We start from the raw sequence: 57,671 nt of genomic DNA, 5'->3' as shown, positions 1-57,671 counted from the left end.
CGACGCTCGGAACCGACTCCTCCAGTCTGTACCGGCACTTCCGGGACAAGACCGAACTGCTACGTGCAGTCGCCGACCGGATCCTCCTGTCCGCGATGGAGTCCTACTACCCCGAGGGGGACTGGAAGCAGCGCGTCACCGCGGTGGCGCTGCGGTTGCGCGAAGCGTTCGGTCAGCAACCCCAGATAGCGGCGATCTGGGGACGGTATGCCTCGAGCGGCGTCGGCTCCCGACTCGTGATGGAAGAGGTGCTGCAGGCCCTGCGAGCCTCGGGCCTGCCCGATGATGAGGTCCCGGTGCGCTATCACCGGCTCGCGATCCTGCTGGCTTCGTTGATCGCCTCCGAAGCCGGCATCAGCACGGTTACGTCACGGGAGTACGAGCAGGGTATGGAGCTGTTCCGGGTCGCCGTACTCGGCGCGGACCCTGACCACTTCCCCACGCTGGCCCACTTCGCCCGCGAGGTCCGGCCACTCGGCGTCGACCGCGGCGCCGCGTTCGAAGAGATCATCGCAGCTCACCTCGACTCCATCGCGGCCGCGATCCCCTGACCCGGCAACCCGAGCAGCATATCGTCCATATATCGAAAATCGGATACGTGCTGGCAACATCGTGCCGTCTTGACTGTCGGCATGGCCTTTATCGAACAGGGTTTGATCGAGAGCGGAACGTTCACCCAGCGGCACATGCGCGTGATCGCCGGGTCGCCCCCATCGGTCAGCGCACCGGCGCGGATCACGGTTTTTGGGTGCGGCAAGGACGAGGCCGTCCTGTTCCACGAGCTGGGGGCTCGACTCGGAGTGTCCGCGCGGATCGTCGAGTCGGCGGTTGACGAAACCACCGCCGGGTTAGCGCGCGGCGATCGGTGCATCAGCGTGAGCCATAAGACGCGGATCACCGACTCCACGCTGCTGGCGCTCAGCGAAATCGGCGTGGCGTACATCTCCACCAGAAGTATTGGCTACAACCACATCGACTTGGCGTATGCCGAGCGTGTCGGCATCTCGGTAGGCAATGTCGCTTACTCGCCCGACAGCGTGGCGGACTACACGTTGATGCTGATGCTGATGGCCGTGCGGCACGCGAAATCCACCATCCGTCGCACCGATGCCCATGACTATCAACTGAACGCGATCCGTGGCAAGGAACTGCGGGACCTGACCGTAGGTGTAGTCGGGATGGGTCGTATCGGCACGGCCGTGGTCGACCGGCTGAGCGGCTTTGGCTGCCGCGTACTCACCAACGACGGGCCGTCATCCAGCGGCGACGATCACGTACCCCTGGATGACCTGATCGTGCAGAGCGACATTGTCACCCTGCACACCCCACTCACTACGGAAACGCATCACCTCCTCGGTCGTCACCGCATCGAGCGGATGAGGCCAGGCGCCTATCTCGTGAACACTGGTCGCGGGCCGCTGGTCGATACCCAGGCTTTGCTGTCGGTACTGGAAAGCGGCCGGTTGGGCGGTGCGGCGCTGGACGTTCTCGAAGGCGAGGAAGGAATCTTCTACGCCGACTACCGGAAGAGGCGTCTTGAGAACGAGGCCTTGCTGCGGCTGCAGCGCCTACCGAACGTGCTGATCAGCCCGCACACCGCCTACTACACCGACCACGCGTTGACCGACACGGTCGAGAACAGTCTGCTCAACTGCCTGAACTTTGAAAGGGAGACAACGGTATGAGCAAATTGAAGGTTGGAATCATCTTCGGTGGCGCTTGCGAAGAGCATTCCGTCTCCGTGAAATCGGCGCGCGAGGTCGCTCAGCACCTCGACACCGACAAGTACGAGCCGTACTGGATCGGCATCACTACGGACGGCGATTGGCGGCTCTGTGTTGGTCCCGACGCGGATTGGGAGAACGGCGCCGCACGTCCAGCCGTGCTGTCTCCCGACCGAGGTGCGCGCGGTCTACTCGTCCGGGGATCACAGGGCCACGAGGTGGTGCGCCTCGACCTTGTCCTGCCGGTATTGCACGGCGGCCTCGGCGAGGACGGCGCGATCCAGGGATTGTTGGAACTGTCTGGTATCCCGTACGTCGGCTGCGATATTTACGCTTCGGCCATATGCATGGATAAGGCTCTCACCTACACGGTCGCCAAGGCCGCGGGAATCGCCACGCCGAGTTTCTGGGTTGTCGCCGACGACGAGAAGGTCAATCCCGGATGCTATCCCTATCCCGTTTTCGTGAAGCCTGCTCGTTCCGGCTCATCGTTCGGCGTCAGTAAGGTGACCGAACCGGACCAGTTGCTGCCCGCGCTGAACGAGGCACGAAAGTATGGCTGGAAGGTTCTGATCGAGGAGGCCGTAGCCGGCAGCGAGATCGGCTGTGCGGTCCTCGGGACGTCATTCGATCTGATCACCGGCGAAGTGGACCGGGTCGACCTCTCGCACGGATTCTTCCGAATCCACCAGGAGACTTCCCCCGAGACAGGGTCGGAGAACTCGACGTTCATCGTTCCCGCCGATATCGCCGAGGAATCTCGGCAGCTCGTCCAGGAGGCCGCCAGGACGATATACCGCGCCCTCGGTTGTACCGGACTTGCTCGTGTTGATCTGTTTCTCGCCGGGGATCATCGCGTGATCCTCAACGAGGTCAACACGATGCCCGGGTTGACCTCGTACAGCCGGTACCCACGGATGATGGCCGCCGCCGGGTTGCCCCTGTCCGAAGTGCTCGATCGGCTCATCTTGATGACCCTGCACGGGACGAAACGATGAACGACGACTTCGGCTACATCGACCGCTGGGTGCCCGGTGTGCGCTGGGACGCAAAGTACGCCACGTGGGACAACTTCACTGGAAAGCCGGTCGACGGCTATTACGCGAATCGCATCGTCGGCACCCTAGCCTTGTGCACGGCACTGGAACGGGCACGTCAGCGGGCAGCCTCCCGTGGCTTTGGACTGCTTCTCTGGGATGGGTACCGACCACAACGCGCCGTTGACTGCTTCCTACGCTGGTCGAAACAGCCAGAAGACGGTAAGACGAAGTCGCGGCACTACCCGAATATCGAGCGAGCCGAGATGGTCAAGCACGGGTACGTGGCCCCGAAATCGGGCCACAGCAGAGGCAGCACCGTTGACCTGACGCTCTATCACCTGAATACCGGCGAGTTGGCTGCGATGGGCGGCGGGCACGACCTCATGGACCCGATCTCCCACCATCACGCCCAAGGAATCACGCCGACCGAGACGAAGAACCGTGCGCAGCTCAAATCCATTATGGAGGACTGCGGATTCGGCCACTACGACTGCGAGTGGTGGCATTACACACTCAGAAACGAGCCTTATCCCGATGTCTACTTTGACTTTCCCATCACGTCCGCAGACTCCGCGGTACACCTCGCAGTGGGGGAACCTGCAGCGCCACGATGAGGTCGTGATGCGACGCGGCCACCAGTCCGGGATCGAGGTCTTCCTGCCCCGCGCTGACTCCTCCCGACTGCACGACTGGGCACGGAGGGGTATTCCTCGAGCGCGGCGTATCGGTTCTGGTCTCGCAAGGTTTGCGGCTTGGCGTGCCTACAGTCGCTCCTGCATAGCTGGACTGACGTCCGGCTGACGATGGGCGAACTTCTCGCGTTCGCACTGGACTGGGGGTGCTATACCGTGGAACGCTCCGGCAAGGTTCACGGACTCATCTATAAGCCGTTCATGTCCTGGATTTCCGCGCAGTTCGGATTCCACTGTGAACTGGTTGAGCACACGCCCCTTCGGTTGTCTGCCCAAGAGGTGCGATCCTGGCAGGTCATGATTGCCTCGGTGTCTCCGGAGATTCGTGAGCCCGGCGTCCAGCAGCCGCAACGTGGTGGCCACCTCGTGTTGGTCTATGGAGTCGACAACGGTGTGGTTCGGTTCCACAACCTGTCGGGTTACTCGCACAATTCCGATTCCGCATCGTTACCACTGCGGGTGTTCGAGCGATTCCACGCGAACCGCGGAATGCTGATCAGAGCGACATCGTGATGCCGACCGAACCAGCACCCCGCATCGTCGTCGCAGGTGGACATACAGCCGGTCATATCGAGCCCGCGATGAACCTGGCTGACGCGCTACACCGGCTGGCGCCGGCGACCGAGATCACCGCACTCGGCACGATCCGTGGGTTGGACACCACGCTCATCGCCGAGCGTGGCTACCCGCTCGAACTCATCCCACCTGTGCCGCTGCCGCGCAAGCTGAACGGTGACCTGGTACGGACCCCCGCCAGGCTCCGCGAGTCGGTCCGGGCGGCTGGTGAAGCACTTGACCGGGTGCGCGCCGAGGTCCTGGTGGGCTTCGGCGGCTACGTCGCCATGCCCGCCTATCTGGCCGCCTGGCGGCGCGGGCTCGGAATCATCGTCCACGAGGCGAACGTCCGGCCTGGGGTGGCCAACCGGGTGGCTGCCCGGATGACGACGAGGGTATTCACCGGCGCACCGAGTGTCCGGTTGAGGAATGCCACCGCGATCGGCACCCCGCTGCGGCCAACGATCACTGGGCTTGATCGGCCGGCGCTTCGGGACAAGGCTCGGCGGTGTTTTGGACTGCACGGCGATGGGCCGGTGGTGTTGGTCACTGGCGGTTCTCAGGGAGCGGAGTCGATCAACGCCGCGGTGACCGGTGCCGCCGGAGCGTTCCGCGCGGCCGGCGTGCAGGTCCTGCATATCACTGGGCCGCGGCACACCGTCGACGTTCCGCTCTGCGGTCCCACAGATCCGTCCTATGTCACCGTTGCGTTCGTCAAGGAGATGCGGTGTGCGTACGCCGCCGCGGACTTCGCGATCTGCCGGTCAGGGGCGATGACATGTGCCGAACTGGCCGCCGTCGGTCTGCCTGCCGCGTATGTTCCGTTGCCGTTGCGAGGCGCTGAGCAACGATTGAACGTCGAGCCGGCCGTGGCTGCTGGTGGGGCGCTGCTCGTCGACGACGAGAATTTCAATCCTCATTGGATCACGACCGCGCTCCTTCCGGTGCTAACTGATCCGGAGCGGATCTCCGAGATGTCGGCTCGCGCGTCTACAGCCGGCGCACCGGACGCCGACATCATCTTGGCCCACCATGTGCTCGCCGCCGTCCGGGAGCAACGAAGTATCGCCACACGAAGCTTGGAGTGAAAACGATGCGGATCCGCCAAGCGCGCAGCGCTGACGCCGATGCGGTCAACGGCTTGCTCTGCCAGTTGGGCTACCCCCAGGACGATCACGCGGCGACGGCCGCTCGGCTGCAGGCTTGGGTGCACGACCCTGCGAGTGCTGCTTACCTCGCCGAAACCGAAGACAAGGCGCTGGGTGTGATCGCCGTGCACATCTGTCCCTTCTTCGAACGCAAAGGCGCGTGGGGACGAATCGTCGCGCTGGTCGTCGCCGACCGCGCACGTGGATCCGGTGTCGGCGCACAGCTCGTCGAGGCGGCGGAGGCGTTCGCCGTCAGCCACGGATGCGTTCGGTACCGCGTTGGAACGGCTCGGTGAGGGTGGCGACCACCTGTGGACTGAGTTTATTGCCGGTGTTCTCGACCGTGAGTACGGCGCAATCGGGGCCGACCGCGGTGCTGACCTGAACGGCGCCGTTGTCCGGCAGGTTGTGCACGATCGCATTGTGCAGGAGGTTCGTGGTCAACTGCAGCAGGAGCGCGTGGGATCCGATCGTCGGGGTGATGTCCCCGGCGGTTTCTACGCCAACACCATGCTTTTCGGCAAGTGGTAGGAGTGTTTCGGTGGCTTCTTCGGCCACGAGCGACAGATCAACCTGCTCGCGGACGAAGGAGCGCTGATCGGTGCGGTTGAGCAAGAGTAGCGCCTCGGTGAGGTCGATCCCCCGTGCGTTGACAGTGCGGAGACGTTCGTCGAGCTCGGTGCTTTCCCGGTTGGGATCGTTGCGCGCCACGTCGAGCAAGGTCTGCGTGATCGCAAGTGGGGTACGTAGCTCATGCGAAGCATTGGCCGCGAAGCGCTGCTGCTCGGCGATATGCGCTTCGAGCCGCGCGAGCATGCCGTCAAAGGTATCCGCGAGTTCGCGGAACTCGTCCTGCCGTCCCTCCAACTCGATCCGGTGCGAGAGCGATCCCCGCGCGGCCATGCGCGTGGCGTCGGTGATGCGGGCCATGGGAGCCAACATCCGCCCAGCGAGAATCCATCCGCCGGCAAGGCCGAACACCAGGAGGAAGGCGATCAGGCCAACCGCGGCCGGCGCAAAGTCACGCAGTAGCTCGGTTCCGGAAGGCGCGATCACCACCTCGCCGGTGTCTTGCGCCCGCTCCCGGTAGCCGTTCAAGAACACCGCGAATGCGCCAACCAGTACGATGCCGGCAAGCATGAGGAATCCGGCATAGCTGAAGGTGAGCTTGAGCCGCACGCTCAGCCCTGGCTCTCTAGCCACTGTCGCCTCGCTCGCTCCCCACCGTCGGTTCCGTGTCGATGCGGTAGCCAACACCAGGGACCGTGGCGATCAGCCAGGGTTCACCGAGTCGCTTGCGCAGCGCGGACACCGTAATCCGCACCGCGTTGGTGAACGGGTCGGCGTTTTCATCCCAAGCCCGTTCCAGTAGCTCTTCGGAGCTGATGACACCACCACTGGCGGCCATCAGAACCTCGAGCACCGCGAACTGCTTCCGGGTGAGTCCGACATACCGCCCGTCCCGGTAGACCTCGCGCCGGAACGGGTCCAGCCGTAGGCCGGCGAGTTCCCACACGGGTGGCCTGTTGTGTGCTCGCCTGCGGTCGAGGGCGCGGAGCCGGAGCACGAGCTCCTGCAGTTCGAATGGTTTGGTGAGGTAGTCATCGGCGCCGAGTTCGAACCCGGAGGCCTTGTCATCGAGTTGGTCCGCGGCGGTGAGCAGCAGGATCGGCATGCCGCTGCCGGAAGCGACGATGCTTTCGGCAACCTCGTCGCCGGATGGCCCAGGGATGTCGCGGTCGAGGACGGCGATGTCGTAGGTATTGACGCTCAGTAGCTCGAGTGCGGTGTCGCCATCCCCGGCGATATCGGCCGCGATCGCCGCCAGGCGCAGCCCGTCACGGATGGCCTCGGCCATATAGGGCTCGTCCTCAACTACCAACACACGCATTCTCTGATGCTACGAGCCGCGACATATCGCCGCCGTATCGAACAATGACTCTCAGCGCGGCGGCGTGCCGTAGCGTTGTGCTGCACCGGTGTACTGATGCTCAGCGCTGGCGATTGCGATACGCGCGGCAGCCGCATACGCCGCGGCCTGCGGCACCGTTGAGGTAGCCAAGCGTGCGATCAGCCGGCAGGCGGCCTCCGCTTCCGTATCGCGCAGGTGGGCGGCTTCGACAAGCGCTTCGGACACATGACGGCGGCGCTCGCGTGCGAGGATCAGCGGCAGCGTCTGCGGTACTCCGGCGAACTGTTGCTGTTCATAGCCGAACGAGATCAGGTCGTTTGTCCACCCGCTCAGTCGCGCCAGATGTCGGTTGAGGTCACGGATTTCCGACTGGTCCAAGAGCGCCGCCGGCAGATCAAGGCCGTTACCCGGTTCCATCAGAGTGACGACCATGTATCCAAATGCGGTGTGCGGCCGCATGGTCGTGTACTCGTCCAGGCTGATGGGTCCCGTGCTGGCAGTTGCCTCCCACAGCCACGCCAGGAACAGTTCGTGGAGCGTCGCTCGGACCCGCCCTGACTGTTCCGGAGTCAAGACATCCCGCATCCGGACCGCCAGCTCGCCCAGTGCCTTAACGAACCCGGTGGAAGCGGACCTCGATCCCGTGGCCAGCACACTCACGAATGAGGCGATCTCGGCCGCCAGGTCAGCTGGGGTGGTCTCGGGTGCTTCGACAATGAGGTCATCGACCGCGAGGAGCCAGACGAAGATGTCCGCGGCCAGCTCCACGACTTCCCTACCACCATCCGGATACAGATGAGCGGCACCGGCGCCGACCTGCGAGGCTCTCAGCCGGGCACCTGCCGGATGACCATCAACAAGCTGATGCTGGGTGAGCCAATCTTGCGTGTGCGCGCCGTGCCAGAAAGCTTGCCCATCGCCGCTGTCCGGCTTGCGAATAGCTTCTTACCGTACGTCAAATACACCAATGACCGCAGCCGCTGCCCGAGGGACTTGCCAGGTTGAAAGGTCGTCCGGACGCGACGTCCTCAGTTACCTAGTGTGGCTACCCGCAAACGCGGCCGCAGTGCCACATCCGAGTCGTGGTGGTGTCCACGATGTTCACCTCATGGCGTTGCCGACTGGAGGTGGGTGCGTAGGAAATCGACTTGATCGGCAACGACCTGCTCGACGAACGGCGGGTGATAGATGGTGAAGTGATCGGCGTCGTAGTGCACGACGACGGCCTTCGGCGCCGCGCCTGCCACCTTTGTCACGATCGCGGGGTCAATAAGGTTCTCCCGATCGCTGGCACAGATCAACAATGGACACCGTACCCGCCCGGCCTGAGCCGCCGCGTTGTAGAACAACATGCCCAGCCCGGAGGCCGCCGTGATTCGGTTGTCGAACCGGTATCCGGGCGGGGTGACCGATTGCCACCCTTCCAATGCCTCTGGCTGGTTGACGAAAGCGAGCTCGCCTGGCCGGCCGACCAGCGGCACATACCGCCGGGGCAGCCGCAGCGCACTGCGCACCAGGTCGGAGGCGATCGGCACGGTGAACCGAACGAGATGCCGAACTCCCGCCTTGGCAACGACCGCGCGCCCGCTGAATACCGGGCATTGCACGACAGCCGCCGCGAGCTCGGGATGGCGCGCGGCTGCGGCGAGCACATGGCTGGCGCCGAACGACGTGCCCCAGAGCGCGATCCGGGTGGCATCGAGCTCTGCTCGCGAGTGGACGAACGCCAGCGCCGCGTCAACATCCCTCGCGTATCTGCGCTGGCTGACCAGCTGGCGGGGCTGGCCACCTGATTCGCCGAGATGGCGGAAGTCGAAGGCCAGCCTCGCAGAACCATTTCTCGTACTGGCTGAGCATCATCTCGTGGGTAGCACCCCCCGCCGTGCACCAGCACGACGACCGGATGCGGCGCTGGCCCATCCGGCAGGGTCAACCATGCCGCGCATTGGTCGCGACCAGACGGAAAGGTGGTGCGGATAGTCATGACAACCTCTGTATAGGTACGTTGTACGTGAACGGTCACAGTTAAACACGTACTTTGTACTTAATCAAGGAGAGCTATGCCCGCTCCCAGGAAGTTCACTCGGGAACAGCTGCAGGTCGCCGCACTCGCTCTGGTCGACGAGCACGGCTTGACCGGCCTGACCATGCGCAGCCTCGCGACCGCGCTGGGCACGGGCCCAATGACCATCTACAACTATGTCGACGGACGCGAGGGGCTGGAGCAGCTCGTCGCCGAAGCCGTGATGGCCGAAACACACTGGGACTCGCCGGCATCCGACCAGTGGGACGCCGAGGTTCTGGCGATTGCGGAGGGAATGTGGCGCGCCGTACGCAACCACCCGCATGCCATCCCGCTGATCCTCACCCGCCGCAACCTGGATCTGACGACGCTGCTCCCAGCCGAAGCCCTGTTACAGGCGCTCGCACGCAGCGGCAGGAGCGGAGCCGAACTGCTCGCGGCGTTTCGAACCGTGTCCGGCTTCGTCAGCGGATTCGCACAAGCCGAACTCGCCGGTCCACTGTCCGTTGCGCGCGATGAGGACATTACGACGATCACCGATCGAGTCGCGGCACTACCGGCTGAGCGGTTTCCGAAGTTGATCGAGATCGCGCATGCAGCGGTGGCAAGCGACCCCGAAGCAGAGTTCCACGCGGGTATCCACATTATCCTGAGCGGATTGAGGACCCAAGCAGTCACGTGACGCCTGTGTCCGGAAACGCCACGTCGATCGTGGCGGCCTGTTCGCCGCGGCGAAGGCGGTACTGATCTTTGGTAGCACTTGCATGTCGCCATCCGTGCTCCAGCGTGCGGCGCGAAGGTCATCAGCCAGTAGGCAGGGGATGTTCCCGGTCCATTGTGGAGCTCGTAGCAGATCGAGTAGGTCCGGTCGAGTTCGGCGCATACCAACCCGTACGGCACTCGACCGCGCCAGTAGTGCGTTCATCCTCGACGGCGCTCAGTGGTAACGCACCGGCGCCAGCCAAGCCGGTACCCGTATCTGGCCCCACATAACGAAAGCGAGCTCACAAACACCGCCCACACCGCACACTCAGTTGCGATACTCCCAACCGCAAGATTCCTAAGGAGTGCGGTGGACGCCGGTCACGCAAGCGCGCTTGTTGTCGCTAATTCGTGAGCCACTGATCGAACAAGCCAAGCTGGAACACTGCGTCTCGAGCAAGAAGGAAGGCAATGATCGCGAGGATCCACCCAGTGGCCCCAACGGCGTGTTTCTCGAACCAGTTGTTGGCCTTGGTGAGCATCGGCGTGACCCGATCGGCCAGCGTGATCCGCACGAGCAACAACAGCAGCGCGGGAAGGATCATCACCAAGCAGTAGCCGGCGAGAATCGCCGTATCTGCCGCCACCGGAAGCCCGGCCCCAGCGACAAGTGCTATCGCGCCGAGATACGGGAACATGGTCGCGATCTCGAGCAATCCCGCGGTAAATGCGAGCGCGACGAGCTTCCCGCTGGATTCCGTAGCCGCTTGGACTCGCTCCGTCCAGTTAGCCGTCGGCGATTTTCCTTTGGCAGCGCGCCGTTTTGGGTCGAATCGAAAGCTGAACAGAAACAGCCCGATGGCGAGCGCCAGCTGTACCCAGTACGCCGGCGTACTTCTGAGCACCTCGCCGAAACGGTCAAACAACGCGCCCGCACCGAGCAGGATGAGCACGCCAAGCACTAGGTAGAAACCGAGTATCGCGAACAGATAGCCGAGAATCGGCGCACCGCGCAGTCTGCCTGGAACGAGCATCAACACGATCGGCACGAACAGTGTGCCAATACTGGTGCTGTCCAGTAACGCGAGCACCACCAGCGATCCAATGATCTCTATGCTCATCCCGCTCCCCCGAACACGCGGCCTACAGCCCGCCGCAAGCACGCTCTACCCAGTTCAGGGGTGACTTCCGCCGGGCTCGTAACCATGTCGACGCACAGTCCATCCACCACAGATGTGAGCAACATTGCATCCACAGTAGATAGCCCGCAGCTCTCAAGAAGTAGACGCATTCGTCGCATGCTAACGACATGTGGTTCGATCGCGTCCGGAATGGGCAGTGCACCAGCGAGAAACGCGATCCAGGTCACCGACTCGGCATATCGCTCCTCGTCGAGCGGCAGCATCGCTTCAAGCATCAGGTAGGCGGTTTCAGCTACGTCACCGGTCCGCTCAACAGCCTCCAATCGCCCGTATGTGCTGTCGACCAGATAGCTAAAAGCAAACTCGAGCAGTTGCGCCTTCGTCGCGAAGTACCGCTGGATCAACCCGACTGACACGCCCGCCTCATGGGCAACCGTGGACATGCTCGCCTCGGCTAGTCCGCCTCGCTGGATCACGCGAAGCAGCGCACTGGCTACTTGTCGACGGCGTGCGTCGTGATCAGCGGTCCGCGCCACATCATAAAAATACGCACATATTATTATGCCCGTCAAGCCGACACCGCAGCGTGTGGCAGCACGGCATGGCTGCACGCTTCCTGGTCAAAGAGGACACTCTGCCCAATAGAGACAACCGGGCCATAACCGGCTCATTTCGCGCCGATGAAGCCGTACTGGTTCACGCCCGGTGTCCAATGCGGACATGTAACGCGACAGCGTCATCTCCCGAATTGCATTCAAAGCCGTTGTTTGAAGGGATAATCATGCGAAGATTTGTCACCACATTGATTGCCGCATTGTCGCTTTTCGCCATCTCGCTCGGCACCGCGACGACAGCGGAAGCCGCGGTCGCCCGGATGCAGATCTACAGCGTGGTGTGGGACCCAGCCGGCCGTGACACGCGCGCCAACTGGCATCTCAACCAGGAATTCGTCCGGATCAAGAACACGTCTCGAGTGGCCATCAACATCAGCGGCTATCTCCTGCACGACCGGGCAGGCTGGTCGTACCGCTTCCCGCGAACCATCGTGCCGGCCGGCCAAACCGTCTACGTGCACACCGGGAAAGGTACGAACCGCCCGGCGCACCGCTACTGGGGCCGTGGCAACTATGTCTGGAACAACACCGGAGACCAAGCCACGCTGCGCGATTACAACGGCCGACACCTGGACAGCTGCTCCTGGGGTGACAGATACAGCTGGAAACGATGCTAGTCAGCCAGTAGACGCCGTGGTCGCCTACTGGCTGGGGCTGCATGTCTCGCTAGCGTCCGCTGCACGGTTCGTCCAACCGGATCCGCTACGCCGCAGGAACAGCCAGTAGAGCACCGTAAGCAGGCAGATCCACGCGATCCCAACATAAAGCGCCGTTCGAGTCTCAGTCGCGAAGGCCATCACGACGAGAACGAAGAGCATGAAGGCAATCGTGCAGATCTGACCGTACGGCCAGAATGGCACCGGAAACTTCAGTTTCGCGACCTGATCCACCGTCATTTTCTGCCGCGACCGATAATGCGATAGCAGGATCATCAGCCAGACCCAGATGGTGGCGAAGGTGACGATCGACGCAACAACGAGGAAGACGTCCTCGGGGATCGTGTAGTTGAGCACAACACCAATCAGTAGCGCCCCGATCATCACGACGACGGTCATCCACGGAACCCCTGAGCGGGAAACTCTGGCCATGATCGCCGGTGCCTGACCTTGGCGCGCCATACCAAACAGCATTCGCCCAGCGCCGAAAATATCGCTGTTGATCGCGGAGAGCGCGGCCGTGATCACCACGACGTTGAGTACGTGGGCGGCGGCGCCGAGCCCCAGCCCTTCGAAGATCTGCACGAATGGGCTGCCAGACGAACCGATGGTCTGCCACGGAGCGATCGACATGATCACGCCGATGGCCAGTACATAGAACAGTAGAATCCGGACAGGTACGGTGTTGACCGCCCGAGGAATCGTCTTCTCCGGCTTATCGGCCTCTGCCGCGGTCACCCCGATGATCTCGGCGCCACCGAAAGCGAACATCACGATAGCGAACGACAACACGAATCCTTCCAGTCCCATGGGGAACAACCCGCCATGCGACCACAGGTTGCTTACGCCTGCCGAATGATCACCGTTGAAGCCGAATATCAGGATGGCAATCCCGCCGAGTATCATCGCAATGATCGCGACGACCTTGCCGAGCGAGAACCAGAACTCAAGTTCACCGAATACCTTGACAGTGAACAGGTTTGCCGCACCGAGAATGAACAGGGTGGCCAGCACCCAGATCCACCTCGGTACGTCGGGGAACCAGAAACCCATATACACCGCCAGCGCGGTGACATCCGCGATACAGACAACCACCATCTCGAAGGCATAAGTCCACCCGGTGAGAAAGCCAGGAAGACGACCGAGGTGTCTGCTCGCATATGTACCGAACGAGCCCGGAACCGAATCGACTACAGACATCTCGCCGAGCGCTCGCAGAACCAGGAATACCGCGCCGCCGCCGATCAGATAGGCCAGCAGAACCGACGGTCCAGCCTGCTGGATGGCATCAGACGAGCCATAGAAGAGTCCGGTGCCGATAGCGGAGCCAAGTGCAATAAAGCGGATATGCCGCGCGGTGAGCCCTCGACTCAGGCCGGTCGAGCCTTGTTGCACCTGTTCCTCCATTGAGAACCGCGTTGTTCCCTTAGCTGGCTACCGGGTTGACAACCCACCCTCGATCGGGACTAGGAGGGCGCGCGAAGCGGTATATGTATAGTGCTGTCTGTACATATCGTCAAGCGTTAGTGAGCAACAAGGCTTCGCCGGCCCGCGGTGGCAGGATCACGAGCACCCCGCACCGTAAAAATGCACATTCGCGGTTAGGTGCAGTCGAATGTTCCTTCGAGGCGATAGCGCGATCCAGGGTGCAGCAATCGAGCGGCGCTAACCAGGCGATCCGCCGACCAGGTCCGCCGGTGAATGAGCAGGCAAGGCTCGGTCTCCTCGATGCCGAGTTGCGCGCAGTCCGCCGCGGTTGCCCGCACAGCTTCCACAACGTGCTCGCCTTTGCCGAGTGGGGCAATCTGGGAAAGGTAGTTATTGGGTGTGTACGCGGTAAAGTCCTGCTCAAGATAGTCCCGGGCAAGTTCGGGGTTAACGTGCCGGTCCTCGAGTTGGATCGCGACGTCGTTCTCGAAGTGCACTATCCGCGAGTGGAATACCGGGTACCCCTCCTGGATTCCGAATAGTCGATGCAGCCGCGGATCGGCCGGTTCTTCCCGAAGGAGTATCACCTCCGTGCGATGCCGATGTCCACGTCGAGTTACTTCGTCCGCGATGTTGTGCACCTCATAAAGCGCGGAGCTGCTCTTGCGCTCCGCGACGAACGTACCGACGCCAGCTACCCGCACGAGGAGCCCTTCCGTGCTCAACTCGCGCAGTGCCCTGTTGATCGTCATGCGAGACAACCCCAACGAGCGCACCAGCTGGTTTTCTGGCGGCAACAGGTCGCCTTCAGGCCACCGGCCGGTGCCGATCTGCTCGGTGATCACGTCTTTGAGCCTGCGGTATGCGGGAACCGACTCCCGACGACCTTCGCGGAAAAGCCTGGCCACCTCCATCGCGTCGATGGCCATGCGCATCACTCTCTCATTCCGCGATCCCCCGTATGAGGTAGACAACTAGTCTACTGGCAGCTGCCAGAAGCCATCGTCGTGCCACTCTGGCTCAAGATCGCTTCATCAACCAGAGCACGTCAGCACGGCACCATTCACCGAGATATGGCTGATCCACCCGGTTCTCAGGAGCGTTCCTCGAACTCCGGGTAGCTCATGGGCACATGCGCGTTCATGGTCCGGTTCGCCCAGTCATACCGTGGCCAACCAGCCCACACGCGTTCGGAGACCTCCTGCAGCTCACGCAGATCTGCCGCTTCATCGAGCCGGCATACCGCCCCGTTCTCCAGCGAGAAGCGGCCGTCGACCATGACACGTTCGATATCCTCGTGCTCGGCGTAGTAAACGATCGTGCGGATCGGATCACGTGTTGGTGTCGTGAACAACGTACGGCTCTTCCAGAACACCATATCCGCCTTCGCGCCTACCTCGATGCGACCGAGGTCGGAGCGTTCGAGCACGTCCGCCGCTCGAACGGTTGCCGCGTCGAAAACGTCCCGAGCCTTGGCGACGTCCGCACGGTGCTCGAACACCTTCGTGATGATCGATGCCCACCGCAGCGACCACAACATCGACTGGGTCGTCGTGTCGGTGCCGAAACACACCTCGACACCGTTGGCGCGGTAGCGATCGTAGGACTCCATGATGATGCCGTTGCGGGCGAACACCCATGGGTTATAGACGACCGTCGTCCCCGACCGGGCTAGCAGGCCAAGATCGTCTCCGTGAAAGTTCGTCCAGCTCGTACCGGTCAGAAACAGACCATGACCAATGAGCGTTCGCTCGCCAAGGAACCCGACATCATCAAGCCACTCAATCGGTGTCCGTCCGTGCCTGCGCGTCATCTCATGGAACTCCGAATAGGACTGCGCGGCGTGGATCTGCATCAGCAGCCCGTACTCGTCCGCGGCCGTTCGGGTCTTGCGCAACAGGTTCGCTGAGCAGGTGTCTACTTGGGACGGGTTCAGGAACCCGGTCACCAGGGCATCGCCCGACCGGTTGCGGTGTCGTTTCGCGAACACGAGCGCCCGATCGAACGCGGCCTGCCCATCGTCATCGAACCATCGGTAGTCGACGGTCTTGCCGTTGTCCGTAAACCACTCTCCCGAGCGATAGGACTCGGCGATGAATGCCCGCAAGCCAACGGTTTCGCAGAGCTCTGCGATGGCATCGCTTTCGACGCCCATTTGCATGACGGTGGTCGTCCCGGTCCGGAGGTGTTCCGCGATCGAGACTCGGGCGCAGATGTGCGCGTCCTCGGTGGTGAGCGCTTTCGCGCGCGGCGGGAGGATCTCGATGAGGTTGGTACTCCAGAACTGCCTTTTCTCGATGTCCTCCGCGATCCCCTTGTCGACTGGGGACTCCTGCATATGGGTGTGCAGCGAGATGAATCCGGGAGCGATGATGTTGTCCGTATGTTCGGTTCGGTCAACCCGCATGGCGCCTGGCGCGCCGACGTGGACGATCCGATCCTGGTCAACCACGACCGCACCGTTGCGCAATAAGCGGTGCTCGCCATCCTGAAATGCGATGATCCAGGGCGCGGTGTACTCGATCGCCGATGTCATGCGGATTCACGCTCCTTCACGATGCGGTGGACGAAGACGGCGCCGAACATGACGAGTACGGCCAGCCCGACGAGAATGAGCACGGGTCCAAGCACTGCCCCAGCCGTCACCGCGAGTATGGCCGCACCGACCGAGGGAAGGATGCCGCCAAAGAGTATCGAGGCCAGTTGGTAGGACAGCGAGATACCGGTGTAACGGGTCTCTGGGGCAAATGCCCGGCCCAGGAACCCGGGAATGCAGACCCAGGCCCCTGCTCCTACCGTCTGGGTAACCACCAACATCAAGCTGATGAGCACATGGTTCCCAGTGCCTACAACGAGGAAGTGCGGCGCGGCGAACAAGATCACGAGAATCGCCGCGACAACAAGCACTCGGCGTTCGCCAAGACGGTCCGCCAGTGTTGCGACGATCGGAAAGGTGATGAAACTGCTCGCGGCCGCGATCGTCTGACCGATCAGCAGAGGCGAGCTCTCGAGCCCCTGCCCCTGCGTGGCATACGACAGAAAGAGCGTTCCAGTAACGTAGAAGCCGCCGATCCCGTGCGCGACCAGCAGTACGCCCGCGAGTACCGATCGCCATTCCTTACGGAACACCTCAACAACGGGAAGCTTCTTCTGCTCCTGATCGCGGATCGCCCGCTGGAAGACCGGCGATTCCTCGAGCCTGGCACGGAGTATCAGCCCGACGATCACGAGCACCCCGGCGAACCAAAACGGGACCCGCCATGCCCATTCCTCAAGGACGTCGTGCCCACCGAGTCCAGCAAGGGCAAACATGCCGGAAGACATGACCGTGCCAGCCGGCGACCCGAGCTGGGTGAATGATCCGAAGAAGTTCACCCGCCCCTGTGGTGCACTCTCGGTTGAGATCAGTGCCGCACCACCCCACTCCCCACCGATAGCGAAGCCCTGGATCAGCCGCAGTACGACAAGAATCGCCGGGGACCACAGGCCGATCGTGTCGTAGGTGGGAACGAAGCCAATGAGGAAGGTAGCGACGCCCATGAGCAACAGCGAAATGATCAGAGCGCGCTTGCGCCCCTGACGGTCGCCGATATGCCCGATCACGATGGCGCCGAGTGGCCGGGCGAAGAACCCGACCCCGAAGATCGCGAAGGCGGCCAGCGTACCGATGAACGGGTTCGCGTTCTCCGGGAAGAAGATCGTCCCGAAGACGAGCGCCGAGGCGGTCGCGTAGATGTAGAAATCGTAGAACTCGAGCGAGGTCCCTACGAATGCACCAGCCGCCGCTTTGCGGGCGCGTTTGAGCTCATGCGTCGTCACAATGCCTCAATTCGCCGTTGAACCGGGCACCAAGCTAGCACACTTCCTCAAAACTGAGGAAGTGTTAGTTCTGTGGTGGGACGTCGACTTCCGCGACTACTTGCTCGAACTCCAGCTCAGTCAACTCAGTCAGCCAGCTGATCATCGTGTCGAAGTGCTTGCCGGTAAGCCGACGACTTGCCTTGCGATCACCTCGGATCACCGCTTGCACGATCGCGGCATGCTCGGCACTCGATTGGTTCTTCTGTCCGACGCGATGTGCCGCGGCGACAACGAGCGGTTCGAAGTAATTGACCTCTGGGTACAGCGCCTCAGCGACCACGGCGTAGGGCGCGCTGTGCGCGGCCTGGCAGAGCAGGACATGAAACTCGATCGCATGGCGCGAGAAATCGCCGCCGTGCAACCGGTTCTGGTCGTACTGCTCGAGACTGGTCCGTAAAGCTTGGTGGTCGTCTCGGCTCGCACGGCCACACGCGAGATCCGCCGCCTCGATCTCGACGACTTTGCGCAGCGCGAGCAGATCGATGAGCTCGGATCGGTCGGCCTCGTCGAACATGTCGTCAATGAGGGCGTTGCGGCGCCGATGCTGGGAGGCCCGCACAAGAACCAGTCGCGCTGGCTCGGTCAGCCGCCGCCCATTGCGGCCCTCGCCTTCGGTAACGCCGAGCTCATCGAGCCGGAGTAGCATCCGGGACACGGTTGCCTGGCTCACAGCTGATCCGCTCGCCACGAGATGGCGATGAGCCCGGGCGGCTCCGACTGGCTTCTCCGCGGTCAACAGGAGCTCGGTCAGCGCGCGCTCATCAGCGCTCAGGAGATCCCATAGCGGGCGGTCACCCTCCACAAACGTCACCACGTTAGTTTCGCATGGCGGCTCGCCCGGGTCGTGACCCGAGACGCCGAGGTATCCGGTCACTCGTCCGGCATCCATGGTTCGAGCACCGTGGGGTCGACAACCGCGGACTCGGCCTGCCGTCGCTCGTCCGCCGTGAGTGCGATCTGCCGCAGCTTCGCTCCCCAGTCAGGTACCCGCTCTGGTTCCTCGAGTTCGATCGACAGCTCGATAAGAATCGCCAGGGCCCTCGCCTGCTCGACGGCGGACGCGTCCTGGCCATGGCGGCGAAGCCCAGAGTTCAACGCCCGGAACGCGGCACGGGGGTCGTCCTTGAACTCGCGCAGGATCCGCGCGTTGTCCAGGACCCGAGCAAGCCCCTTAAGATGTTTGGCGCCACCGTATTCCAGTTCACTTGGCTCGTCGCGCTGGATCACGATGATGGCGTTTCCCGACGGGTCCATGATGCTGAATCGGGTGGCACCGGCTCGGTACCGCGAGTGATCCTGGGTAGTCCTTTGGTCAGCATCTTCCCGTAGGTACGGCGCATCGCCTCGGCGAAGGCGGCATGATAGGGCGCGACCGCATCGACCATCACCAGGCATCCGCCCGTGCTCTCCAGCGAGGGGTCCACATTGCTCGATGCGCGACCATAGTGCAACGCGAACCCGCTCCACTGGAACGCCAGATACAGATAGGGCTTCGTCTGCTCATGGGTCACCTCGAACCCGAGCGCCCGCCAAAATGTCAAGGTGTCCTCCGGCGCGGTGCAGGACAGCAGCGGCACGATGGTCTCGTTCGGCTGCACACGTTCATCAAGCATTCTCGGCATCTCCTCGCGGCGGGGTGCATAGCTCAAGCAGTCTGCCAACTCGCCGACCAACACGCACATAACGAATACTCGGTCGTCCGTGCTGGTTTTACGTAACCTGTGTTGACATGTGAGCCGATTGTTGGAAAACGTATCTGGTGTACTAATGTCGCGTCGTATATGGTATTATACATCTCTCGTGCGCCGCGGCATCGCTACGCGATCAAAAGATTCACCACTCCAACTCGGGCAGTTTGGCAGCAATTCGGCCAGCTTCCGGGGACTGCAGGTCCCGGAAGTTCTTCCAAGCCCGGCGCCAATATTGCCTAGCCTGACTGTGCTGGCCAAGCGCCTCGCAGACATCGCCCGACCCACTGTAGGCCCGAGCTTGCTCGTAACGTGCGCCCACACCGGAACCTGTCGAGCCAGTCACCAGCGCCTTTTCGAAGTTCTCCGCGGCCGCATCCCAGTCACCGTTGGCCGCGTGTGCTTCGGCTAGGCCATTCAAGATCATGGCGGTAATCGTCGTGTCATAGCCGGGCGTAGCAGCACGAAGCGCTAGTTGATAGTTCGCAATAGCCTCTTGGAGATTGCCGCGGCTCCGGTCGATGGATCCGAGAATATACGATCCTAGAATGTCGAGAGCACGTACACCTTTTCCCTCAATGAGATCTCTCATTCGGCGTGCATAGTTAAGCGCTTCATCATAGTGCGCGGTGTCGTAGCGGAGAAAGGCGAGATGAGTCTGCGTATAGGCCTTACTCAGCAGGTGATCGGCTTCTTCAGCCAGACGCATAGCCCGCATGAGGCAGTGTTCGGCCTCCGCGTACCTGCCAAGGCGGCGATAGAGATGCCCTAAGTTGCTCAACGGTTTACTTTCCAAGGACGCCGAGCCAAGCTCGCGATACAGCTCCGTGGAGTGGCGAAAGTGCGTGATCGCTTCGTCGAACCTGCCGACAGTCTGGTATGCGCCGGCGAGATAGTTCAGGGTCGTAGCCAGTGATTTTGGTTCTTCCAGATGCTGCTGAACACTTAAGGCTTGCTCCAGGTGTTCCGCGGCTTTGGCGTACTCATTCAACCGATGTTGCCACAGTCCAAGGTTGCGCAACGCAATCCCTTCGGCCACTCGGTCTCCTATTTTCCGAGCTAGGTCGAGGGCACGGCTATGCACCCGTTGCGCATCGTCATGGTGCCAACCAATGTCCAGAAATGGCCACAATGTTGCGGACAGATCGAAGGTATAGGTTGTAAAACCACACTCCGGCGCATGCTCGGCTATCTGCACCAGGTTCGCCCGTTCAGTGTCCAGCCACCCTCTCGCGTCCGCGTAGGAACTAAATCGGACGCCAGCGGCCATTGCCGCGTAGCGCTCGGTACCCAGCTCCGACTCCTCTGGCGCGATCCATTCCATCGCCTGCGCCGAAGTGCTCAGGTAGTGATCGAACAACCGGCGCCGGGCTTCCGCGCGGGTGGCCGCATCGTCGGACTCAGACAACAACTCGGCAGCGTAGGCACGCAGTAGGTCGTGCAGTAGAAATCGCCCACTGCTCAGTTCGTCCACGAGGTGCGCGCGCTGTAGCAGTTCGATCGAACGGCGGGTGTCTCGATGAGCTCTGCCGGTCAAGGCCGCCAGGGCTTCGATGTCGATATCGTGGCCAACGTGCAACGCCCACAATCGAAGCAGCTCCGCGGCCTCGCGCGGTAGCTGGCGGTACGACCACGACAGGACCGTGCGCACCGAACTATTCGGATCGTCGCCGGTTTCGAGCAAGTCGAGCCGATCGCGTGGATCCTCGAGCTCGTCGACGAGCTCGCCAACTCCGGCGGCTGGCCGGAATCGAATCCGTTCAGCCGCGATCCGCAGCGCAAGCGGAAGCCGGGCGCAACGTGCGATAAGGCGGTCGATTCCGATTGGATCAGCGTCAATTCGACCAGCATCGAGCAAGTTACGTAGCAGCGAATCGGCCTCCTGCCAGGTGAACTGCGACAGCAGGATCCGGTTGGCCCCGTCCCGAGCAACGAGACTGGCCAGTGGATCCCTGCTGGTGACCAGCACCAGGCACCCTGGTGTCGCGGGTAGCAGCGGCCGGACTTGTTCGGCAGTCTTGGCATTGTCCAAAACCAGCAACGTCCGGGTGCCAGCCAGTGCTGACCGCAACAACGCCGAACGTTCAGAGACATCCTGCGGAATGGCACTTCCCTCGACCCCGAACGCACGCAGGAATCCAGCCAAGGCCATCTCCGCCCGCACCGGCGCATCCGGTCCATAGCCACACAGATCCAGGTACAGCTGGCCATCCGGAAACTGATCCCGGATACCATTCGCCCAGTACCGCGCCAGGGCTGTCTTGCCAACCCCGCCAGCGCCCACGACAGCCACTACGGTCACCGATTCCAGCGCCTCGGACAACATGGCATCGAGCTCACCGAGCTCATCCGTGCGCCCGACGAAGCTGGTCGGCGGCGCTGGTAGTTGCGCCGGCACCATCGACCTCGTTACGTGCCGGGCTTGCGCGTCCGTCGGAACATCTTCCCCTGCCAGCACTCGTTGTTCGATCGCGCGCAGCTCGGATCCCGGCTCAAGTCCCAGTTCCACAACCGATATCTCACGTGCGCGCCGGTATGCCGCCAGCGCGTCGGCCTGTCGGCCGCATCGGGACAAGGCGGTCATCAATAGACCGTGGAATCGTTCGCGCAAGGGGTGCTGATTCGCCAGCTCAGTGAGCTCGCCGACGACGGCGGCGTGCCGTCCAGAGCGAAGCTCGGCGGCGTACAACTCGTCGAGTGCCACCAGCCTGCGTTCAGCGTACCGCTGCACCTCCCCGGTCAGCATCAGCAAGTCAATGCCCTGGAACGGGTCGCCGTGAAACATTGCCAGTGCTTTCCGCAACAGCTCAGCGCACCGCTGTGGTTCCTGGTTCGACACGCTGATCGCATCGTCGACCAGCGTGTCGAACTCCTCCGCGTCGAGCTCGCCAGGCAACACCGTGAGGCGATAGCCACCGGGGCCGAAGGACAGTCGCTCGGGTTCAGCCATGACTGCACGTAGCCTGTGGACCTGCAGATGGAGTCGCCGCTCGGGTCCGGATTCCGCTGGTGCACCCCAGAGTGCGTTGACAAGGACGTCAACCGGCACGGTTTCATTTGCGCGCGCGACGAGGATCGCCAACAAGCTCCGCCGCAGCGTGCCGGAAACCGTTGCCATCTCAGTGTCCTGGCTAATCCGAATCGGACCGAGAACCTCGAAACGCACTGAACTTTTCCCTTCGGACCTGGCTAATAGCCGCCGGGAGGCTACTGAGCCCCGGGCGTGTCGGAAACTGACCTATCGTTCGGATAGCCGACGGGTAGTAACCCGAGCACCGTATGCCCTTGTGGTATCAACCGCTGCGTCACGGCCTGCGCCTGGACCGAGTCGATACCGCCGAGAAACACGGTGCCGAGCGCGTTCTCGGTAACCCACAGGTAGACGTTCTGCGCGATCAGTCCCGCTTCGAACCAGCAGAAGCGCTCACCGCGCCCCGACATCTGCGTCACGAAGGCAGTATTGGCTGCGCCGAAATCGGCGGACAGCAACAGGACAACCGGACATCCGGCGAGCCAGTTCGCGTCAAGCGTTGCCCGCGCCAATCGGGCACGATAATCTCCGCTTTCCACGCTGACGAGCGCATGCTCCACCGGCAGGTAACGGTAAACACCGGACGCCAGCCCATCGACCGCGCCGGCAACCACGGTAACCACGATGTCGTACCGGGCATGCGCCGAACCGTAGGGACGGCTGGCACCGTGGCCGACGGTCGTGCTCAGTAGCCGGGTCAGCTGGGCCACATCAACCGGAACAGACCGATAGCTCTTGATCGACCTACGACGCTGGACGAGTCGGGCAACCGCGCCATCCTCCAGCGACGAGGTCAGATCGATCCGTGTTCCCTTCGCGCGGCTCATGAGTCCGCCGAACCGCTCGGGGCCGATGCGAGTTTCACCGCTACCTCCTCCGCACGGAATCCTTCCAGCAGCCGGCACGGTAGCACCGCCGAGATCAACTAGCTGGCGATGAACGGATCCCATCAAGCACGAAGCCGGTGCGACGGTCGTAGTCAGCTCGGGACGGCCTACTGCCGTGTTTGAGCGCGAGCGCGTTGTCATGCAACAAGGCATGGAGGTCATCCCCCTTGAACTCAGCGCGCAGTACACCCGCGGTTCGGCAAGCCGCGCTGAGTTCCTCGTTGAAGGCGCCTCCCGCATGGCAGATCCGCACCAGGCTCGGCGAGTCCGGGTATGTCTCGAGCATGGTGTCGACGACGGCGGGTTGTCGGTACTGGACGTCCCGAACCGCGGTGATGTAGTACACGAGTCGTTCGCCAACATCCTCGATCGACCTGGCACGGTCAATGATGGCGAACAGCTCAACCGCAACCACCTCTTCGATGACGGCTTCGATCAAGCCGATTCGCCCGCCGAATCTGTTGAAGATCGTCGCCTTGCTCACTCCCGCGGCTTTCGCGACTTCTTCCAGTGGCACGGTCAGACCTCGACCATGGAAGGCGCCAATCGCGGCGCGGCGGATCTGGTCGGCATTGCGCCGCGCGTCAGCGCGCAGCCGAGACTCCGCGCTCGTCCCACCAGTCATGCGATCTCCTCGGGCTAACTTGACCATGCCGGTCAGATTATCTAGTGTCGGCGATATCCGCTAACTTGACTCGACTGGTCAGCTTATTCTCAGGAAGGTATGCACGTGATCGTTGTGACCGGCGCTACCGGCGCATTAGGCGGCGCCACCGTCGAGAATCTCCTCACCCGTATCCCGGCGAGCCAGCTCGGCGTCAGCGTGCGTGACGTCAACAAGGCACGACACTTCGCCGATCGCGGCGTACTTGTCCGTCAGGGCTCATACGAGGATCCGGCCGCGTTGCGTGCCTCCTTCGCCGGCGCCGAACAGGTACTGCTGGTTTCTGGCAACGACCCGGCGGCCGACGTGGTTGCCCTGCACCGTAATGCGATCGACGCTGCCGTAGCCGCCGGCGTCAAACGGATCCTGTACACCAGCCAACAAGGCGCCGCTGATGGCCCATATCCACCCGGTCGGCTGCACGCTGCCACTGAAGCGATCCTGGCCGATTCTGGCATCGCATGGACGGCGCTTCGCTGTGGCTTCTTCGGCAGCCTCGACCAACTACTCGGGCCCTGGCAACGAACCGGGGTGATCGCCGCGCCAGCGGACGGGCCCATCCCATGGATAGAGCGTGCCGATATCGCCGAGGCGGTGGCGGTCATCCTCGCCGGCGACGACGCATTCGACGGCCCCATCACACTCACGACCCCGCATCCCGTCACGCTGGACGACCTCGCCGGATTCGCATCCCAACTAACCGGCCGTGATATCACCCGAGTCGTCGTGGACGACGAGCAGTGGGTCACCGAGCAAACCGCGAACGGTCTCCCGGATCACCTGGCGCGAATGACCCTCGCGATGTTCCAAGCAGTCCGCACGGGGTATTTCGCGGAAGCCGATCCACTGTTGACCGAACTCCTCGGCCGTGAACCGCGCCATGCAGTCGACCAACTCGCCGACGCCATCACCTGACCATTCCCGGCTGACCGTGCTCCGCGAAGCGTATGGTCGGACCGGTGCTCGACTCGAATCGGCTCGATTGGGACCACAACGCCTACTACCAGGGACTGCTCCTTCGGCAGCTGCCGCAAACCTGCGAGAAGGTACTCGACATAGGCTGTGGCGCGGGACAGTTCGCCACCCGGCTTTCCCAGCGAGCCGACCGGGTACACGCCGTCGACCGCTGTGCCGAGATGGTTGAGCAAGCGACGCAGCGAACGCCAGGCAACGTCACCTGCGTTCGCGGTGACCCGCTTACCGACCCGCTGCCAGGCAGGGACTACGACGCGATCTTTTCGATCAGCGCGCTGCACCACATGCCCATGCGGGATGCGCTTCCGGTGCTCGCGGCGGCCCTACGGCCGGGCGGCGTCCTCGCCGCCGTCGCCCTACCCCGAAAGGATCTACGCCGGGAGTTGCCCTTCGAGGTCGCCGCCGCGCTCGGGCACCGTCTGTTCGGAGCGGTGTTCCTCGCTATGCGGTCACGCGGAAACGGCGACTGGTTCGCCAAGGATTCGACGCATTCGACGATGCCGATGGTTCTCGATCCGCCGCTGACCACCCGGGAGGTCGCCAGCCAGGCGGCGGCTGTGTTGCCAGGCGTACGAGTGCGCCGGCTGGTGTTCTGGCGCTATCTGTTGATCTGGCGGAAGCCCAGCTTCCGTGACCACGTTCTTTAGGAATCTTGCGGTTGAGGATATGCAACGGCACGTTTCACGGGTCACGCCGGCCCGTCTGGGCTCGCGCCGTGCCGTCCGACTGGCAACATGAGCGGGCGCCCGGAAACGGGGTCCGTGATGATCTTGCTTGTTAGCCCGAACACTCGCCCCACGGTTTCCGCGGTCAGCACCTCGGCCGGATCGCCTTCGGCATGGATCTGGCCATCCACCATCGCGATCAGGCGGTCGCTGTAGCGTGCGGCGAGGTTCAGATCGTGCAGCACCATCACGATGGTCGTCTGGAGAGCGCGGTTGAGATCGGTGAGCAGGTCGAGGACCTCCACCTGGTGGTTCACGTCAAGAAAGGTGGTCGGCTCGTCCAGCAGCAGGATTCCGGTGCGCTGGGCAAGAGCCATCGCGATCCACACGCGCTGCCGCTGCCCACCGGAGAGCTCGTCGACCGGACGTTCCGCGAGCTCCACCGTGTCGGTGGCTTCCAGTGCATCGGCAACCGCCTCATCATCTTCTGCCCGCCACCGGGACAGCACCCGCTGATGCGGATGGCGGCCACGGCCAACGAGATCGCTGACCGTGATTCCTTCGGGAGCGATGGGCGACTGCGGGAGTAGACCGAGCTGCTGGGCTAGCCGTTTGGCTGGGATCTTGTGCACAGCTGTGCCGTCGAGCAGTACGAGGCCGGACCGTGGACGCAGCAGTCGGGACAGCGACCGCAGTAACGTCGATTTGCCGCAGGCGTTCGCTCCGACGATCGCGGTGATCTCGCCAGGCGACACCGTAAGGTTCAGGTCCTCGATCACGATGCGGTCCTGGTAGCCGACACTGAGCTCTTCGGCGACCAGAGTGTGCTTCTGTTTGCAGGTCACAGGGCTCCCCTCGCGCGATTGGTGCTGATGATCAGGTAGATCAGGTAGGGCGCCCCGAGGACACCCGTGACGACCCCAACCGGATATCGGGTTCCGGTCGCGTATTGCCCAACAAGGTCGGCGACGAGAACGAGCACCACTCCAACAAACGCGGCTGGTAACAGCAGGGAACCGGTCGGTCCAACCACCCGCGCGGCGATCGGGCCGGACAGGAAGGCCACGAAGGCGACGGGCCCCGCCGCCGCCGTGGCGAACGCGATCAGCACGACCGCGGCAACGATGGTGATCAGGCGTGTCCGTTCGACCCGAACACCAAGTGCCGAGGCAGTGTCGTCGCCGAGCGCGAGCTGGTTGAGATTGCGTGACTGGCCGAGAAGCAACGGCACCAACACAACCAATGCGACCGCTACCGGAACGGTGCCCGACCAAGTGGCCCCGTTCAGGCTGCCGGTGAGCCAGCGCATCGCCTCCTGGTGATCCCACTCGGAAGCCCTGCTGAGGAAGTAGCTCGTGGCGGATTTGAACATCGCGGCCAGGCCGATACCGACGAGGATCAGACGGGTGCCCGCAACACCACCGCGGTACGAGAGCAGATACACCAGCAGTGCCACCACAAGACCCGAGACGACCGCGAATACCGAGACCCCCGCCCCGTCCAGCGAGAGCATCACGATCGCGAAGGTCGCGGCAGCACTGGCGCCACTGCTGATTCCGATAATGTCCGGACTCGCCAGCGGATTGCGAAGCATGGTTTGGAAAGTGACACCAGCCAACCCGAAGCTGAACCCAGCGACAACCGCCAGCGCCGTTCGCGGCAAGCGCAGCCGGCCGACGGTGAACGACGCTCCCGGCACCTCTTCGCCCAGGACTACTCGCAGGATCTCCCCTGGTGGATAGAACGTACGGCCCACCATCAGCGATAACGCGGCAAGGACGACAGCCGCCCCCACTAGTATCGCCAACGCAACGCGCCGCCGGAACGCCCGCCGACCACGGTCTCCGGCAACGATATCTCGAGTAGATGCGGACCCCGAAGTGCTGACGAGCGCGGTCACAGCTCTTTGACTTTCTGTCTACGCACAATGGCGATGAAAAACGGCGCCCCGACAAGCGCCGTGACAATGCCAACGTCGATTTGATCGGGCCGAGCGACTACCCGCCCCAGCACGTCGGCGGCGGTCACCAAACCCGCGCCCGTGAGCGCGGAAAACGGCAACAGCCAGCGGTGATCTGGCCCGACAAGCAGCCGGCACAGATGCGGCACCACGAGGCCGACGAAAGTGATCGGCCCAGCCAGCGCGGTGGCCGAACCGCACAACACCACCGCGCCAAGGGCGGGGATGGCGCGCGCGATCGCGACCCGCTCCCCCAGCCCCGCGGCCACCTCGTCGCCGAGCGCGAGCAAGTTGAGCCCACGCGCGGAGAACAGGCAGATCAGGAACCCGAGTACGAAAAACGGCAATACCTGGGCCGTACGTTCGAAGGTCGCGCCACCGACCCCGCCGATCTCCCACGAGCGAGCGGCATCGGCAATATCGTTGCGAGGCAACACGACCGCACTGATCAACGACGTAAGTGCCGCCATGGTCGCGGCTCCGGCAAGCGCCAGCTTCAGGGGTGTCGGCCCGCCGGAACCAAGCGAGCCGATCACATAAACCGCGACCGCGGTGACCGCGGCACCGCCCATCGCGACCCAGGCGTATCCGGTCGGCGACGTCAGCCCAAACCATGCGATGCCGACGACCACCGCGAGGGAAGCGCCGCTGTTGATACCGAGGATGCCGGGGTCGGCCAGCGGATTACGGGTAACGCCCTGCAACGCCGCCCCTGCCACCGCGAGCGCGGCCCCCACGAGCAGTGCGAGGAACGTACGCGGGATACGCGTGGCCACCGCTGCCTGTTGCCAGGTCTCAGTCGCACCGCCGAGGGCCGCGGTGATGTCGCTCCAGCTGACTCCCCTTGTGCCGATGGCGACCGAAGCCCACGAAAGTCCAATAACGACGGACAGTAAAACCAGCAGCCAGAGGGCACGTAACGCCCTCGGGCGCCGAACTACGGCTCGGGTAGCGGGCTCGTCCTCGGTCGTTGACGCCGTCGAACTCACTGAACCGCCGTCACTTCGCCTTCGCCGCGGCGTCGTCGAGCAACCCGAGGTACTTGTCAAGCACCCACGGGATCGCGAGTGGCGTTGGGTTGGCCGCGGTGCCGATCGGCTCCGAGTTGGGCAGCGTCACGATCGATTGGTTCGCGACGGCGGGGACCTTCGACAGCAGCGGGTCGGCATTCAGCGCGTCGATGAGCTTCTGGTCACCGTAGGTCACGATGATATCGACGTCGTTGAAGGAATCAGCCTTCTCCGCACTCCTGGTCAGCGAGAACTGGTCGGTTTGTTTGGACGCGGAAGCAATACTGCCCGGCTGGCTGAGCCCGAGGTCATCGAAGAATCTCACCCGCGTGTCGTGGGTCGTGTAGAAGCTGACCTTGCTGAGGTCGGTTGTATCGATGTGGGTCAAGAACATCGCGGATTTGTCTTGCAGGGACCCGTGTTCCGCGGCCGACTTCCCGATATCCCGCTCGAGCTTCTCGATGAGCTGCTGGCCCTCGTTGGCCATACCCATCCCCTTGGCGTTGTACTCGATCATCTCCTGCCACGGTGTCCCCCACGCGGTTTCCGGAAATGCCACGACGGGCGCGATCTCGCTGAGCGTGTCGTAATCTTCCCGCGTCAGGCCGGAATACGCCGCGAGGATTACATCCGGAGCGGTGTCCGCGACGGCTTCGAAGTCGATGCCGTCGGTTTCGTTGAACAGCACCGGGGTCTTCGCGCCAAGCTCGTCGAGCTTATCCTCCACCCACGGCAGTACTCCGTCGTCATCGTCGTCGCCGAAATCGGCGGCCGCCATGCCGACGGGAACAACACCCAGTGCCAGGGGCACCTCGTGGTTGGCCCAGTTGACCGTCGCGACACGCTCGGGCTTCTCCTCGATCACCGTCTCACCGAAGGCGTGCTCAATCGTGACGGGCTCGAACCCCCCGCCGCCTGCTGATGAGTCGTCATTGCCAGCACCGGTGCCGCAGGCGGCAAGCCCGAACGCGAGCACCCCGGCAGAGATGGCCGCCGCCAGGCGGGAGACATGAGACATCGGTACCCTTCCGATCGGCCGCTGCGCGCGGGTTAGCCAAGGCATCCAAACACGGAATAGGTTAGCCTAACCAAAGGGAAGTGACGGAGCTCATGCCCCGCGAGGGACCGTGCGCCGACGGTAATCGCGGCGCTACCGGTACCACGAAGGCCGCTGTACCGCGCCGGAATCGTCACGCCCTATCAACGCGGTATTTGTGAAAGAATTGGACACGAATCAGCTGAGCGGAATGCCGACAGGAAGGCACGAGGTTTGCCGCAGCGCACCAAGTTCGTGATTGAGCTGCCCGCGGGGAATCGCCCGGGCAGATCCGCTTGGCTTGGCCCATTCTCGTTAGCGCTGGCCGCGCTGTGCTGGTTTCTGCCGAGCGGCGGCGCACTGGTGGGAGCTGCCGCGGTCGTGTGTGGCGCCTTGTCGATTGCCACGCGTAAGGAGTACCGCATTGATTGGACCGCGGTTGCTGGTATCGGTGTCGGCCTCGCACAGTTGGCCTGGTTTCTCACCCTTCTCGGCATTACTTAACGTCTGACTGATTTGTGCCATTATCCGAAGAAAGGCACCGCAATCAGGCGACCGGTGTCAGCCAGAAACGCATTCTTTGGGTGTCTGGGATCCTCCACCGAGTGGGTTGTTCAGCCGCCATTATCAGTTCGCGGCTCGCCAAGGGCGCGACCCTCAGCCCGAATGATCTCCAGCCCCGCGGGATCCATCAGTTCACCGAAGCGCTGCCGGTTATGCGCATGTGCGAGGTGGTGCGTATCGAATGTCGACTCCGCCGCCGCCCGCATACCTTGTAGGTCGAGGGCACGGTTTACCGCACGTTTGGCCAGCCGGATACCGAACGTGGGTCGTGCCGCGATCCGTCGCGCGAGGTCGAGCGTCGTTTCCGCAAGTTGAGCCCTCGGGACTACTCGATTCACCATGCCCAGCGACCGCGCATCCTCCGCGTCGATCGGTTCCCCAGTGAACAACATCTCCTTCGCCCGGCGATGCCCGAGTTCCCACGGGTGGACGAAATACTCCGCGGCCGCAGAACCGAACGCGCTCGTCGGATCGAGAAAGGTGGTGTCATCGGCCGCGATGATCAGGTCGCACGGCCAGATCAGTTCCAGCGCGCCACCGATGACTCGGCCATGCACTTGAGCGAGCACCGGTCGGGACAGCTCGCGCCATCGCAGGCAAAGTCCGAGGAACAGCTCCTGCTCGGTGGCGTACCAGCCCTCGGCGCCAGGGTCCGTGAATCCGCCGGTCGGGGTGCGCGGCGTACTGCCGTCCATGGCATAGGCAGCCGAAACGTCTAAGTCATGACCGGATGAGAAGTCCGGGCCATCCGCCGCGAGGATGATGACCCTGGCTTCCCGCACCGCGCGCTGATACGCGTCGTCGAGCGCGTGCAGCATCAACCGGTCTTGCGCATTCCGCTTGTCCGGTCTCGCCAGTACCACCCGTGCGACGCCTTCAGCTGGTTGCTCGTACCGTATCCGGGGTCGCTCCGCCGATTCGTCGGTCATAGGCCGTACGACTTTCCGATGATTTCGCGCTGAATCTCGCTCGTACCGGCATATACCGTGGAGACGATCGATTCGCGAAGATGCAGTTCCATATCGTGGTCCTTGGTGTATCCGGCGCCGCCGAGCAGCTGCATCCCTTCGATGGCCATCCGTTTCGCCGTTTCGGTCACCTTGAGCTTCACCATGGATGCCTCCCTTGGTTCACACCGCTCCGGGTCGGCGTCGAGCTTCGCGGCCAGATCCCTGACCAGCAGCCGGCAACACTCCAACTCGGTCGCGAGGTCCGCGATTCGATGCCGGATCGCCTGGAAGCTACCGATCGGACGGCCGAACTGCTCACGGGTACGCACGTACTCCACGGTGTCGTCAAAGATGCGTCGCGCCCGACCAAGGAACATCGCGCCGCACATCAGCCGATCGGTATTGAGGGTGCGCATAATCTGCTGCCACGCCTTGCCTGGATCGCCGATAACCCGGTCCGCGCCCACCGTCACGTTGTCGAAATAGACCTCATTCACCTCGTCGCCGCCGAGCGTCCGAATCGGACGAATCGTCAGTCCTTCGGCCTCGGCGGGGACATCGATCATGGTGATGCCGTCATGCTTTGACCCGCTGTCGTCGGTGCGGCACAACACCTGAATACGTTTGGCGATATGCGCGCAGGAGATCCACGTCTTCTGACCGTTGATCACGTAGTTGTCGCCGTCGCGTTCCGCCCGACAGATCATTGATCCGGGGTCCGAGCCGGAGCTGGGCTCGCTGATGGCCGTCGCCAGCACGTCGCCTCGGGTGACACCGCCAAGAATATCGCGCTTCTGGTCCTCATTGCCAAACCGTTCCACGACGGTAGCGCTCACCAAAGTGATCACCATGCCGTACAGCGGCGCCAAGCCGTAGGACATCTCTTCGACCAGCGCGCAGACATCGGAGGCCGAACCACCACCGCCGCCGTACTCGGTGGGAATTCCGCAGCCTGCCCACCCCAGTTCCACGACCTTGTCGTACAGCTCCTGGTTATGCGTTACCTGCCCGTCCGAACTCAGCCGATCACGCTGCTCCTTCGTGCCACATTCGCGTTTCGCGAACTCGCGCAGCGACTGCACAAAATCGGACCTGTCAACAACATCCGTCATTTCGCCACCTCGTCAAGTCGTTCGTCGGTCAGGCCAACGCTGTCGCGCCGTTGTCGAGTACGTAGGTTTGGCCCGTGGTCAGCGACGCCTCCGCGCAGGCCAGGTGCACCGCCACCTTCGCGACCTCATCTGGCTCGCCCCACCTGCCCTGGCGATGTCCGACGTAGTCAGCCAGATCAGCGGAAAGCGCCCTGCCGAGTGCCGCGGCATTCGCCTGCGCGACGGGCGTGCGGATCAGCCCGGGAGCGATTGCGTTGACTCGAATCCCGTCGGCTCGCAGTTCGAGCGCGGCACAACGGGTAATAGCCTCCACACCCGCCTTTGCCGCCGCGTAAGGGGCCATACCAAGCATCGCCCGACTCGCGGCCATCGAGGAGAGGTTGACGAACGCTCCACCGCCGCGCTCCCGCATCGCCGGAGTCGCATGTCGGATCGTGTGGAAAAGCCCGCCAATCCCAACCGAGAGCACTCTTTCCCACTCACTCTGCGTCGTCTCGGCGGCCATCGACTCACCACCAACCGCGGCGTTGTTCACCACGATGTCCAATCCGCCGAACGTATCGACGGCGCGTCGCACGGCAGCCTGGACGTCCGCACCCACAGCGACATCACATCGAGCCGAGGCCACACGTCGTCCCAGCTCTTCGACAAGACCACCGACCGCCGACTCGGCGACGTCGACAGCGAGCACTTCGGCGCCTTCAGCGACGAACCGACGCGTGATCGCCGAACCAATGCCATATGCCGCACCCGTGACCATCGCGACCTTGCCGGATAACCGTGCTGCCACCCTCGCACCCCCTCAATAATTACCGACTGGTTGTCTATCGAGCACCCTTTACCTGTTCACAGCTTATTGCCTCACCTCGTCCCAAACAATACTCTCCGGTCAACTAATAATGTTCCAGCATCGAGGAGTACGACAACTGGCACCCACCGAGGCGGCCGGTCGCGTGGGCGGGTCGCGCGGCCGGGTTATTGCCGACAACTGCTCGCACTGGTATCTATTACTGCCTAACTGGTTAGTTCATATTAAGGAGTACGACGATGAGCAGGAAGTTCGACACGATCGTGGACGGCGGGTGCTATTTCGAGGGTGCACGCTGGCGCGACGGCCGCTGGTATGTCTCCGACGCCCTCGCGGGCATCGTCTGCGCCTTTGATTCCGACGGTAACCGTGAGGACCTGATGCGGGTCGATGCGCTCTGCTCAGGCCTTGGCTGGCTACCGGATGGATCGATGCTGATCGTGTCGATGAAGGACCGGACACTGTTGCGCCGGGCACCCGATGGTGAGGTGCACACACATGCTGATCTGTCGAGCGTCGCGCCGCACTGGATCAACGACATGCTGGTTGATCAGGCCGGCCGCGCCTGGGTAGGCACCATCGGCTTCGCAATCCAGGAAGGCGCGAACCCGACGACCGGCGAGCTGTTCCGGGTCGACCCGGATGGCAGCGTTACGGTGGCCGCAACGGAAATGTGGTGCCCCAACGGGGTTGTCACGATCGACGGCGGGAACACGCTGGTCGTTGCCGAATCGTTCGCCGGACGGCTCACCGCCTTCACCATCAACCAGGATGGCTCCCTGCAGGACCGTCGTACCCTTGCTCAGTTCGGTACGCCACCGGCGCAGGCAAGCGGGCCCGAGATGCTGGCCGCGATCGAACTCGCTCCCGATGGGCTCGCGGTCGACGCGGAGGACCACATCTGGGCCGCTGACGCGTCCGGACAGCGTGTGGTTCGAGTCTCACCGGCCGGAGAGATCGTTGACGAGGTCGCGCACCCGGACGGCACCAACACCTACACCTGCGCCCTCGGCGGCGCGAATGGCCGCCAGCTGCTCGTCGCCGCCTCACAGGGTGTTTTCGAAGCACTCGCCGGAGTGGACGGCACGGCGGAGTTGATCGTGACCGAAGTGGACGTACCCGCACCGGCGAACTGATCGCCCCGCTGGCGGCTTCAGCACGACCGAGGTCATCCAACGAGTGCACGCTGTCGTGGCGACCCCGTTGCGAACGGCCCGTGTAGCCGGCTCGACGCGGCCACGAAACCACCTGCTGGATAGGCTAAACTTTACCGGTTCGCCTGGATTGTGGATGCCACCACCGAGGCCGTCCTCGGTCCCATCGATGATCCAGGGCACCCGGTCGAGGGGAGGCGCCGATGGCACGCCAGCGTGCTACGACGGTGCAGTTGCTGGTTGACGCGGCTGCCCGGGTTTTCGAGCGAAAAGGCTTCACCGACGCGACTATCAGCGATATCGCCACCGAAGCCGGCGTAAGTAAGCCGACCGTGTACCAGTATGTGAACTCCAAGCGGTGGCTCCTCGAGACGATCGTCGAGCAGTTGATCTATCCCCTCAAAGACGGTATCGACCAGATCATGGCCAGCGACCGTACCGAGCGGGAGAAGTTGGCCGCGTACTTGCGCCTCCACGTCGATAACGCGATCAAGTACCAGACCTATTATCTGGTACTGACCGCCGATCAACACCAGCTGTCCACCCAAGCGCTGCGCAACTATCGATCCTGGGCGCGTGACGTCAACGCCGCCACCGAGAACCTGCTCACCGACTGCGTGAAGGCGGGCGTCGTACGTTCCGATCTGGACATCGGGATCGTGACGAATCTGCTCAACGGCCTACTCGTGTCGGTCACCAGCTGGTATCGCCCATCTGGCCGGGTTGGCGCGGAAGCGCTGTACCAACACATTCACGACATGCTCGCTGGTTTCATCGAGCCCGAGCGACACGCTGGCACGGCGCAAGGTTGACTCATCCGTACGCCCCATAGCCAGTTATGCGGCCGGCGTCTCGGCCGACAGCCACAGCGGTCAGTCTCGGACCTGCTCAACTTGACGATGCCAGCCACCACATCGTGGCCACACGATGTGGCCCTTCGGCGTACGCTTTTCCGCTAGTGCCGTTGCTGGCATGCACGTGAGCAGTACCGGCGCCGTCGACCGATACTCTCCTACCCGACCAGGTTCACCCAGACAACGCAGCAACTCGAAAGCTCGACGGTTTCCGCTCCCGGTGCGTCGGTTTCATCCCGGCGATGGGTGAGGAGCGCGCGTCGCAGCTCGCTGGTCTTCCCCTTGATCACCCTGACCTGTTGCTTCGTGGTGCGCTGCCGTTGGTTGTTCGGCTGCCCGTGGTGATGACCCGCTGGCTGGTCGAGCGGCATAATCGCGGCGACGCGGCAGATAGACGAGGCAGCTGCGAAGCAGCGCTGTCTCGATGTAGACCCGCCAGTTAGTGCTGCGGGATGGACTCGCTGAGATTCCCGTGATGGGAACGCCGAGTCGATCACTCATCCGCCCCATTTGACATCAAGTTGACTTGAAGACGCAGGATGCAACTGAGGTTAGCCATACCTTGGTAGAAGTTCATCAGATTGCACGGACTACCAACAGATACGGAGTGACTCGTGCCCAAAGGCCTCTGGCAAGACTCCGAGCTGACTCAACTGCTCAACGGCTACACGTCCACATTCCTCCTCGGCGCCACGATGAAACTGCGCCTGCTGGAAGCGATCGGCGACTCGACGGTGACCACTGCGGAACTGGCGAGCATAACCTCAACGCACGCGCCGACGCTCACCCGCGTACTTCGGGCGCTCGCGGCACTCGAGATCCTCATCGAAGAGCGACCAGACACCTACCGGCTCGCCGCACGCGGGCGGTTGCTACTACCCGACACGCCCGGTTCGGTGCACGAACTGGCGACCTACCTGGTCGACGATTGGACGTGGGGTGCCTGGCCTGCACTCGACCAAGCGATTCGCACCGGTAAGCTGGCCAGCGAGTTTGCCGCTGACACGGGGTGGCAGGACATCGACTGGACCGACAGTTCGGAGATGCGCGACTCGGTTGACCGCTTGATGATCGAGCACACCCGCGCGATCGCGCCGATCATAGTGGACAGTTACGATTTTGGTCCATTTTCCACGGTGGTGGACATCGGTGGTGGTAGCGGGCCATTCGTCGCGACGGCACTTGCCGCCCACTCCCACCTTCGCGGTATCCTGCTCGACCGCGAAGACGGGGTGAGACACGCGCCCCAGGTACTGGCCGAAGCCGGCGTCGCCGACAGGTGCGAGATCCGGACCGGCGACTTCTTCGAATCCCTCCCGAGTGGCGATCTGTACTTCTGCAAGAGCGTGATCTTCAACTGGCCAGAGGACGAGCGGGTGGCCATGATCCTGGCCAACTGCCGTAAGAGCATGCTTACCGAGCACGGTCGCCTGCTGCTGGTGGAACAGATGCTGCCCGCGGCCGTGGACGGGTCGATACCGCCGAGTGTCTACCTCGACGATGTCGGTTCCGTCGTCAATCTCGGCGGGCGATTGCGAACCGAACCGGAGTACCGCGCGTTGCTGGACTCGGCGGGTTTCACGCTCACGGTACACCCGCTGCCCACGGCGCCGGACGGTTTCGTACTGCTGGAGGCCGCTCCGGCGTGATCGTCATACGCTCACCCCGCCGCGCGATGCTCCGTCCCTGTCCCGAACGTGAAGCTCACGATGCGACTTGGCTGCCGCGCCACCAAGCGATGCCAGGTGCCACGCGGAACCTGGCAGGCTTCACCGGCCGCAAAGTCGATCACTTTCGTACCCGTGTCGTATTCCAACACCGCGCTCATCGCGCCGGAAAGGCACAGGTGCACCTCATCACCAAGGGGATGCATTTCGCTGTCGCCCTGCTCGCCATCATCAGCTTCAGGAAACTCGAACACGGCCACCAGCCAACCTGGGAGCGGCAGCGCTCCGCTGATGACCCGCTCCCAGAACTGGTCGTCGACGGGCAACTGCTCGGCGCCGCTCTCGTTCAGGTGCAGGTATGTACGGGATAGGTCCAGTATCTCGGTCATGCACACATCTTGCGCCGGCTGGTAGTGGCGGGTATTGGAAAAACGTGACCTGCCGCCTACGCCCTTCGTCCGACTATTCCGGGTTCTCCTGCAACGCGCGGACTTCGATACGTGACCCCAGTGCCGCGGAGCACTGCTCCGCCCAGTTGAGCGCGGCCCGCTCGTCAGGCGCGCTGATGATCCAGAACCCGCCTACGTACTCCTTCGCGTCCACGAATGGCCCGGACGTATGCGTTGGCTTCCCGCCGGTGGCATCGACGGTGATCGCGGTCGACGGCGGCTGCAGCCCGCCGGCGTGCACGAACGCACCGGCTTCAGCCAGTGCGGAGTTGAATCGATCCACGGCGGCAATCATCGCTTCGAGCTCAGCTGGATCCATTTCCTGCATGGACTCCATCGTCGGCTCTTCGGCCGTGTCATGCGGGACGGTCAGAAAGTACTGTGTCATGGGATTTCCCTTTCTCGGGTGAATTGATCGGCTGTTTCGGAGCACGCGGATCGGTCGGCCGCTCAACGCTTGGCGGCGAACTCCTGGATCATGACCGGGGACGCGTGGATGCACATGATTCGCAGCGTGTCAATGCCGGTGTTGGTAAACCGTTGCCAGGTATCGGCGGGAGCAACGGCGGTATCGCCAGCACGAGCCGTGATCGTCTCCGCACCGATCACGATGGTCACTTCGCCCGCGAGCACGGTCCAGGTCTCGTCGTATGGATGGCGGTGCAGATCGGGGCCCTGCCCGGGGTCCGCGGTGACGAGGAAGAACGACACGTTGGATCCGTACGCGTTTCCCTCGAACCGGAGTGTTCGGCTCTCGCCAACCCGGATGCTTTCGGCGGGGATCGTGGTGGTCATGATGTTCGGTCCTCTCGGTCGGCCGGTTGCTGATGACGTAACTCTGCGCCAATCCGGCTGTGACTGACTACGCTTTCGATGTGGATCGAAAGTTCGTTGAGTTCCGGCTCGGTTCGAGCGATATCTCGGCCGTTCGTTTCGGCATCTCGCCAGGACACGAGCTGGTACACGCCGTGCGAGTGGCCCTACGTCCACGTACGGCACCGCTGCACTGGGGCTGGTTCCGTACCCTCGACGGCACGCTGCCGAAAGAGGCGTTCCGGCTGATGGCCGTGATTTGCGGCGCGGATGGTTATATGCCGGATTTCCTCACGGCCACGCCATCCGGCGATATGACTCCGGCGGAGGAGGCCGCACGGCTGCGGGACGTTCCCGACGAACGACTGACGTTCGATCTGCACAAGATGGTGGCCCGGTCCTCCGGTGCCCGCCAGCAAGAGATCCGCGACCTGATCGAGGCACCGGATCGGGCCAGAGCGCTGATTGCCGACGCCTGGCTCGAACTGTGGGAGGCCCTGCTTGCCCCAGTTTGGCCCGAGATGCTGCGCCTGCTGCGGGCCGATGTCGCGGTACGGGCCAGGCGCAGCAGCGATGTTGGTCTCGCCGAAATGGCCAGCACCCTGCATTCGACCGTCACGTGGGACAACGAGGTCGTTCGCGTACAGATGCGACAACACGAAGAGGTCGTTGACTGCGGCGGGACCGGCCTGGTGCTCGTCCCGTCGGTCATGATGGCCGCGCGCGGCTGCGCGGTGCTCACTGAGCGCCCCGCGCAACCCACGATCTTCTACCCAGCCCACGGGGTATCGGAGACCTGGCATCGCGGCCGCACCGACGCCGTAGAAGCACTCACCGCATTGCTTGGCGCCACGCGCGCCCGCTTGATCATTGAGCTGCAACAGCCGCTGTCGACATCGGAATGTGCTCATCTGACGGATCTGGCGGTGTCGACAGCGTCGCATCATCTCACGGTGCTACGCGACGCCGGATTGATCGACAGCCGTCGCACCGGAGTGCGCGTCCTGCATACACGGACACCACTCGGCGAAGCGCTCGCCGGCGTTCGGTGACGCCGACATGAGGTCTCACTCTGGTGATCGATGTACACGGTTTTGGGGAGTCGAGGCCCGGAGGTGTTCGCTTCCTGATTCGCTCACGGTTACTTTAGTGACGGCGAGCTACGCCGGCTCGCCGAGTCTGCTTGGCACCTGGCAACCGAACGTCGAACCGATGCCACGATTGACCGGTGGATGACCAACTCGCGCGGATCACCAGGAAGCTAGCGACGCTTCCCGGTGTGCCCGGCCGAACCGTTTTGTCGAGACAGGAGAAACACCAGTTTCGGCTACGCCCGCCGGCTTCGCTAGATGATGTCGAGAATTTTGAGGGACACCACGAGATTCGGCTCCCGAAGGGATACCGGCGATTCTTGACTGAGCTCGGTGATGGCGGAGCCGGACCAGGTTTCGGGCTGCCATCGCTGTCCGACGCCTACGCCATCGTGAACTACGACAACATCGCCGGGCAGCTCGCCGCGCCTAGCCCGCTGCGGTCGGGCGTTCGTTACCGAGACGATTGGTGGGACAACTACACGGATTCCGGCCCGGATCCTGTCCCGCACCAGGGGACGATCGCGGTGGCGCACCATGGCTGCGATAGCTATACCGTGCTCATCGTCACCGGCACCGCACGTGGTCGGCTGGCCATGCTGGACTTCACCGGGGTTCCGGGCCCCTACGTGTTGGAAGATGACGACTTCCTTTCGTGGTACGAGCGGTGGCTGGACGAACTCGCAGCCGGTTATCGAATCGGGCTCGCTGAGGGGAAGATCCCCGGCGACCAGCAGCGGTTGGTGGACATTCTCGTTACCGACGCGAACGCCGCCCGCCGAGCTCGGGCCGCGCGCTCCATGCTCGCCTTCGATGACCTGCGACCAGCCACGGTGGCCGCCTTGGCGAATGTCGCGGTCGACCCCGCTCCGGAGGTCCGGGCCGAGGCCATGCGAGTCGCCGCCGCGCGCGTGCTGACCGCGCTCGTGCCGGTCACCCGCGACTTGTTCAACGATCCCAATGCCACGGTGCGGCTGGCGGCGTTTGACGCCCTCAGTGCCTTTGGTCAGGTTGACCTCCCAGCGCTAGCCCGACGACTGCTGGACGATTCCAGCGCCGAGGCAAGAACTCGAGCTATCCGATGGCTGTCCGATGCCGACGAACTGTCCGGGCAGGACCTGGCCCCGCTATGCATGGATCCAGACGTCCGAATGCGACGGACTGCCGTGCACCATCTCTTCGCTGCACGCGGGGCCCGCGTGCCGGGCCTGCTCGCCAACGCCCTCACGGATGCGCAGCCGCTGGTACGGCTCGCCGCGGTACAGGCGATCGGCCGCCGGGCCGAAGCCGGCTTGCGCGGTCAGCTCATTGACGCGCTCGCTACCGAAACCGACGCCATGGTACGAACCAACCTCCAGCGGGTACTAGCCGATCTGGCCACTCGCTGACTCGCGCCGGCGCGGTTGACTATTGCCTTGGCCGATACGTCAGCAGCACATTGCCGGAACGGAACGTCGTAGTACGCCACAAGTCCAGCGCAACACGGTTACGCAGCGTCGAGAACAGGGAGCGGCCAGCGCCCAGAATGATCGGGTTCACGAGCACCCGCAATTCATCGATCAACCCGAGTTCCAGCAAACTCGCCGTCAGCCGCACACTGCCGAACAGCGCCATCTCCTTGCCAGGTTGCCGTTTCAACTCCGTGATCGTCTCGTTCAGCCGGTCGCCGTCCACGATAGTCGTGTTGTGCCATTCCACTTCGCGCAGCGTCCCGGAAACCACAACCTTCGTAACGCTGTTCATGAACTGCACGACCTCCGGGTGCGGTCCGGTTGCGTCCGGCCAATGTGCCGCCATGTGCTCGTACCCCACTCGACCGAACAGCAGCGTGTCGATGTAGGCGTCGGTCTGGTTGGCAAACTCGAAATACTCCGAGTCGATGTTCGGCCAGTCGAACTCGCCATTCGGACCTTCGTAGTAGCCATCGAGGCTGATGATCACATACGAAAAGAGTTTGCGCACCGACCCTCCGTTTCGGGAACTAACCGCCTTACGCCACTGGAACGTGTGCCCCTGGGCAGGTTCGTCGAACCTAGCATCCAGGCGCCTGTTGGCTGGACGAGCTGGCTCGTCACCGGCACAAAAAACTTTCGTAGACAGTGTCGAGAACCTTCGATCGGCTCCGTCCCGGTATTGAACATGACCACAATGGGTCGCAACACCAACAAGGAGAACCACGATGGCCAAGTACCTGATGCTCAAGCACTACCGGGGCGCCCCTGCCGCGGTCAACGACGTCCCAATGGACCAGTGGACGCCGAACGAGGTCTCCGCGCATATGCGGTATATGAGCGATTTCGCTACCCGCCTCCAAGAAACCGGCGAGTTCGTTGACAGTCAGGCACTCGCCGCCGAGGGCACCTTTGTCCGGTATGACGGTGCCGGAAATCCACCGGTCACCGACGGCCCGTTCCTGGAGACCAAGGACCTCATCGCCGGCTGGATGGTGATCGACGTCGACAGCTACGAACGCGCCATCGAACTGGCTGGTGAACTGTCCGCCGCACCCGGAGCCGGCGGCAAGCCAATCCACGAATGGCTGGAAGTCCGGCCGCTCCTGGCCGTACCGCCCACCATCACGGAGTGACTGCTCCGATGGACGAGGCACTGATTCGGAGCCTCATACCGGACGTGCTTGGCATCCTCCGCCGTCGTGGCGCTGATTTCATGGCGGCGGAGGATGCCGTGCAGGAAGCACTGATCGAGGCTATCCGCGCGTGGTCAACGGAGCTGCCTCAGGACCCGAAGGGTTGGCTCGTCACCGTCGCTTGGCGAAAGTTCGTCGACTCCGCTCGCGCGGACACGGCCAGGCATCGCCGAGAGGAACGGCTGGCCGACGATCCGAACTCCCCTTCAGCCACGCCGACGGCGGACGACACGCTCCAGCTTTACTTTCGCTGCGCGCACCCTTCCCTGACGCCATCCTCGGCGGTGGCGCTCACACTCCGCGCCGTCGGTGGGCTCACGACTCGGCAAATCGCCGAAGCGTACCTCGTTCCCGAAGCGACCATGGCACAGCGCATCAGCCGAGCAAAACGCACCGTTGCCGGAGCCCGGTTCGACCAAACTGGCGACCTCGCCACCGTGCTTCGCGTTCTCTACCTGGTCTTCAACGAGGGTTACTCCGGCGACATCGACCTGGCGGCCGAGGCCATCCGACTCACCCGGCAGCTCGCTGACGTCGCCGACCACCCCGAGGTAGCCGGATTGTTGGCACTCATGCTGCTGCACCACGCCCGCCGCGCTAGCCGAATGACGTCGACCGGCAGCCTGGTGCCACTCGCCGAACAGGACCGCACCAAATGGGACACCTCATCGATCGCCGAGGGGGTGGCGATCCTGCAGTCCGCGCTTCGCCGCGACCGGCTCGGAGAATTCCAGGCACAAGCTGCCATCGCCGCACTACACGCCGATGCCCGCACGACAGCCGAGACCGACTGGCCACAGATCGTCGAGTGGTACGACGAACTCGCTCAACTGTCCGACAGCCCGATCGTTCAACTCAATCGAGCTGTTGCCGTCGGCGAAGCAACCGGCCCCGAGGCTGGGCTCGATGCCTTGGGGGCGCTGAACGAAACACTGCCTCGCTACGCCGCGGTGGCGGCTTACCTCCACGAGCGAGCTGGCCAGCTGACCACCGCCGCTCGGCTCTACGCCGAAGCAGCGGGGAAAGCGACAAACATCGCCGAACGTAACCACCTGACTCGACAAGCCGCTCGGCTTAACACCGACCTGCTCGGGTGACCACTCGCTCCCGCACTGGTGACGTTCCTTGTTCGCGTTCTATCAGGTTAGCGGTGTGATCACCCTGCGCGGCGGCGATCACTTTGGCGTAGTGACGTAATTGCCCGAATCGGCTAAATAGTCATCGTATGGGCGACAGTGGAATTTCCCGTAGCGGTTGACCACCGTCCACGAACAACCGACCACCGGGTGCCAGCACTGCCGCGATGCGCTCCAGCACCACTTGTCCCGCCGCCGGATGACGGCCGTCAAGTGCGCCAACCCGTACCGCGAAAGCGATATCGAAAGCGGCGTCACCCGGCTCCAGGACAAAGTCCTCGGCCGCGATATGCCGAACGCTCATCCTCCCCGAGGCGATCTCCTCCAGCCCGGAGATCTTCGCCTGAGCAATCGCCGTGGCTGAGCGATCGATCGCGAGAATCCGTCCCGACGTCAGCCGCGCCGCTACGGCACGGGCGGCCGCGCCCGGCCCGCACCCGATCTCCAGCACGTTCGCCTCCGGCGCGAGCGGCAGGGCCGCGACGATCTCGGCAAGGCGCGGCGAGATAGCTCCCGGCATACTCCCAGCCTAGTTGGCAATACCGCCGGGCACCCGGAAACGCCTCCGCACGCCCCTCCGCCAGGAGGAACGCCGTGCCCGCCAACTCGGCTTCCTGGTCGATTTACCCGATCAGTGCCGTACGCGGGCCACACCCTGCCGGAGGCACTGTGAACGGACCAAAGCCATTGGTTTAGCGTCGTGCCGGTGTCGTCCACCGAACGCGCCTCGACCCCGAAGAAGTCGGCGGCTAACCCGACCGCCGATCAGCAGCCGAGCACTACCGCTTTCCAGAACGGGTTAACCCGCCGCTGGCGGCTGATCGCGCTCGTGCTCGGTCTGATCGCCGCGGCCGCGGCGATCACGGTTCCGTTTCTACCCGTCGTCCAGGAAACGTCGAAGATCGTTTGGCCGGATCAGCGCGACACACAATCGGTGAACGCTCCCCTTGTCGCTTACTGGGCACAAGATCTGCAGGCTGAGATTCCCTGCTCCGCCATCCGTTCGCTGGACGCACGTACCCCGAACAGCTCGGTGTTGTTCTCCACCGTTCCCAAGCAGCGCGCCGGCTTCGGTTCCGGCCTGCAGCTCCGCATGGACAACGGTGTACTGGATGTAGTCAATCGTGGACAGCAAGTAGTGCAGCAGCCGCTCGGCGCGGCCTGTGATCTCACTGTCTCCTCCAATGCGGAACGAACGACGATCACCGTCGGCGACGAGGCGGTCTATGACGAGACCGGAGATCAGCGGGCTCGCGTTATCGGCATCTACTCTGACTTCGACTCCGCTCGCGATCCAGTCGATGGGCTGAGCGTTGAGATCACCCCGGACACTCGGTATCTGTCCACGCCAACCATCTGGAAGACACTGGTCACCATCGTTGGTGTGGTGGCGCTACTCGGCTGCCTGTTCGCGACGTGGCGAATGGATTCCCGGGTAGCCCGCCGCGCGCCCCGGTGGGCGCCGGTCGGCTGGTGGAAGATCACACTCAGGGACGTCGCGGTCGTCCTCACCCTCGGATTATGGATATTCATCGGACCCGTCACCGCCGATGACGGCTATATCCTCACCATGGCCAGGGTCAGAGACGAGATCGGCTATCTGACCAATTACTACCGGTGGCTCGGCGTCCCCGAGTCGCCGATCGGCTGGAACGATCACTTACACGAGCTGATGGCGAACATCAGCACCTCGCCAGTGTGGATCCGGCTACCAACCTTCCTTCTCGGGGTTCTGACCTGGTTCCTGCTCAGCAGGGAGATACTCCCCCGGCTCGGGACGCGCATCCGCAGGAGCCGCGCCGCCGCTTGGGCGGCCGCGATGGTCTTCCTGGTCACCTGGATGCCCTTCAATACCGGTACTCGCCCCGAGCCCTGGCTCGCCGTTGGCGTACTGCTCGCCTTGGCGGCGGTCGAGCGCACCCTGGTCACCCGCAGACTCCTGCCGCTGTGTCTCGGCCTGATCGTCGCGGCCTTCAGTATCGGCACCGCCCCTGGCGGCATCGTGGCGCTCGCCCCGTTCATCGTTGCCGCGCGCCCGCTCGCGCGGATGCTCACCAGCCACGCCAAGGCCCACGGGTGGTTTGCCACGCTCGCGCCGATTCTGGGCTCGGGATTAGCTATCCTGATGGTCGTCTTCGCTGACCAAACCATGGCCGGCGTCCTCGAGGCGACGCGGCTGCGATCCCAGGTTGGCCCGAATCAGTCGTGGTATCAGGAACTCTCCAGGTACACCCTGCTGTTCAGTGATACCGCCGATGGCGCACTAAGCCGACGGTTTCCCGTGCTGCTCATGTGGCTGTGCATCATTACCTGTTTCGTCGTGCTGTTGCGTCGCGGACGAATCCCCGGTGCCCCGCTTGGACCGAGCCGACGACTGATCGGCACTGTCGCCCTGTTCTTCGTCCTGTACGCGTTGACTCCGACCAAGTGGACCCATCACTTCGGACCGCTCGCTGGAATCGGCGCCGCCCTTGCCGCATTGACCGCGCTGTCGGTGAGTGCCGGGGTACTGCGATCGAGACGTAACCGGATGGCGTTTCTCGCCGTGCTCCTGGTTATCGCCGCACTGTCCGTCACCGGTCGTAACGCGTACTGGTTCGTGTCCAGGTTTGGTGTGCCGTGGAACGACATCCCGCCGTCAATCGGTGGTATCAGCTTCTCCAGCGTGCTACTGGCCTGCGCGGGCGTGGCCGCGTTGATCGCCTTCGTGGAGAACATCCGTGACCGGAAAGGACATCAGCTCGCGCCGGAGAAGCCCAAACGTGCGCTTGTGTTTGGCTCGCTGGGTTTGGTAGTTGTGTGCGGTCTGTTCGTCGCGGGCGAGATCGGCAGCATGCTCAAGGCCGTCCACAAGCAACGCAGTAGCTACAGCTTCGGCGGCGCCAATTTCGCCAGTCTGGCGAACTCCGGTAGCTGCAACCTCTCCGATTACGTCATGGTGGAGGGCGATCCCAGCGCCAACGTGCTTGCCCCACTGCCCGCGCCGCGGCAGCGCACCGCACCGCACGAGCAGGGGTCACCGTCGAACTTCGCCGCGAACGGACCTGTGCCTGTCGTCGGTTTCCAGACCGAGCCGGAGTCCTATGACGACCCGATCGGCAAACCGCCGAACGATTTCAAGCGTGGCGAAACCAAGATGTGGAGCAGTTACCGTAACGGCGACCGGCCTACCGGTCATGTGCGCACCGATTGGTATGCCTTGCCGGAGGACGCGCAGGAGCAGGAGATCGCGGTCTCCGTCGCGGCTGAACGGAACAAGGCAGTCTCGATCACCGCGCAGTTTGGCAGGCAAACCCCACAGGGTGTCGAGGTACTAGGCGAGCAAGAAGTGACCGTCGCCCAATCACAGTCCGCGCCCTGGGCCGATAGCCGGTTCCGGATCGAGGACGAGGACGTGAACAAGCCAGCACAGGTCGAGACAATGCGCCTGATCGTGGAAGACGACGACCTCACCGAGGATGGTTGGATCGCGTTCACCGAACCCCGCATCCCGGTGAACACCACACTCACCGAGCGGCTTGGCGACAAACCAACCTTCGTGGATTGGCCCGCGAGCTTCGTCCACCCCTGCGTACAGCCGCCGGTCTGGCGCGACGGAATCGCCGAGGTGCCTGACTATCGAGTGACCGCCGCACCGCTGGTCAACGACGGCGGTGTGTCGTCGAGCAAGGGCGGTGGCCCTGTTGGCTGGATCGAGGAGGTCGCCAACCAGCCGGAAGTGCCGAGCTTCATTCGCAGCGAGCCAAACATGCCGTGGGGCCAGCTGTTCAAGGTGGAGCCGTACGTAGCCGGCGCGGAGCCCAGGGTCATCCGCGGCGAAGAGGTGCGCTCCGGCTGGTGGTCGCCTGGGCCAGGGCCCGGCCCCGAGATGATCGACGGGGAAACACCAACCCGCTGATCGCATTCAGCGAGAAGCCTCAGGCGGGGTCACTGGCCGGGCGAGTGTACTGGCTGTGGTAGAGACGATGGTATGCACCATGGCGGTCGATCAGCTGGTCGTGCGTGCCCTGTTCGACTATCCGGCCGTCCTCCATCACCAGAATCAGGTCCGCGTCTCGGATCGTCGACAGCCGGTGCGCGATGACGAAGCTGGTCCGCGACGAACGCAGCGCCGCCGTAGCCTGGCGCACCTGCGCTTCGGTACGGGTGTCAACCGAGCTTGTCGCTTCATCCAGGATCAACAGGTTCGGACCGGCAAGGAACGCGCGCGCGATAGTCAGCAGCTGACGCTCCCCCGCGCTGATGTTGTTGCTGTCTTCCTCGATGACCGTGTCGTACCCATCCGGCAGCGTCCGTACGAAATGGTCCACGCTGGTGGCCCGAGCCGCGGCCAGGATCTCGGCCTCGGTCGCATCGGGACGCCCGTAGCTGAGATTGTCCCGAATGGTGCCGCCAAACAACCAGGCGTCCTGTAGCACCATGCCGATCTGGGACCGCAGATCCGCTCGGCTCAGTTGGGTAATATCCACGCCGTCCAGGGTGATCCGACCCGCGTTCAGTTCATAGAACCGCATAATCAGGTTGACCAGCGTCGTCTTGCCGGCACCGGTGGGTCCCACGATCGCGACCGTCTGACCTGGTTCCGCGACCAGCGAGAGATCCTCGATCAGCGGCTTGTCCGGATCATAGGAGAACGACACTCGTTCGAACTCGACTCGGCCACGACCGCCCACCGCGGGCGCGGCGGCAGTGGGCCTGTCCGGCATCTCCTCCGCCACATCAAGGATCTCGAACACCCGCTCCGCAGACGCCGCGCCCGACTGGATGACGGCGGCCATCGAAGCAACCTGGTTCAGCGGTTGCGTGAACTGGCGCGAGTACTGAATGAAAGCCTGCACTTCGCCCAGAGTCATGGTTCCCGAAGTGATCCGCATACCACCAATGACAGCTAGCACCACATAGCTCACATTGGACACGCCCATAATCACCGGTGTCATCAAGCCGGAGAGGAACTGCGCGCCCGAAGCAGCCCGGTACAGCTCCTCATTACGACGGTCGAACTCAACAGCGGTATCCGCCTGCCGGCCGAATACCCGAACGATCTGATGTCCGCTGTAGGCCTCAGCGACATGTGCGTTGATCGAGCCGGTGTGTTCCCACTGCTTGGCATGCAGCTTCTGCGCTCGGCTGCCTATTACCGCCACGACCAATCCGGACAGTGGGATCGAGATCAGCGCGACCAGGGTGAGCGTCGGCGAGATGGTCAACATCATCACCAGCACCCCGATCACCGTCAGCAGCGAGGTGAGCAGCTGGCTCAGGGTCTGCTGCAATGCGGTGGAAACATTGTCGATATCGTTCGTAACGCGAGAAAGCAGCTCGCCATGAGGCTGGCCGTCGGTATAACGCAGTGGCAATCGGTGTAACTTGTTCTCCACATCGGACCTCAGCCGGAAAACCACCCGTTGTACGACCCGGTTGAGTATCCGCCCCTGGGTCACACCGAACAGCGCGGAACATAGGTAGATACCCAGCACCCAGGCTAGGACCGTGGCGAGCGCGGCGAAATCGATGCCGCCGCCAGGCTCTCCGGCCCAGTCCGCGAGCACGCCGGTGAAGATTACATCGGTGGCCTTGCCGAGCAGCAGCGGCCCGGAAACCGACAGCGCGACACTCGCCGCACCGAGTCCGAGTACGGTGGCTACCGCAATACGGTGTGGTCGCAGCCGACTGGCCAGCCTGCGTACCGTTGGCCCGAACTTGCTTGCCTTGCCACCCGGCATGTCCATCCCCGGCATGCCTTGGCCCTTGTTTCGCTCCGCGGCGGCAACCGACGCACCGCGCGCATCCGGATCGGGCCGTTCGTCGGTTGTCGCGGTCATGCCGGCTCCGGGGTCTGCTGGGACTGGACGATCTCTTGGTATGTCGGGCAGGTCTCAATCAACTCGTCGTGGCCTCCGATGCCGACCACGGTGCCGCTGTCCAGCACGACGATCTGATCCGCATCGAGGACCGTCGAAACTCGCTGTGCCACGACGAGGACAGCGGAATCCGCGGTGTGTGGCGCAAGCGCGCTGCGCAGTGCCGCGTCGGTCGCGAGATCGAGCGCGGAGAAGGAGTCGTCAAACAAGTAGACCTCCGGACGGCGGACGAGTGCCCGCGCGATCGCCAGACGTTGGCGCTGCCCCCCGGACAGGTTCGTACCACCCTGCTCGACCAGCGCGGCGAGCCCGCCTTGCAGGCTCTCGACGAACTCTTTGGCTTGCGCCACCGCCAGGGCCGCCCACAGTTGCTCGTCGGTGGCCATCGGATCGCCATACCGGAGGTTGCTCGCGACCGTGCCGGCGAACAGGTACGCCTGCTGCGGGACTAGCCCGATCCGTGCCCACAGCGCTTCCGGCTCATGTGCCCGAACATCCAGCCCGGCCACCCGTACCTTGCCGCCGGTCACGTCCAACAACCGGGGCACGAGCGAGAGTAGGGTCGATTTGCCTGAGCCGGTACTCCCGATGATCGCCGTGGTCTGGCCAGCCTCGACCCGGAAGCTGATATTGCGCAGCACCGGATCGTCCGCACCCGCATGACGCATCTCGACGTTGCGAAACTCCACGCCGACTGGGCCCGGTGCCGGCACCGGAGCCGGCGGCGGTAACACCGACGGCTCCGTCTTCAGAACCTCCGTAATGCGTTCCGCACAGACAGCCGCCCGCGGCGCCATCATGGTGATGAAGGTGGCCATCATGACCGCTACCAGAATCTGCATCAGGTAACTCAGGAAGGCGGTCAGTGACCCGATCCGCATATCGCCAGCGTCGACGCGCTGCGCGCCGAACCACAGCACGGCGACACTCGAGACGTTCAGTACCAGCATCACGGTTGGGTAGATCAACGCCTGCAGCCTGCCGACGCGCAAGGCCGTCTCGGTAAGCGCGCCGTTGGCCGCATCGAATCGACGGGTCTCGGCCGGTTCTCGAACGAACGCGCGCACCACACGAATCCCGGTGAGCTGTTCGCGCAGTACCCGGTTGACGCCGTCCAATCGCACCTGCATCCGCCGAAACTGCGGCATGGTGCGCGCGATTATCAGCCCGATTGATACGCCGAGTACCGGAACGCATACGGCGACCAACCAGGACAGCCCCACGTCCTCTTGCAACGCCATCACGACGCCGGCGACGCAGGTGATCGGCGCGGCCACGAACATGGTGGACAGCATCACCATCAGCACCTGGACCTGCTGTACATCGTTGGTGGTGCGGTTGATCAACGATGGTGCACCGAACCGCGCGACCTCCCGCTGCGAGAAGGTCTGCACTTTGCCGAAGACCGCTCCCCGGATATCCCTGCCAGCCGCCATGGCCGCGCGGGCACCGAAGTACACCGCGCCTGCCGTGCCGAGCATCTGGAGCACGGTGACCACGAGCATCCACCCGCCCGTGCGGAAGATGTACGCGGTGTCACCGTTGGCAACGCCGAAGTCGATGATGTCCGCATTCAGGCTTGGCAAGTACAGCGAACCGATGGTGCCAATCATCTGCAATACGATGATCGCGGTGATATGCCAGCGGTACGGTCGCAGGTAGGTCGCTAACAGGCGGCTCAGCAAGAGGTCTCCCATGAAGGTACGACTGCCCATGACGCCGGCCCGGCGAGGGGATGCTAAGCACGCAATGCCCATGTCGCGTCGGCACTTACCGGTCGGACGCCGGCCGTCGCCGCGCCCAGTGGCCGGAGGCTACTCCTGGCCCCGGTCCGGCGAAACTGAGTTTCGGAACGTTCTGGACGTCCGTAACTAGATACGCAATTCAGTGCAATTAAGTTCACGACTTGATAAACTCGGGCGCTACTTTGGGTGGCCAACTTCGCGCATCCAGTACGCCAATCGAATACGCCCTGGAAACAAGCGCCGGCCGATTGCTGGCCTTGAACTTTTTCAACATCGTACCGACATGGTATTCCACTCCTTGACGACTTAGATAAAGTTTGGTCGCCAGGTTGATCGTGGACATTCCCATTGCCACGCCCTTGAGAATCCGGGCGTCGAGGTCAGTAAGCTGCACGCGTCCGCCAAGTCGACCGAGCGGTTCGCCGATCTCGTCGCACTGCAGCATCACTAGCACTCTTGGCAACGCTCGCGTATCGGCCCTCGTCGATACGGCGGTGAGCTGTGCCGGGTTCGGCTGGTCGCCGCCGCGAACCACCTGTACTCGCTCCACAACCCGATTCGACCAGCCTGCCGCGAGCCGCATAAGCTGCCTGCGCAGGTCAGATTCGGCCTGGACCTGGAGGAAGTCAAACAGCTCACGCCCCTCGAGTTGATCACCCATCGGGCAGAGCTCCTCCGCGAACTGCTCGTTCGCCTCGTGCACGCGCAGTTCGGCATTGAGGCTGGCCATGCAGATACCGGAACGCTCAAAGAGTGACAGATATGCGTCCGCGTGTTCATGTGACCGGGAGCCCTCAGTCCCACCAGACAATTCCATAACAACGGGATTCGCGTACAACTAATGTCCCCTCTGTAGCCACGCACGTAAGAACGAAACTTGCCACAACCTGAATGCACGGGAACAACCGAGAAAACACCCAAGCCACCCAGAAATATCCCCAGAGCAACAGGCAAGCCCGTTTGGCCGACTATAAGAAGCCGCCAGAAAGGGTGTCAACGCGAAACCTGTGGCCAAGGCAAAACCTGGGGTATGGGTGGGCGAGGTTCGGTACCGAACTCGGGTGTTCGGTGCGGGTGGCCGAGTCGACGCACAGGAACGGGCCAGGAAAAGTACATACTTTGCGGCAGGTCCGTACCGAACTTCCGCCCGCCCCGCCGGCATCTCGTACTACGGTCCGAAAAGACCCAACTTTGTCCTCAACTTCGTGCATGCCACGCCCGCCACGTTACGCGCATGACCATCTGCCCGGGGTAGCGGTTGTCTCAGCCGCGACCGGAACACGCGCGATACCCTGTGTAACAGCGCGCATGCTGGCAAAGTCCTAGTTCACGGCCAGATCACTAATCTTCATCCAAGCTTCCGCGACGCATACCCGTCAGCTTCGGTAGCACGGTGGCCAGATCCGCTCGACCAGTGATGCCCAGTTTCCGATAGACATTGGTCAAGTGCACCTCAACGGTCCGCGAGGTGACAAAGAGTTCGTCGGCGATCTCGCGATTCGTCGCTCCGCCGACCGCCAGTTCGACGACGCGCAGTTCGCTACCGGTCAGTATGTCGGTACGTGCACCCGTGCCTTGACGCATCCGCCCACCAGCGGAGACGAGCAGCTCACGGACGGTTGCCGCGGCTGTCGTCGCACCGCACCAGGTCGCGATCTCGGCAGCGGTACGGAGGTGCTCCCGCGCTGCCTTTGGCTGCTCTTTGCGTAGCAGCTCCCGCCCAAGCAGGTATTCGACGCGCTGGCGATCCAGCATCGCCCCGGAGGATTCCATCGCGACCGCGGCGTCGGTCAACAGGTCGATCCGCTCGGTACCCCGGGAGACCATGGCGCGTGCGATGCGCGCGAGGGCGCGGGCCCTCGGCACGTCCCACCGGGCCACCAGGTCCTCGCCGTACTCGACCAGTGGCCGCGCACTCCGTGCCTGCCCACTTTCAGCGAGCAACAACGTGGCCTCGGCCCACCACGGCAGTAGTAGCGGATTGGTCACCCCGTCTTCTTCCAGACGGCGGCCACAATGTCGCAGTTGTTTGACGGCACGTTCACTGTCCCCTGCCGCGGCACGGAGCATCGCGTCGACCAGCACCCATACGTACAGCTCGAATGGCGACTCCGCCAGGTCGACGTCCACAACGGAAGCGAGCGTCTCGCGTGCTTGGTCAAGCTCCCCACGGGCCATCAACCCGAGCGCGAGTGCAAGCCCAGCCGAACCAATGGCGCTTGGCCCCCAACCTTCGTCGCCCGCGATCTTGATGGACGTCCGGGCGTCGGTTATCGCTCCGGATACCTCGCCGGCGAGGTATCGCATGTGCGCACGCATGCCGAGCGACTGGCAAAGCGACCACAGTGCACCGTCGGTCTCGTTGTTATCCACCAGCACGTTCAGTGCGTCCACGGCTTGCGCTGACTCGTCCGCGACGGCGAACGTGACTGCCGCGATGCTCGTCGCCGGGGTCGAATAGCCGGCCAGGTCGAGTGGTAACGCCGCGCGCGCAAGGGCGACAGCCTGCTCCGGTTCGGTGCCGGCGATGACTCGATTTATCGCGTGCATGGCCATCAGGTACCGGTCGGCCGCGGAGTCGCCGACCGGTTCGGGGACGCCAGCAAGTCGCTCGCGGACGCGGGTTAATGTGCTTCGGCCGTTGATGCCAACCAGCGCGACCGTGGCTTCCAGTCGGGTACAGAGCTCTCGGTCGGCACCCTCGGGTACATCCGTGGCGACGGACACCCCGAGGGCCGTGTACAGCGCGTCGGCGGCGGACACCAGGACGTCCATGGCTTCCTGCGCCGCCTGCACCGCGATTGCGCTGTGCCCAAACTCGATGGCAAGTTCGGCGCGGGAACGCGGATCGCTGGTGAGCTCGAGCGCGGCCCGCAGGTGCGCCAAGGCTTCCCCGGGGTTGACCTTGGCTACAATGCCTGCGACCTGTCCGCGCAGTCGCAGATCTCCTGGACTCTGGTCGAGTAGCGGGCTGAGATGGCGCAGGGCGTCCTTCGGCGCGCCCCGATGGCTGGCTTCTCTTGCCGCGTCCCGAAGTACCGTCTGCATCCATGGTTCGGGTGCTACGTCTAATGGCAACAGCTGGTCCGCGACGACCTCCGCGGGCAAACCCGCGTCGTTGAGTAATCGCGCCGCCCGATCACGCATCCAGGTGACCTCGTAGTCGGGCGCGGCGCTGAGCAGCGCTACTCGGACGAGTTCGTGCCGGAAACCATCGCCGCTGCTGGCGAGAAAATGGTTGTCGCGCAGGAATTCCAGACCCGCTCGAACCCCACGGGTCGGTACCCCGGACAACGCCGAGACGAGCTCGATATCGGTGCTCGCGAGCAGCGCGATGGCGCGTACCACGTGGTGCACATGTTCAGGTTGACCAGCCATGGTTTCCGCCGCATGCGCTTCGATCACGCTCATCGCAACGTGATGTAGCTGGCCGATCGACTCATCGGTCGGCACCACACCAGCTCCGGACAGTGCCCGCACCAACTGGGCAAGGGTGCCGCGATGGCCCCCGCTGATCAGCCGAGAGGCTTCGACGAACTCGGGGCCGGGTACGACACCGGTTCCTTTCGTGAGCATCGCACGTGTTCCACCGCTGTCCAGCGGACCGAGGGTGAGAATTCTGCCGTAGTCGGCACTGAGATGATCACCGGCAACACCGAGTACCGCGGCCGGCGCCGGCGTGCACACGGTGGCCAGCACGATCAGTGGCCGGTCTTTGGATCGGCGCAGCACGTAATCAATCCAACGCAGTGACTGCTCGTCGCACCATTGCAGGTCGTCCACCGCGAGCACGAGTGGCCCGGTGGACATGACATTGGCGGCAAGTCGGGAAAGCCCGGATAGCACCGTGTACTCGGTGGTCGGCAAGCGCGCGGTGGCGGCTTCACTTGGCCCCTCTGCCGCGCCGTGCCGGATTCGGGTGAAGCGACTGCCGGTGCGCTCGGCGATCGCCCAGAGCGCCGGTCGGATTTTGCTACTGCCCGGTTCGAGCAGTGGGTTCGCCTGTCGCGCAGCCACGCCACTGAGCCCTAGGTGGTCGGCAAAAGCCCTGCCGAGCCAGAATGGCTGTTTCGCGGCGTGGGGTCCGCAGTGGATGCGCACCACGGTGCACGCCGAGGCCGTGTCCGCACCGTTGAGCGCGAAGAGAGCGGAATCGAACGCGGTGCTTTTGCCGGTACCTGGGCCACCACGGACGAAGATCAGCGCTCGTCGGTTGTCGGCGACAGTCTCCTCGACAAGTGTTCGTAACGAGTCAGCGGCATCGGGCATCGCCTCACCTGCCATTGGCTCCGCGGACACGACGACTCCCACCTCGAGTGACTCAACCTTGCTGGCAAGTACCGAAACCTAGCATGGTCAACACTAGTTGGCAGCCGTTTCCATTAAGCGCCGTACTGCCACGATTGGCAATACTCCTCGTACTTAGGACATATCGAGCTCGTGGTCCAAATACGCGAACATCTCGTCGTCGGAAACATTGTCGAGGTCGTCATGTGCCGCGTGCTGTTCCGTGTCGCTGCCGGCTACCCAGCGGGTACGCAGCACCTCGAGGCGACCGGTTACATGTCTGTGCAGCTGATCGTCGACGGTGACCGCGCCGAACGCTCGTTCCAGCGCGTCCATGCAGGCGAGCAGGGTGGCTTCGGGCGCCTGGTCCTCGGGGGTGAGCTCGCCGGCAAGGTGCTCGACCAGTTCACTCGGGGTTGGATAGTCGAACACCATGGTGGCTGGCAGTGGCAAACCAGTCACAGCGCCGAGCCGGTTGCGCAGTTCCACCGCGGTCAGTGAATCGAAGCCAAGGTCTCGGAACTGCCGCGCCGGCTCAATCTCGACCGTTCCGGGGTGGCCGAGCACTGCTGCCGCCTCGCGGCGGACCAGGTCGAGCAGCAGGTCGATGCGTTCGGTCGAGCCGAGTTCGGCGAGCCGATTGCCAAGCGCCGCTGGATCGGGGGTGTTGCCCGCTGCGGCACGCCGGGGAGTTCGGATCAGGCCACGCAGTAGCGGTGGCACGGCCTCCTGCCGGCGTAAGGTTGCCAGGTCGAGTCGAATCGGCAGCTGATGAGCGGCATCGGCGGTGACCGCGGCGTCGAAGAGCGCCAGGCCCATCGAGGGCGTGACCGGTGGCATTCCCGAACGGGCCAGTCGCCGGGATTCCGCCTCGGTGAGTCCGCCGGTCATCCCCGCCTGCTGGTCCCAGGGCCCCCAGGCCATCGAGATGCCGGGGAGCCCCGCGGCCCGGCGGTGCGCGATCAACGCGTCGATACTCGTGTTCGCGGCCGCGTAGTTGGCCTGGCCAGCGCCGCCGAACGTGCCGGCCGCGGAGGAGAACACGATGAAGGCGGTGAGGTCGTGGTCCGCGGTCAGCTCGTGCAGATGCCATGTGGCATCCAGTTTGGGCGCGAGCACGGATGCGAGGCGATCCGGGGTGAGCGACTCGACCACACCGTCGTCAAGCACGCCTGCGGTATGCACGATGGCGGTGACCGGGTGTTCCCTCGGAACGGAAGCAAGCGCCTCGGCCAGCGCGCCACGGTCGGTGACATCGCATGCCGCGACGGTAGCGGTGGCGCCGTGCGCCGCGAGTCGCTCCACCATGTCACCAGCGGCCGCGGGCCCTCGCCGGCTGAGCAGCAACAGGTGCCGTACGGCATGGTTACGCGCGAGGTGGTCGGCAAGCAACGCTCCGAGACCACCGGTGCCGCCAGTGATCACCACGGTGCCGTCGGGATCCCATTGCGGTTGCGTGTTCGTGCCGTCCTGCTGCGACGGGTTGGCTAGTCTCGCTAGGCGGGGCACGCTGATGCCGGTGGCGGTCGCAGCCAGTTCCGGTTCGTCGGTCGCGAGGGCGCGGCCGATCAGTTGTGCTGTCTCGGCCGACTCGATGTCGAGGCCGATGTCCAGCAGGCGGAATCGTCCAGGGTGTTCGGTCTGTGCCGTGCGTACCAGTCCCCAGGCGGCCGCGGACCCGACATCTGCGCCAGCGAGAACCCCGCGTGTGATGAATACCAGCTGGCCGGACCGGTTCTGGTTGAGCCAGTTCTGGACGAGTTCCATTGCCCGTGTCGCCGCGCGGTGTCCGGCGGTGATGACGTCTGGGTGATTGCCCAGTTGTACGACGACCGTCGCTGCGTCCGCGGCTTCGGTGAGCTCGCTGAGCGGCTCGTTGGCGAGGCCGGCGGCTTGCCAGTGACCGTTGAGGTCGAACGGGTCGGCCCCGAGAAGGCTCACCGGGGTGGGCTCGCCTGTGGCGTCGATTGGTGTCCAGTCCACTGTGAACAGTTCATCGTGTCCTGGTTCGCTCGGTGTTTCGGCCAGTTCGGCTGGACGTACCGCGAGCGTGTCAACGGTGAGGATGGGCGCGCCCGAATCGTCGACGACGTCGATGGCGAGCCCATCGGGTCCTCGGCTGAGTCGGATGGTCGCCGTTTCCACGCCGGTTGCGTGCAGGGTAACACCGCGCCATTCGAACGGCAGTTCGGCGCCGCCGGCGCCGTTCTCGTTGCCGGCGAGCATGACCGCATGCAGTCCGGCGTCAAGTAGCACGGGGTGCAGGCCGAACCTGCTCGCGTCGGTGACGCGCTCCGGCAGCGCCACTTCGGCGAACACGTCATCACCCGTTTTCCAGGCGCCGCGCAGTGCGCGGAAAGTTGGTCCGTAGCCGAAGCCGACCTCGGCCAGCCCTTCGTAGGCGTGGTCGACCGGTATCGGTTCGGCGGTGACGGGACGCTCAACAGGGCGTTCGGGGCCGACCCGGTTTGCCACGTTGCCGGTCGCGTTGGTGCTCCACGGTAGATCGCCGGCGGCTTCGTCGCGGCTGTGCACGGTGATCGGCCGTAGATCGGATTCATCGGGGGCGCCGATGCGGACTTGGATGTGCACGCCGCCCCGTTCCGGAATGACAAGTGGCGCGGCAAGTGTGAGGTGTTCGATGTGGTCGTAGCCGATCTCGTCACCGGCCCGGATGGCTAGGTCGAGCAGGGCAGCACCGGGCACAAGGGCTTGGCCGCCAATAACGTGGTCACCGAGCCATGGATGTGAGATCCGTGAGACTCGGGTGCTGAACACTATTTCCGTGCCGCCAGCTAGTGGTACGGCGGTACCGAGTAGAGGGTGCCCGGTTGCGCCGAGGCCCGCCGATCGCACGTCGCGCGCTGGACCGGTGGATGACGGCCAGTACCACTGCTGGTCGAATGCGTAGGTCGGGATGTCGGCCCGTTGTGCTCCGGTGCCTGCGAATAGTGGCTGCCAGTCGACTGTGGTGCCGGTGACGTGCAGCCGCGCTAGGGCGGTCAGCAGTGCGGTTTCTTCGTCCTGGTCTTTGCGCAGTGTCGGGATTCCGTCTACCAGTGCGGAGAGGGTGCCGTCTGGTCCGATCTCGAGGAACCTATCGGCATCAGAAGCGGCAAT

At 63.6% G+C, this 57,671-nt stretch carries 52 protein-coding genes (1 of these 52 running past the window's edge); 19 read left to right on the top strand and 33 right to left on the bottom strand.

What is annotated here, in order from left to right:
* From EV191_RS28310 to EV191_RS28280, 7 genes are all read left to right on the top strand, one after another.
* A protein-coding gene (locus EV191_RS28310) for a TetR/AcrR family transcriptional regulator (protein WP_132880961.1) crosses the window boundary here: on the top strand, positions 1-551 show its 3' portion. It extends 103 nt beyond the left edge of the window; only the last 551 of its 654 coding nucleotides appear in the window; the start codon falls outside the window, past its left edge; it ends in the stop codon at positions 549-551.
* Positions 552-686: 135 nt separating this feature from the next.
* Positions 687-1,685 carry an NAD(P)-dependent oxidoreductase gene (locus EV191_RS28305; protein WP_207894817.1) on the top strand — a complete coding sequence of 333 codons (999 nt, stop codon included), beginning with the start codon at positions 687-689 and terminating at the stop codon, positions 1,683-1,685.
* A complete protein-coding gene (gene vanA, locus EV191_RS28300) occupies positions 1,682-2,722 on the top strand; it encodes a D-alanine--(R)-lactate ligase (protein WP_132880960.1) in 1,041 nt (346 codons plus the stop codon). The genes EV191_RS28305 and vanA overlap by 4 nt, the downstream gene beginning before the upstream one ends.
* Positions 2,719-3,378, top strand: coding sequence for a D-Ala-D-Ala dipeptidase VanX (gene vanX, locus EV191_RS28295; RefSeq protein ID WP_132880958.1), 660 nt, complete (start codon positions 2,719-2,721; stop codon positions 3,376-3,378). The genes vanA and vanX overlap by 4 nt, the downstream gene beginning before the upstream one ends.
* Positions 3,379-3,657: 279 nt before the next feature.
* Positions 3,658-3,969, top strand: a complete 312-nt coding sequence (locus EV191_RS28290) for a hypothetical protein (RefSeq protein WP_132880956.1) — start codon at positions 3,658-3,660, stop codon at positions 3,967-3,969.
* Positions 3,969-5,099, top strand: coding sequence for a UDP-N-acetylglucosamine--N-acetylmuramyl-(pentapeptide) pyrophosphoryl-undecaprenol N-acetylglucosamine transferase (locus EV191_RS28285; protein ID WP_132880954.1), 1,131 nt, complete (start codon positions 3,969-3,971; stop codon positions 5,097-5,099). The genes EV191_RS28290 and EV191_RS28285 overlap by 1 nt, the downstream gene beginning before the upstream one ends.
* A 5-nt stretch (positions 5,100-5,104) precedes the next feature.
* Positions 5,105-5,455 (top strand): GNAT family N-acetyltransferase, encoded by a 351-nt coding sequence (locus EV191_RS28280; RefSeq protein WP_132880953.1) that lies wholly within the window; start codon positions 5,105-5,107, stop codon positions 5,453-5,455.
* On the opposite strand, the gene EV191_RS28275 is transcribed toward EV191_RS28280, so the two are convergent.
* The 4 genes from EV191_RS28275 to EV191_RS28260 all read right to left on the bottom strand — a co-directional run bounded on the left by EV191_RS28275 (position 5,412) and on the right by EV191_RS28260 (position 8,894).
* On the bottom strand, positions 5,412-6,362 hold the full coding sequence (locus EV191_RS28275; protein WP_132880951.1) for a sensor histidine kinase: 951 nt from the start codon (positions 6,360-6,362) through the stop codon (positions 5,412-5,414). The two genes, EV191_RS28280 and EV191_RS28275, sit on opposite strands and share 44 nt — an antisense overlap.
* The gene (locus EV191_RS28270) at positions 6,355-7,050 is read right to left on the bottom strand and encodes a response regulator transcription factor (RefSeq protein WP_132880950.1); all 696 of its coding nucleotides are present in this window, start codon (positions 7,048-7,050) and stop codon (positions 6,355-6,357) included. The genes EV191_RS28275 and EV191_RS28270 overlap by 8 nt, the downstream gene beginning before the upstream one ends.
* Positions 7,051-7,101: 51 nt before the next feature.
* Positions 7,102-7,839, bottom strand: a complete 738-nt coding sequence (locus tag EV191_RS28265; protein WP_132880948.1) for a terpene synthase family protein — start codon at positions 7,837-7,839, stop codon at positions 7,102-7,104.
* Positions 7,840-8,177: 338 nt separating this feature from the next.
* Positions 8,178-8,894 (bottom strand): alpha/beta hydrolase, encoded by a 717-nt coding sequence (locus tag EV191_RS28260; protein WP_207894816.1) that lies wholly within the window; start codon positions 8,892-8,894, stop codon positions 8,178-8,180.
* Positions 8,895-9,131: 237 nt separating this feature from the next.
* Here EV191_RS28260 and EV191_RS28255 point away from each other — a divergent pair, with 237 nt between their 5' ends.
* The gene (locus EV191_RS28255) at positions 9,132-9,776 is read left to right on the top strand and encodes a TetR/AcrR family transcriptional regulator (protein WP_132880947.1); all 645 of its coding nucleotides are present in this window, start codon (positions 9,132-9,134) and stop codon (positions 9,774-9,776) included.
* Positions 9,777-10,200: 424 nt separating this feature from the next.
* Here EV191_RS28255 and EV191_RS28250 read toward each other — a convergent pair whose 3' ends face one another.
* Together EV191_RS28250 and EV191_RS28245 are read right to left on the bottom strand one after the other, a co-directional pair.
* On the bottom strand, positions 10,201-10,917 hold the full coding sequence (locus EV191_RS28250; protein WP_132880945.1) for a GAP family protein: 717 nt from the start codon (positions 10,915-10,917) through the stop codon (positions 10,201-10,203).
* Entirely contained in the window at positions 10,914-11,414 is a 501-nt protein-coding gene (locus EV191_RS28245; protein ID WP_279388475.1) for a TetR/AcrR family transcriptional regulator, read from the bottom strand. The genes EV191_RS28250 and EV191_RS28245 overlap by 4 nt, the downstream gene beginning before the upstream one ends.
* Before the next feature lie 305 nt (positions 11,415-11,719).
* Between EV191_RS28245 and EV191_RS28240 the strand changes: the two genes are divergently transcribed.
* On the top strand, positions 11,720-12,169 hold the full coding sequence (locus tag EV191_RS28240) for a lamin tail domain-containing protein (RefSeq protein ID WP_132880942.1): 450 nt from the start codon (positions 11,720-11,722) through the stop codon (positions 12,167-12,169).
* 24 nt (positions 12,170-12,193) lie between these two features.
* Here the strand turns inward: EV191_RS28240 and EV191_RS28235 are convergent, their stop codons facing one another.
* The 10 genes from EV191_RS28235 to EV191_RS28195 all read right to left on the bottom strand — a co-directional run bounded on the left by EV191_RS28235 (position 12,194) and on the right by EV191_RS28195 (position 23,728).
* Positions 12,194-13,615, bottom strand: a complete 1,422-nt coding sequence (locus tag EV191_RS28235) for an amino acid permease (protein ID WP_132880941.1) — start codon at positions 13,613-13,615, stop codon at positions 12,194-12,196.
* Between the two features lie 194 nt (positions 13,616-13,809).
* Entirely contained in the window at positions 13,810-14,571 is a 762-nt protein-coding gene (gene hutC, locus EV191_RS28230) for a histidine utilization repressor (RefSeq protein ID WP_243659297.1), read from the bottom strand.
* A 158-nt stretch (positions 14,572-14,729) separates the two neighbouring features.
* On the bottom strand, positions 14,730-16,172 hold the full coding sequence (locus EV191_RS28225) for an amidohydrolase family protein (protein WP_132880939.1): 1,443 nt from the start codon (positions 16,170-16,172) through the stop codon (positions 14,730-14,732).
* Entirely contained in the window at positions 16,169-17,455 is a 1,287-nt protein-coding gene (locus tag EV191_RS28220) for an MFS transporter (protein ID WP_165913144.1), read from the bottom strand. The genes EV191_RS28225 and EV191_RS28220 overlap by 4 nt, the downstream gene beginning before the upstream one ends.
* Positions 17,456-17,519: 64 nt before the next feature.
* On the bottom strand, positions 17,520-18,308 hold the full coding sequence (locus EV191_RS28215; protein ID WP_165913143.1) for an FCD domain-containing protein: 789 nt from the start codon (positions 18,306-18,308) through the stop codon (positions 17,520-17,522).
* A gap of 59 nt (positions 18,309-18,367) precedes the next feature.
* On the bottom strand, positions 18,368-18,751 hold the full coding sequence (locus tag EV191_RS30450; RefSeq protein ID WP_207894811.1) for a hypothetical protein: 384 nt from the start codon (positions 18,749-18,751) through the stop codon (positions 18,368-18,370).
* A complete protein-coding gene (locus EV191_RS30445) occupies positions 18,721-19,110 on the bottom strand; it encodes a VOC family protein (protein WP_207894809.1) in 390 nt (129 codons plus the stop codon). Before EV191_RS30445 ends, EV191_RS30450 begins: the two co-directional genes overlap by 31 nt.
* Before the next feature lie 220 nt (positions 19,111-19,330).
* Positions 19,331-22,135 (bottom strand): AfsR/SARP family transcriptional regulator, encoded by a 2,805-nt coding sequence (locus tag EV191_RS28205; RefSeq protein WP_165913142.1) that lies wholly within the window; start codon positions 22,133-22,135, stop codon positions 19,331-19,333.
* Positions 22,136-22,392: 257 nt separating this feature from the next.
* Positions 22,393-23,043 carry a SagB/ThcOx family dehydrogenase gene (locus EV191_RS28200; protein ID WP_165913141.1) on the bottom strand — a complete coding sequence of 217 codons (651 nt, stop codon included), beginning with the start codon at positions 23,041-23,043 and terminating at the stop codon, positions 22,393-22,395.
* A 94-nt stretch (positions 23,044-23,137) separates the two neighbouring features.
* Positions 23,138-23,728, bottom strand: coding sequence for a TetR/AcrR family transcriptional regulator (locus EV191_RS28195; protein WP_132880930.1), 591 nt, complete (start codon positions 23,726-23,728; stop codon positions 23,138-23,140).
* A 99-nt stretch (positions 23,729-23,827) separates the two neighbouring features.
* Here EV191_RS28195 and EV191_RS28190 point away from each other — a divergent pair, with 99 nt between their 5' ends.
* Positions 23,828-24,682: an NAD(P)H-binding protein gene (locus EV191_RS28190; RefSeq protein ID WP_243659296.1), complete on the top strand. Its 855-nt coding sequence runs from the start codon at positions 23,828-23,830 to the stop codon at positions 24,680-24,682.
* Between the two features lie 44 nt (positions 24,683-24,726).
* Entirely contained in the window at positions 24,727-25,389 is a 663-nt protein-coding gene (locus EV191_RS28185) for a class I SAM-dependent methyltransferase (RefSeq protein ID WP_243659295.1), read from the top strand.
* Positions 25,390-25,430: 41 nt separating this feature from the next.
* On the opposite strand, the gene EV191_RS28180 is transcribed toward EV191_RS28185, so the two are convergent.
* From EV191_RS28180 to EV191_RS28150, 7 genes are all read right to left on the bottom strand, one after another.
* Positions 25,431-26,252 (bottom strand): ABC transporter ATP-binding protein, encoded by an 822-nt coding sequence (locus tag EV191_RS28180; RefSeq protein ID WP_132880926.1) that lies wholly within the window; start codon positions 26,250-26,252, stop codon positions 25,431-25,433.
* Positions 26,249-27,202, bottom strand: coding sequence for a FecCD family ABC transporter permease (locus EV191_RS28175; protein WP_243659294.1), 954 nt, complete (start codon positions 27,200-27,202; stop codon positions 26,249-26,251). Before EV191_RS28175 ends, EV191_RS28180 begins: the two co-directional genes overlap by 4 nt.
* 101 nt (positions 27,203-27,303) lie before the next feature.
* A complete protein-coding gene (locus EV191_RS28170) occupies positions 27,304-28,356 on the bottom strand; it encodes a FecCD family ABC transporter permease (protein ID WP_132880922.1) in 1,053 nt (350 codons plus the stop codon).
* Between the two features lie 10 nt (positions 28,357-28,366).
* On the bottom strand, positions 28,367-29,395 hold the full coding sequence (locus EV191_RS28165; protein WP_132880920.1) for an iron-siderophore ABC transporter substrate-binding protein: 1,029 nt from the start codon (positions 29,393-29,395) through the stop codon (positions 28,367-28,369).
* 632 nt (positions 29,396-30,027) lie between these two features.
* Positions 30,028-30,906, bottom strand: coding sequence for an enoyl-CoA hydratase (locus EV191_RS28160; RefSeq protein ID WP_132880919.1), 879 nt, complete (start codon positions 30,904-30,906; stop codon positions 30,028-30,030).
* Positions 30,903-32,039 (bottom strand): acyl-CoA dehydrogenase family protein, encoded by a 1,137-nt coding sequence (locus EV191_RS28155; RefSeq protein ID WP_132880917.1) that lies wholly within the window; start codon positions 32,037-32,039, stop codon positions 30,903-30,905. The genes EV191_RS28160 and EV191_RS28155 overlap by 4 nt, the downstream gene beginning before the upstream one ends.
* A 28-nt stretch (positions 32,040-32,067) precedes the next feature.
* A complete protein-coding gene (locus EV191_RS28150) occupies positions 32,068-32,829 on the bottom strand; it encodes an SDR family NAD(P)-dependent oxidoreductase (RefSeq protein WP_132880916.1) in 762 nt (253 codons plus the stop codon).
* A 257-nt stretch (positions 32,830-33,086) separates the two neighbouring features.
* On the opposite strand from EV191_RS28150, the gene EV191_RS28145 reads away from it, so the two are divergent.
* The 3 genes from EV191_RS28145 to EV191_RS28135 all read left to right on the top strand — a co-directional run bounded on the left by EV191_RS28145 (position 33,087) and on the right by EV191_RS28135 (position 36,504).
* Positions 33,087-33,983 (top strand): SMP-30/gluconolactonase/LRE family protein, encoded by an 897-nt coding sequence (locus EV191_RS28145; RefSeq protein WP_132880914.1) that lies wholly within the window; start codon positions 33,087-33,089, stop codon positions 33,981-33,983.
* Between the two features lie 221 nt (positions 33,984-34,204).
* Positions 34,205-34,813 (top strand): TetR/AcrR family transcriptional regulator, encoded by a 609-nt coding sequence (locus EV191_RS28140; RefSeq protein ID WP_132880912.1) that lies wholly within the window; start codon positions 34,205-34,207, stop codon positions 34,811-34,813.
* A 656-nt stretch (positions 34,814-35,469) separates the two neighbouring features.
* The gene (locus EV191_RS28135; RefSeq protein WP_132880911.1) at positions 35,470-36,504 is read left to right on the top strand and encodes a methyltransferase; all 1,035 of its coding nucleotides are present in this window, start codon (positions 35,470-35,472) and stop codon (positions 36,502-36,504) included.
* A gap of 11 nt (positions 36,505-36,515) precedes the next feature.
* On the opposite strand, the gene EV191_RS28130 is transcribed toward EV191_RS28135, so the two are convergent.
* The 3 genes from EV191_RS28130 to EV191_RS28120 form a co-directional block, all read right to left on the bottom strand.
* Positions 36,516-36,911 carry a cupin domain-containing protein gene (locus EV191_RS28130; protein WP_132880909.1) on the bottom strand — a complete coding sequence of 132 codons (396 nt, stop codon included), beginning with the start codon at positions 36,909-36,911 and terminating at the stop codon, positions 36,516-36,518.
* Positions 36,912-36,984: 73 nt separating this feature from the next.
* Positions 36,985-37,359: a YciI family protein gene (locus EV191_RS28125; RefSeq protein WP_132880908.1), complete on the bottom strand. Its 375-nt coding sequence runs from the start codon at positions 37,357-37,359 to the stop codon at positions 36,985-36,987.
* Positions 37,360-37,421: 62 nt separating this feature from the next.
* A complete protein-coding gene (locus EV191_RS28120; protein ID WP_132880906.1) occupies positions 37,422-37,766 on the bottom strand; it encodes a cupin domain-containing protein in 345 nt (114 codons plus the stop codon).
* 80 nt (positions 37,767-37,846) lie between these two features.
* Here EV191_RS28120 and EV191_RS28115 point away from each other — a divergent pair, with 80 nt between their 5' ends.
* Together EV191_RS28115 and EV191_RS28110 are read left to right on the top strand one after the other, a co-directional pair.
* Complete coding sequence (locus tag EV191_RS28115) at positions 37,847-38,836, top strand: ArsR/SmtB family transcription factor (protein ID WP_132880904.1); 990 nt, start codon at positions 37,847-37,849, stop codon at positions 38,834-38,836.
* 359 nt (positions 38,837-39,195) lie between these two features.
* The gene (locus EV191_RS28110; RefSeq protein WP_132880903.1) at positions 39,196-40,263 is read left to right on the top strand and encodes a HEAT repeat domain-containing protein; all 1,068 of its coding nucleotides are present in this window, start codon (positions 39,196-39,198) and stop codon (positions 40,261-40,263) included.
* Between the two features lie 19 nt (positions 40,264-40,282).
* Here the strand turns inward: EV191_RS28110 and EV191_RS28105 are convergent, their stop codons facing one another.
* Positions 40,283-40,837 (bottom strand): dihydrofolate reductase family protein, encoded by a 555-nt coding sequence (locus tag EV191_RS28105; protein WP_165913140.1) that lies wholly within the window; start codon positions 40,835-40,837, stop codon positions 40,283-40,285.
* 217 nt (positions 40,838-41,054) lie between these two features.
* On the opposite strand from EV191_RS28105, the gene EV191_RS28100 reads away from it, so the two are divergent.
* Positions 41,055-41,462: a YciI family protein gene (locus EV191_RS28100; RefSeq protein WP_132880899.1), complete on the top strand. Its 408-nt coding sequence runs from the start codon at positions 41,055-41,057 to the stop codon at positions 41,460-41,462.
* Between the two features lie 8 nt (positions 41,463-41,470).
* Positions 41,471-42,619, top strand: coding sequence for an RNA polymerase sigma factor (locus tag EV191_RS28095; RefSeq protein WP_132880974.1), 1,149 nt, complete (start codon positions 41,471-41,473; stop codon positions 42,617-42,619).
* A gap of 121 nt (positions 42,620-42,740) precedes the next feature.
* On the opposite strand, the gene EV191_RS28090 is transcribed toward EV191_RS28095, so the two are convergent.
* Positions 42,741-43,178, bottom strand: coding sequence for a class I SAM-dependent methyltransferase (locus tag EV191_RS28090; RefSeq protein ID WP_132880897.1), 438 nt, complete (start codon positions 43,176-43,178; stop codon positions 42,741-42,743).
* A 186-nt stretch (positions 43,179-43,364) separates the two neighbouring features.
* Here EV191_RS28090 and EV191_RS28085 point away from each other — a divergent pair, with 186 nt between their 5' ends.
* A complete protein-coding gene (locus tag EV191_RS28085; RefSeq protein ID WP_243659293.1) occupies positions 43,365-46,556 on the top strand; it encodes an arabinosyltransferase domain-containing protein in 3,192 nt (1,063 codons plus the stop codon).
* Positions 46,557-46,575: 19 nt separating this feature from the next.
* Here the strand turns inward: EV191_RS28085 and EV191_RS28080 are convergent, their stop codons facing one another.
* The 5 genes from EV191_RS28080 to EV191_RS28060 form a co-directional block, all read right to left on the bottom strand.
* Positions 46,576-48,480: an ABC transporter ATP-binding protein gene (locus EV191_RS28080; RefSeq protein WP_132880896.1), complete on the bottom strand. Its 1,905-nt coding sequence runs from the start codon at positions 48,478-48,480 to the stop codon at positions 46,576-46,578.
* Positions 48,477-50,204 carry an ABC transporter ATP-binding protein gene (locus EV191_RS28075; RefSeq protein WP_132880894.1) on the bottom strand — a complete coding sequence of 576 codons (1,728 nt, stop codon included), beginning with the start codon at positions 50,202-50,204 and terminating at the stop codon, positions 48,477-48,479. Before EV191_RS28075 ends, EV191_RS28080 begins: the two co-directional genes overlap by 4 nt.
* Before the next feature lie 214 nt (positions 50,205-50,418).
* The gene (locus EV191_RS28070) at positions 50,419-51,102 is read right to left on the bottom strand and encodes a helix-turn-helix transcriptional regulator (protein ID WP_132880892.1); all 684 of its coding nucleotides are present in this window, start codon (positions 51,100-51,102) and stop codon (positions 50,419-50,421) included.
* 503 nt (positions 51,103-51,605) lie between these two features.
* Positions 51,606-54,563 carry a helix-turn-helix transcriptional regulator gene (locus EV191_RS28065; protein ID WP_132880890.1) on the bottom strand — a complete coding sequence of 986 codons (2,958 nt, stop codon included), beginning with the start codon at positions 54,561-54,563 and terminating at the stop codon, positions 51,606-51,608.
* Positions 54,564-54,686: 123 nt separating this feature from the next.
* A partial coding sequence (locus EV191_RS28060; RefSeq protein ID WP_132880888.1) for a type I polyketide synthase occupies positions 54,687-57,671 on the bottom strand: 2,985 nt, incomplete at its 5' end.

Source organism: Tamaricihabitans halophyticus, assembly GCF_004340875.1.
Lineage (GTDB): Bacteria > Actinomycetota > Actinomycetes > Mycobacteriales > Pseudonocardiaceae > Tamaricihabitans > Tamaricihabitans halophyticus.
The sequence above is the reverse complement of the archived record's forward strand: the minus strand, read 5'-3'. Positions and strand labels throughout refer to the sequence as shown.

What these genes read in the sequence shown, in the direction of transcription:
- EV191_RS28305 (WP_207894817.1), top strand. Translation starts at nt 687, where the DNA reads ATGCGCGTGATCGCCGGGTCGCCCCCATCGGTCAGCGCACCGGCGCGG.
- vanA (WP_132880960.1), top strand. Translation starts at nt 1,682, where the DNA reads ATGAGCAAATTGAAGGTTGGAATCATCTTCGGTGGCGCTTGCGAAGAG.
- vanX (WP_132880958.1), top strand. Translation starts at nt 2,719, where the DNA reads ATGAACGACGACTTCGGCTACATCGACCGCTGGGTGCCCGGTGTGCGC.
- EV191_RS28290 (WP_132880956.1), top strand. Translation starts at nt 3,658, where the DNA reads ATGTCCTGGATTTCCGCGCAGTTCGGATTCCACTGTGAACTGGTTGAG.
- EV191_RS28285 (WP_132880954.1), top strand. Translation starts at nt 3,969, where the DNA reads ATGCCGACCGAACCAGCACCCCGCATCGTCGTCGCAGGTGGACATACA.
- EV191_RS28280 (WP_132880953.1), top strand. Translation starts at nt 5,105, where the DNA reads ATGCGGATCCGCCAAGCGCGCAGCGCTGACGCCGATGCGGTCAACGGC.
- EV191_RS28270 (WP_132880950.1), bottom strand. Translation starts at nt 7,050, where the DNA reads ATGCGTGTGTTGGTAGTTGAGGACGAGCCCTATATGGCCGAGGCCATC.
- EV191_RS28255 (WP_132880947.1), top strand. Translation starts at nt 9,132, where the DNA reads ATGCCCGCTCCCAGGAAGTTCACTCGGGAACAGCTGCAGGTCGCCGCA.
- EV191_RS28250 (WP_132880945.1), bottom strand. Translation starts at nt 10,917, where the DNA reads ATGAGCATAGAGATCATTGGATCGCTGGTGGTGCTCGCGTTACTGGAC.
- EV191_RS28240 (WP_132880942.1), top strand. Translation starts at nt 11,720, where the DNA reads ATGCGAAGATTTGTCACCACATTGATTGCCGCATTGTCGCTTTTCGCC.
- EV191_RS28235 (WP_132880941.1), bottom strand. Translation starts at nt 13,615, where the DNA reads ATGGAGGAACAGGTGCAACAAGGCTCGACCGGCCTGAGTCGAGGGCTC.
- hutC (WP_243659297.1), bottom strand. Translation starts at nt 14,571, where the DNA reads ATGCGCATGGCCATCGACGCGATGGAGGTGGCCAGGCTTTTCCGCGAA.
- EV191_RS28225 (WP_132880939.1), bottom strand. Translation starts at nt 16,172, where the DNA reads ATGACATCGGCGATCGAGTACACCGCGCCCTGGATCATCGCATTTCAG.
- EV191_RS30450 (WP_207894811.1), bottom strand. Translation starts at nt 18,751, where the DNA reads ATGGACCCGTCGGGAAACGCCATCATCGTGATCCAGCGCGACGAGCCA.
- EV191_RS30445 (WP_207894809.1), bottom strand. Translation starts at nt 19,110, where the DNA reads ATGCTTGATGAACGTGTGCAGCCGAACGAGACCATCGTGCCGCTGCTG.
- EV191_RS28205 (WP_165913142.1), bottom strand. Translation starts at nt 22,135, where the DNA reads ATGGCTGAACCCGAGCGACTGTCCTTCGGCCCCGGTGGCTATCGCCTC.
- EV191_RS28200 (WP_165913141.1), bottom strand. Translation starts at nt 23,043, where the DNA reads ATGAGCCGCGCGAAGGGAACACGGATCGATCTGACCTCGTCGCTGGAG.
- EV191_RS28195 (WP_132880930.1), bottom strand. Translation starts at nt 23,728, where the DNA reads ATGACTGGTGGGACGAGCGCGGAGTCTCGGCTGCGCGCTGACGCGCGG.
- EV191_RS28190 (WP_243659296.1), top strand. Translation starts at nt 23,828, where the DNA reads ATGCACGTGATCGTTGTGACCGGCGCTACCGGCGCATTAGGCGGCGCC.
- EV191_RS28165 (WP_132880920.1), bottom strand. Translation starts at nt 29,395, where the DNA reads ATGTCTCATGTCTCCCGCCTGGCGGCGGCCATCTCTGCCGGGGTGCTC.
- EV191_RS28160 (WP_132880919.1), bottom strand. Translation starts at nt 30,906, where the DNA reads ATGACCGACGAATCGGCGGAGCGACCCCGGATACGGTACGAGCAACCA.
- EV191_RS28155 (WP_132880917.1), bottom strand. Translation starts at nt 32,039, where the DNA reads ATGACGGATGTTGTTGACAGGTCCGATTTTGTGCAGTCGCTGCGCGAG.
- EV191_RS28145 (WP_132880914.1), top strand. Translation starts at nt 33,087, where the DNA reads ATGAGCAGGAAGTTCGACACGATCGTGGACGGCGGGTGCTATTTCGAG.
- EV191_RS28140 (WP_132880912.1), top strand. Translation starts at nt 34,205, where the DNA reads ATGGCACGCCAGCGTGCTACGACGGTGCAGTTGCTGGTTGACGCGGCT.
- EV191_RS28130 (WP_132880909.1), bottom strand. Translation starts at nt 36,911, where the DNA reads ATGACCGAGATACTGGACCTATCCCGTACATACCTGCACCTGAACGAG.
- EV191_RS28125 (WP_132880908.1), bottom strand. Translation starts at nt 37,359, where the DNA reads ATGACACAGTACTTTCTGACCGTCCCGCATGACACGGCCGAAGAGCCG.
- EV191_RS28120 (WP_132880906.1), bottom strand. Translation starts at nt 37,766, where the DNA reads ATGACCACCACGATCCCCGCCGAAAGCATCCGGGTTGGCGAGAGCCGA.
- EV191_RS28100 (WP_132880899.1), top strand. Translation starts at nt 41,055, where the DNA reads ATGGCCAAGTACCTGATGCTCAAGCACTACCGGGGCGCCCCTGCCGCG.
- EV191_RS28095 (WP_132880974.1), top strand. Translation starts at nt 41,471, where the DNA reads ATGGACGAGGCACTGATTCGGAGCCTCATACCGGACGTGCTTGGCATC.
- EV191_RS28090 (WP_132880897.1), bottom strand. Translation starts at nt 43,178, where the DNA reads ATGCCGGGAGCTATCTCGCCGCGCCTTGCCGAGATCGTCGCGGCCCTG.
- EV191_RS28080 (WP_132880896.1), bottom strand. Translation starts at nt 48,480, where the DNA reads ATGACCGCGACAACCGACGAACGGCCCGATCCGGATGCGCGCGGTGCG.